The 57,671-nt window shown below is 46.8% G+C and carries 50 protein-coding genes and 2 tRNA genes (1 of these 52 running past the window's edge); 12 read left to right on the top strand and 40 right to left on the bottom strand.

The features are described from left to right. The 14 genes from ABO04_RS04435 to ABO04_RS04370 all read right to left on the bottom strand — a co-directional run. A protein-coding gene (locus tag ABO04_RS04435; protein ID WP_160809486.1) for a GNAT family N-acetyltransferase crosses the window boundary here: on the bottom strand, positions 1-122 show its beginning. The gene continues 1,114 nt to the left of window position 1, outside the view; the window shows 122 of its 1,236 coding nt (coding positions 1-122); its start codon is at positions 120-122; its stop codon lies beyond the left edge, outside the window. Between the two features lie 20 nt (positions 123-142). Then, positions 143-1,081, bottom strand: a complete 939-nt coding sequence (locus tag ABO04_RS04430; RefSeq protein ID WP_160809485.1) for a GNAT family N-acetyltransferase — start codon at positions 1,079-1,081, stop codon at positions 143-145. Then, positions 1,081-2,073, bottom strand: coding sequence for a hypothetical protein (locus tag ABO04_RS04425; RefSeq protein ID WP_160809484.1), 993 nt, complete (start codon positions 2,071-2,073; stop codon positions 1,081-1,083). Before ABO04_RS04425 ends, ABO04_RS04430 begins: the two co-directional genes overlap by 1 nt. 50 nt (positions 2,074-2,123) lie before the next feature. Continuing rightward, complete coding sequence (locus tag ABO04_RS04420) at positions 2,124-4,058, bottom strand: XrtA/PEP-CTERM system amidotransferase (protein WP_160809483.1); 1,935 nt, start codon at positions 4,056-4,058, stop codon at positions 2,124-2,126. Between the two features lie 32 nt (positions 4,059-4,090). Further along, positions 4,091-5,245 (bottom strand): TIGR03088 family PEP-CTERM/XrtA system glycosyltransferase, encoded by a 1,155-nt coding sequence (locus tag ABO04_RS04415; protein WP_160809482.1) that lies wholly within the window; start codon positions 5,243-5,245, stop codon positions 4,091-4,093. 16 nt (positions 5,246-5,261) lie between these two features. Further along, positions 5,262-6,842 (bottom strand): exosortase A, encoded by a 1,581-nt coding sequence (xrtA, locus tag ABO04_RS04410; protein ID WP_160809481.1) that lies wholly within the window; start codon positions 6,840-6,842, stop codon positions 5,262-5,264. Positions 6,843-6,910: 68 nt separating this feature from the next. Continuing rightward, entirely contained in the window at positions 6,911-8,122 is a 1,212-nt protein-coding gene (locus tag ABO04_RS04405) for a TIGR03087 family PEP-CTERM/XrtA system glycosyltransferase (protein ID WP_160809480.1), read from the bottom strand. Between the two features lie 6 nt (positions 8,123-8,128). Next, positions 8,129-9,208: a FemAB family XrtA/PEP-CTERM system-associated protein gene (locus ABO04_RS04400; protein ID WP_160809479.1), complete on the bottom strand. Its 1,080-nt coding sequence runs from the start codon at positions 9,206-9,208 to the stop codon at positions 8,129-8,131. Continuing rightward, the gene (locus ABO04_RS04395; RefSeq protein ID WP_160809478.1) at positions 9,205-10,053 is read right to left on the bottom strand and encodes an XrtA system polysaccharide deacetylase; all 849 of its coding nucleotides are present in this window, start codon (positions 10,051-10,053) and stop codon (positions 9,205-9,207) included. The genes ABO04_RS04400 and ABO04_RS04395 overlap by 4 nt, the downstream gene beginning before the upstream one ends. Next, positions 10,050-10,883 (bottom strand): XrtA/PEP-CTERM system-associated ATPase, encoded by an 834-nt coding sequence (locus ABO04_RS04390; RefSeq protein WP_160809477.1) that lies wholly within the window; start codon positions 10,881-10,883, stop codon positions 10,050-10,052. Before ABO04_RS04390 ends, ABO04_RS04395 begins: the two co-directional genes overlap by 4 nt. 14 nt (positions 10,884-10,897) lie before the next feature. After that, the gene (locus ABO04_RS04385) at positions 10,898-12,487 is read right to left on the bottom strand and encodes a TIGR03016 family PEP-CTERM system-associated outer membrane protein (RefSeq protein ID WP_160809476.1); all 1,590 of its coding nucleotides are present in this window, start codon (positions 12,485-12,487) and stop codon (positions 10,898-10,900) included. After that, positions 12,487-13,422 (bottom strand): XrtA-associated tyrosine autokinase, encoded by a 936-nt coding sequence (locus ABO04_RS04380; protein WP_160809475.1) that lies wholly within the window; start codon positions 13,420-13,422, stop codon positions 12,487-12,489. Before ABO04_RS04380 ends, ABO04_RS04385 begins: the two co-directional genes overlap by 1 nt. Positions 13,423-13,499: 77 nt before the next feature. Beyond that, a complete protein-coding gene (locus ABO04_RS04375) occupies positions 13,500-15,053 on the bottom strand; it encodes an XrtA system polysaccharide chain length determinant (protein ID WP_160809474.1) in 1,554 nt (517 codons plus the stop codon). A gap of 42 nt (positions 15,054-15,095) precedes the next feature. Beyond that, positions 15,096-15,713, bottom strand: coding sequence for an XrtA/PEP-CTERM system exopolysaccharide export protein (locus tag ABO04_RS04370; protein ID WP_160809473.1), 618 nt, complete (start codon positions 15,711-15,713; stop codon positions 15,096-15,098). An 847-nt stretch (positions 15,714-16,560) separates the two neighbouring features. Between ABO04_RS04370 and ettA the strand changes: the two genes are divergently transcribed. From ettA to ABO04_RS04350, 4 genes are all read left to right on the top strand, one after another. Then, a complete protein-coding gene (gene ettA, locus ABO04_RS04365; protein ID WP_160809472.1) occupies positions 16,561-18,228 on the top strand; it encodes an energy-dependent translational throttle protein EttA in 1,668 nt (555 codons plus the stop codon). A 321-nt stretch (positions 18,229-18,549) separates the two neighbouring features. Next, a complete protein-coding gene (locus tag ABO04_RS04360) occupies positions 18,550-19,917 on the top strand; it encodes a DEAD/DEAH box helicase (protein WP_160809471.1) in 1,368 nt (455 codons plus the stop codon). A 334-nt stretch (positions 19,918-20,251) separates the two neighbouring features. Continuing rightward, the gene (gene murI, locus ABO04_RS04355; RefSeq protein ID WP_160809470.1) at positions 20,252-21,043 is read left to right on the top strand and encodes a glutamate racemase; all 792 of its coding nucleotides are present in this window, start codon (positions 20,252-20,254) and stop codon (positions 21,041-21,043) included. Between the two features lie 108 nt (positions 21,044-21,151). Continuing rightward, the gene (locus ABO04_RS04350; protein WP_160809469.1) at positions 21,152-22,099 is read left to right on the top strand and encodes a universal stress protein; all 948 of its coding nucleotides are present in this window, start codon (positions 21,152-21,154) and stop codon (positions 22,097-22,099) included. Between the two features lie 32 nt (positions 22,100-22,131). Here the strand turns inward: ABO04_RS04350 and radA are convergent, their stop codons facing one another. Continuing rightward, positions 22,132-23,481 carry a DNA repair protein RadA gene (gene radA, locus ABO04_RS04345; RefSeq protein WP_160809468.1) on the bottom strand — a complete coding sequence of 450 codons (1,350 nt, stop codon included), beginning with the start codon at positions 23,479-23,481 and terminating at the stop codon, positions 22,132-22,134. A gap of 243 nt (positions 23,482-23,724) precedes the next feature. Here radA and ABO04_RS04340 point away from each other — a divergent pair. Further along, positions 23,725-23,817, top strand: a tRNA-Ser gene (locus ABO04_RS04340). 33 nt (positions 23,818-23,850) lie between these two features. Here the strand turns inward: ABO04_RS04340 and ABO04_RS04335 are convergent. Continuing rightward, entirely contained in the window at positions 23,851-25,236 is a 1,386-nt protein-coding gene (locus ABO04_RS04335) for an L-serine ammonia-lyase (protein ID WP_160809467.1), read from the bottom strand. Between the two features lie 192 nt (positions 25,237-25,428). Between ABO04_RS04335 and ABO04_RS04330 the strand changes: the two genes are divergently transcribed. The 4 genes from ABO04_RS04330 to prsK all read left to right on the top strand — a co-directional run bounded on the left by ABO04_RS04330 (position 25,429) and on the right by prsK (position 29,997). Then, positions 25,429-25,503: transfer RNA gene (locus ABO04_RS04330), tRNA-Val, on the top strand. A 126-nt stretch (positions 25,504-25,629) separates the two neighbouring features. Next, the gene (locus ABO04_RS04325; RefSeq protein ID WP_164504263.1) at positions 25,630-26,406 is read left to right on the top strand and encodes a serine protease; all 777 of its coding nucleotides are present in this window, start codon (positions 25,630-25,632) and stop codon (positions 26,404-26,406) included. A gap of 92 nt (positions 26,407-26,498) precedes the next feature. Further along, positions 26,499-27,896, top strand: a complete 1,398-nt coding sequence (locus ABO04_RS04320; RefSeq protein ID WP_160809465.1) for a TIGR03013 family XrtA/PEP-CTERM system glycosyltransferase — start codon at positions 26,499-26,501, stop codon at positions 27,894-27,896. A gap of 49 nt (positions 27,897-27,945) precedes the next feature. Continuing rightward, entirely contained in the window at positions 27,946-29,997 is a 2,052-nt protein-coding gene (prsK, locus tag ABO04_RS04315) for an XrtA/PEP-CTERM system histidine kinase PrsK (protein WP_160809464.1), read from the top strand. On the opposite strand, the gene ABO04_RS04310 is transcribed toward prsK, so the two are convergent. After that, on the bottom strand, positions 29,972-30,256 hold the full coding sequence (locus ABO04_RS04310; protein WP_160809463.1) for a hypothetical protein: 285 nt from the start codon (positions 30,254-30,256) through the stop codon (positions 29,972-29,974). The two genes, prsK and ABO04_RS04310, sit on opposite strands and share 26 nt — an antisense overlap. A 4-nt stretch (positions 30,257-30,260) precedes the next feature. Here ABO04_RS04310 and ABO04_RS04305 point away from each other — a divergent pair, with 4 nt between their 5' ends. Continuing rightward, complete coding sequence (locus ABO04_RS04305) at positions 30,261-32,120, top strand: ABC transporter ATP-binding protein (RefSeq protein WP_160809462.1); 1,860 nt, start codon at positions 30,261-30,263, stop codon at positions 32,118-32,120. 7 nt (positions 32,121-32,127) lie between these two features. On the opposite strand, the gene ABO04_RS04300 is transcribed toward ABO04_RS04305, so the two are convergent. The 4 genes from ABO04_RS04300 to ABO04_RS04285 all read right to left on the bottom strand — a co-directional run bounded on the left by ABO04_RS04300 (position 32,128) and on the right by ABO04_RS04285 (position 38,509). Further along, the gene (locus tag ABO04_RS04300; RefSeq protein ID WP_160809461.1) at positions 32,128-35,226 is read right to left on the bottom strand and encodes a CusA/CzcA family heavy metal efflux RND transporter; all 3,099 of its coding nucleotides are present in this window, start codon (positions 35,224-35,226) and stop codon (positions 32,128-32,130) included. A gap of 3 nt (positions 35,227-35,229) precedes the next feature. Further along, positions 35,230-36,396: an efflux RND transporter periplasmic adaptor subunit gene (locus ABO04_RS04295; protein ID WP_160809460.1), complete on the bottom strand. Its 1,167-nt coding sequence runs from the start codon at positions 36,394-36,396 to the stop codon at positions 35,230-35,232. A gap of 9 nt (positions 36,397-36,405) precedes the next feature. Next, on the bottom strand, positions 36,406-37,611 hold the full coding sequence (locus tag ABO04_RS04290; protein WP_240141420.1) for a TolC family protein: 1,206 nt from the start codon (positions 37,609-37,611) through the stop codon (positions 36,406-36,408). A 247-nt stretch (positions 37,612-37,858) separates the two neighbouring features. Beyond that, positions 37,859-38,509, bottom strand: coding sequence for a hypothetical protein (locus ABO04_RS04285; RefSeq protein ID WP_240141419.1), 651 nt, complete (start codon positions 38,507-38,509; stop codon positions 37,859-37,861). An 83-nt stretch (positions 38,510-38,592) separates the two neighbouring features. On the opposite strand from ABO04_RS04285, the gene ABO04_RS04280 reads away from it, so the two are divergent. Next, a complete protein-coding gene (locus ABO04_RS04280) occupies positions 38,593-39,354 on the top strand; it encodes a glycerophosphodiester phosphodiesterase family protein (RefSeq protein ID WP_240141418.1) in 762 nt (253 codons plus the stop codon). A gap of 8 nt (positions 39,355-39,362) precedes the next feature. After that, the gene (locus ABO04_RS04275) at positions 39,363-40,538 is read left to right on the top strand and encodes an FAD-dependent oxidoreductase (protein ID WP_160809458.1); all 1,176 of its coding nucleotides are present in this window, start codon (positions 39,363-39,365) and stop codon (positions 40,536-40,538) included. 17 nt (positions 40,539-40,555) lie between these two features. On the opposite strand, the gene ABO04_RS04270 is transcribed toward ABO04_RS04275, so the two are convergent. The 19 genes from ABO04_RS04270 to miaB all read right to left on the bottom strand — a co-directional run bounded on the left by ABO04_RS04270 (position 40,556) and on the right by miaB (position 57,332). After that, positions 40,556-40,891: a hypothetical protein gene (locus tag ABO04_RS04270; protein WP_240141417.1), complete on the bottom strand. Its 336-nt coding sequence runs from the start codon at positions 40,889-40,891 to the stop codon at positions 40,556-40,558. A gap of 122 nt (positions 40,892-41,013) precedes the next feature. Continuing rightward, on the bottom strand, positions 41,014-41,421 hold the full coding sequence (locus tag ABO04_RS04265; RefSeq protein ID WP_160809457.1) for a hypothetical protein: 408 nt from the start codon (positions 41,419-41,421) through the stop codon (positions 41,014-41,016). Positions 41,422-41,462: 41 nt separating this feature from the next. Beyond that, positions 41,463-42,938 carry a dihydrolipoyl dehydrogenase gene (lpdA, locus tag ABO04_RS04260; RefSeq protein ID WP_160809456.1) on the bottom strand — a complete coding sequence of 492 codons (1,476 nt, stop codon included), beginning with the start codon at positions 42,936-42,938 and terminating at the stop codon, positions 41,463-41,465. A 39-nt stretch (positions 42,939-42,977) separates the two neighbouring features. Next, on the bottom strand, positions 42,978-44,027 hold the full coding sequence (nagZ, locus tag ABO04_RS04255) for a beta-N-acetylhexosaminidase (protein WP_160809455.1): 1,050 nt from the start codon (positions 44,025-44,027) through the stop codon (positions 42,978-42,980). A 2-nt stretch (positions 44,028-44,029) separates the two neighbouring features. Then, the gene (gene acpS / locus ABO04_RS04250; RefSeq protein ID WP_160809454.1) at positions 44,030-44,407 is read right to left on the bottom strand and encodes a holo-ACP synthase; all 378 of its coding nucleotides are present in this window, start codon (positions 44,405-44,407) and stop codon (positions 44,030-44,032) included. Further along, positions 44,404-45,129, bottom strand: a complete 726-nt coding sequence (gene pdxJ, locus ABO04_RS04245) for a pyridoxine 5'-phosphate synthase (protein WP_160809453.1) — start codon at positions 45,127-45,129, stop codon at positions 44,404-44,406. The genes acpS and pdxJ overlap by 4 nt, the downstream gene beginning before the upstream one ends. Positions 45,130-45,249: 120 nt before the next feature. After that, positions 45,250-46,140, bottom strand: coding sequence for a GTPase Era (gene era / locus ABO04_RS04240; protein ID WP_160809452.1), 891 nt, complete (start codon positions 46,138-46,140; stop codon positions 45,250-45,252). An 85-nt stretch (positions 46,141-46,225) separates the two neighbouring features. Next, positions 46,226-46,963: a ribonuclease III gene (rnc, locus tag ABO04_RS04235; RefSeq protein WP_160809451.1), complete on the bottom strand. Its 738-nt coding sequence runs from the start codon at positions 46,961-46,963 to the stop codon at positions 46,226-46,228. After that, positions 46,960-47,238 (bottom strand): DUF4845 domain-containing protein, encoded by a 279-nt coding sequence (locus tag ABO04_RS04230; RefSeq protein ID WP_240141416.1) that lies wholly within the window; start codon positions 47,236-47,238, stop codon positions 46,960-46,962. The genes rnc and ABO04_RS04230 overlap by 4 nt, the downstream gene beginning before the upstream one ends. A 134-nt stretch (positions 47,239-47,372) precedes the next feature. Beyond that, positions 47,373-48,176 (bottom strand): signal peptidase I, encoded by an 804-nt coding sequence (lepB, locus tag ABO04_RS04225; protein ID WP_160809449.1) that lies wholly within the window; start codon positions 48,174-48,176, stop codon positions 47,373-47,375. 70 nt (positions 48,177-48,246) lie between these two features. Further along, positions 48,247-50,043, bottom strand: coding sequence for a translation elongation factor 4 (lepA, locus tag ABO04_RS04220; RefSeq protein ID WP_164504262.1), 1,797 nt, complete (start codon positions 50,041-50,043; stop codon positions 48,247-48,249). 235 nt (positions 50,044-50,278) lie between these two features. Then, positions 50,279-50,536, bottom strand: a complete 258-nt coding sequence (locus tag ABO04_RS04215) for a glutaredoxin family protein (RefSeq protein WP_160809448.1) — start codon at positions 50,534-50,536, stop codon at positions 50,279-50,281. Next, entirely contained in the window at positions 50,529-52,004 is a 1,476-nt protein-coding gene (locus ABO04_RS04210; RefSeq protein WP_160809447.1) for a DegQ family serine endoprotease, read from the bottom strand. The genes ABO04_RS04215 and ABO04_RS04210 overlap by 8 nt, the downstream gene beginning before the upstream one ends. A 177-nt stretch (positions 52,005-52,181) precedes the next feature. Continuing rightward, positions 52,182-52,772, bottom strand: coding sequence for a sigma-E factor negative regulatory protein (locus ABO04_RS04205; protein WP_164504261.1), 591 nt, complete (start codon positions 52,770-52,772; stop codon positions 52,182-52,184). Next, positions 52,766-53,368 carry an RNA polymerase sigma factor RpoE gene (gene rpoE, locus ABO04_RS04200; protein WP_160809446.1) on the bottom strand — a complete coding sequence of 201 codons (603 nt, stop codon included), beginning with the start codon at positions 53,366-53,368 and terminating at the stop codon, positions 52,766-52,768. The genes ABO04_RS04205 and rpoE overlap by 7 nt, the downstream gene beginning before the upstream one ends. A gap of 205 nt (positions 53,369-53,573) precedes the next feature. Then, positions 53,574-54,425, bottom strand: a complete 852-nt coding sequence (locus ABO04_RS04195; protein WP_160809445.1) for a transporter associated domain-containing protein — start codon at positions 54,423-54,425, stop codon at positions 53,574-53,576. Between the two features lie 49 nt (positions 54,426-54,474). Then, entirely contained in the window at positions 54,475-54,954 is a 480-nt protein-coding gene (gene ybeY, locus ABO04_RS04190; protein ID WP_240141426.1) for an rRNA maturation RNase YbeY, read from the bottom strand. Further along, positions 54,929-55,939: a PhoH family protein gene (locus ABO04_RS04185; RefSeq protein WP_160809443.1), complete on the bottom strand. Its 1,011-nt coding sequence runs from the start codon at positions 55,937-55,939 to the stop codon at positions 54,929-54,931. Before ABO04_RS04185 ends, ybeY begins: the two co-directional genes overlap by 26 nt. Positions 55,940-56,003: 64 nt before the next feature. Next, the gene (gene miaB, locus ABO04_RS04180; RefSeq protein ID WP_160809442.1) at positions 56,004-57,332 is read right to left on the bottom strand and encodes a tRNA (N6-isopentenyl adenosine(37)-C2)-methylthiotransferase MiaB; all 1,329 of its coding nucleotides are present in this window, start codon (positions 57,330-57,332) and stop codon (positions 56,004-56,006) included. Positions 57,333-57,671 lie beyond the last annotated feature (339 nt).

The raw sequence follows: 57,671 nt of genomic DNA, 5'->3' as shown, positions 1-57,671 counted from the left end.
ACAGGTAGAATCCGGGCACGCGCCGCAGCATCCAGTCGGTCCAGGTTTTGCCATTCCCACTCTTTGCCGGATGGTGGAAGGGAGTGCGATTCCGGATAAGATTCACTTTGCGAAGGTATCATAGAGAATAGACAATATGGCCCTAAGCAACCGATCGCAGCATCTTTTTCAGATATGCTTTTAATCTCAGACGCCCCAGCAACCAGGCAACCGCATTTGACAGGGCATTCACTCCCATGTGCAGGAGTACGCTTGTCAAATTACGTAAATTACGTCGAAAATAATAGATATCTGCACAATATTGATTATTGGTTGCGAAAAATGCCTTATGCGCACCTTCGCCCTCTGTAAAATCAAAGATTTTTATATGATCTGCTGTAAATAGACATTGCAAGGCATAGTATTGAAGTAAAGTTCCAGGAGACCAGCGTTGATATTCCGGATCATGACCGACGTACTCGTAGAGTGCAATTTCGTCATGTATCGGACAATAAATATAGGCAATCGGTTTTTTCTGATAAAAAAGAATATAACCACGTACGTTATCCGTAGCGGCAAGCTCCAGCATGTTTTTCTGGAATTGCTGATCGGAAGGTAGACCGCAATCAAGCAATCGTTCCTGGTAAGTTTTTCGTGACACCTCCATGGCCAGTTGATGAAACTCATGCATATCTTCTGGCCTGCAATATTCTTTCCAGTCGGTTTCTCCTCCTGAGAATTCAGCAAATTTTTTTATTTTCCGTAAAAGTGTATTTCTAGATTTAGCAGAAAATTTTTTCAGATAATTCTCAAAACTATCGTCGAGCACGACCCAGTATCGTTGATAATTTGCAGGAACATACCGAATCGCTTGCGGCAGTATGCTTAGCTTAGATAGTGATGATTCTATTGGATGAGAACGTGTCACTGCGACATCAACAGAATCTCTGAATAATTCTGGAAGCTCTGCTGGTACAGTTGGATGGATGGGAAGTTGAGTAAAATGAGTTTGCAGTACGCAGGCACTCAATGGCCAGGTAACAAGCTTGATTTCCCCCAGACGTGCGGTGAAATTTATTGATTGTCTGGACCATTTTTCCATCAGGAAAACCTTGAATAAGCCTGCTCGACATAGCGTCTGATCGTATGATACGGGCGGGAATATAGAATCTTAGGTGACTTTGTTTCAGGAATTGTTGCCGGATCAAGCTCGGAAAACAGAGCAGTCCTGAATTTATCGGTATGGCTGGATAAAAATTCACACAAACGGTTAAAGCGCCTGATATTCAATTTATCCGGTAAGCTGAGCTGACCAGCGACTCTACTCCTGATCAGTTCAAAACTATGTAAAACAATCACGAATGAAAACCAGCCTTGCCGCCAGGCATCCAACAGAGCTGTTTCCATTTCTTTTGCAGAACATGCTGCCAGTTGAGCATGCCGTTGATGCCCGGGGTAATCCTGAAAAAAGGCAATTGGCAGTTCCCATACACCTTCAAGTTTAAATGGTTGCAATAACTGCTCATCCAAATCAATCTTGCAATCCTCACCCAAATAGCATGGATTATAGCTGGAATCAAACAACAACCCGTTTTGCGCTGCAGCGCGTAAAGTATCACGATTAGCACCATAGCTCCCGGCACGAAAGGCATGAAGTTTTTCCGCACCAGCCATCCGAAGACTGTGCATTCCCTTTGCAATTAATGCTATCTGCTCATCCAGTGTGAACTGATGCATATATTGCTTAAAGCGAGGAGGAATCGTCGGATCATGAATCTCACTGAGCCATTCAGTATGCAAGTGCAGCTGAACTTCCTGATGATTACGCTGAATCAAATCAACCAGATCAGCAAGATAATTGTTACCAGCACGATCGGCAAATAGCGGTTCCAGAAAGTAGGTGGCTTTTAATCCATATTGGTTAAGCTGTTCGATCTGATAAGGCAACCCGAATTCACCTTCAGATGTTTTTCCATAAAAACATGCGGCAATTTCTTCATCAAATGTTGTTTTATCCGGTGACAAAGCTGTGACCGGCCAGCCCTCGGAGTAAGGCCACAGTTCGGTATCCACTGTGAGATAGACATTCAGCATTAAGCTATCCTGCTTTCCAGCTGGAAAATCCGCAATTCATAAAATCGATATCAGGCAACCTTTTGATCCTGTCCGGGGTATAACCTATTTCCCGTTTTAAGGGTATTTCGCAAGAAGGCCTCAAACATCAGCAATGTCCAGATAGACGCACTGTAATCCCTTCTGCCGGATTGATGCTGATCCAGCATTTTTTTGATGAACCCCATATCGAAAATTCCTGTATCTGCCAGCGTATTACCAAGTAATGCTGTACGGACACGCTCACGCAAGGGGCCACGAAACCAGCTTGCCAAGGGTACCGCAAAACCCATTTTGCGACGATAGAGCACATCATGCGGCAAATAGGGTTCAAGTGATTTCTTGAGAATATACTTCCCTTCCTGCTGGCGTAATTTCATGGAAGCCGGCAGCCCCGAAATCCATTCGACCAGTTCATGATCCAGCAATGGAACCCGCACTTCCAGCGAATGAGCCATACTGGCGCGATCCACCTTGGTCAGAATATCGCCCACAAGATAGGTTTTCATATCCAGATACTGGACCAGTGACAACGCATCTTTGGTTGGACTTTTATTGGCATAATCACGCAATACTTCAATTGCATGATAGCCCTGCAAGCTTTGGCGAAAATCTCGGGTAAACAACTGCATGCGCAATTTGTTATCCAGAATGGATACGCCATGGAAATAACCTTCCACAGAATCACGGGCAAGCGCCTCAAATGTGGTTTTGGCACGCAGGAATTTTGGCGCCCAGTCAGCCTTGGGATAAATATGACCCAGCAAACCAAACAGAGGTTTCCGCAACTCCAATGGTAACTTCGAGCGTAATCGCTCTTCAATCATGTGCCAGCGATAGCGGCGGTAGCCAGCAAAATTCTCATCCCCTCCATCTCCGGAAAGCGCTACCGTCACTCGCTTCCTGGCCAGCTCACATACACGATAAGTCGGAATGGCGGAGCTGTCGGCAAATGGCTCGTCATACAATGCAGCAAGGCAATCTATGAGATCGAAATCATCCTGCTTCACCTGTTCGACAAAATGTCGAGTCTGGTAGCGATCAGCAACCAGCTGGGCATAATCTGACTCATCAAAAGCAGGATCAGCAAAAGCGATCGAGCAAGTATTGACCGGTTCTTTCATCAGCCCCGCCATCATTGCGACGACCGCACTGGAATCTACCCCGCCGGAGAGAAAAGCACCCAGCGGCACCTCGCTCATCAGATGGCTATCTACTGCATTACGTAGCCTAACAGCCAGCTCTTCTGCCGCTTCCTGATCGCTCAAAGGATCGTGCGGTTTGAATGGTATATCCCAGTATTCACGCGGCTGTACAACCTGTTGCCCGCGCTGCATTAACAATATGAAGCCCGGATTCAGTTTGAAAGCATGCTTGAAAATGGTTTTGGGCTCGGGAACATAGCCGTAGGCAAAATAATCCTCTACCGCCTGATGATCCAGTGTTTTATCAAAATCTGGATGAACCAGCAGTGCCTTGAGTTCTGAAGCAAACAGAAACAGCCCGTTATCCAGCAACGTGTAGTAGAACGGCTTGATCCCCAGCCGGTCACGTGCCATAAACAATGTTTGCCGGTTGCGATCCCACACACCAAAGGCAAACATGCCGCTGAAGTGCTCGACACAACGCTCACCCCATTCTTCCCAAGCGTGCACGATCACTTCTGTATCGCAGTGGGTGCGAAATTGGTGACCCAGCGCTGTCAGCTCTTTGACCAGTTTCCGGAAATTATAGATTTCACCATTGAATACAACGACTACGCTGCCATCTTCATTAAACAAAGGTTGCTGACCACTGGATACATCCATGATCGACAGGCGGCGATGGCCCAGCCCTATACCAGGCTCAATATATATTTCCCCTTCATCCGGGCCACGATGTGTCAGTGTCTCATTCATACAATGAAGCAGATTACGATTAATCTCACTTCCGCCGCGCGTATCAAATACACCTGCTATGCCACACATATTTCTATCCGGTCAGTTGATCTTCTCAGCCTTTAATTGCGGGCAGCGTTACGGCCCAACACATGGTCATAAACCGCAAGATAACCATTTGTCATTGCATGCATGCTGAAGCATTTCTCGATAACTGCTCTCGCATGTCGTCCGTGGCTGTATGCCACAGCATTATCCTGATGATATCGACTTATCGCACACGCCAGCGCAACCGGATCTCCCGAAGGTACCAGATAGCCGGTTTTCCCTTCCAGAACCAGTTCAATGTTACCGCCTGCCCGGGTTGCAATTACTGGCAGGCCGCTCGCCATGGCTTCCAATATAGTATTGGAAATGCCTTCCGCCAGAGAAGGCAATACGAACAAATCCATTGCCTGCATCAATTGAGGAATATCATCACGTTCTCCTGGGAGCCAGGCAAGCTGTTCAGCTCCAGCTGAGCGCAGCATGGCTTCACATTGTAGTTTCGAAACACCCTCTCCCACGATCACAAGTCGTAGTGGTCTGCCTGCTGCGGATAATTTTTCATTCAACAATAAAAAAGCCTGTACCAGTGTCGGGAAATCCTTGACTGCTGCCATCCGGCCGACACTCCCCACAACAAACGGCCTGTCATCAAAAAAACCAGAGGGAAATATCCCAATGGGAGCAATACCGTCAGGATGGAAACGCAGATGCTCCACGCCGTTATAAATCTGCTGTATTTTTTCTGGAGATACCTTCACTGTAGCAATCAACCAGTTTTCCAGATCTTTACTGACAGTAATGAAATGATGGATAAACGGACGCATTGCCTTGCGCAACAGATTGTATTTCCAGTTTTTACCATCGAGATCAAAAATATCCCGACCGTGCTCCCCATGCACCCGTGCCTTCACACCTGCCGCAGCAGCAACCATCTGTGCTTCCATGGCCGCAAGATTGCGCGTGTGCACGATATCCGGCTTGAGTTGCCTGAATACTTTGTAAAGTTTACCGTAAACACTGAAATCATTTCCCTCACGTTTGTTCAGCGCAATGATCTCGACATTATCCCGATTAAGCCGTTTGTGAAACACCGAAAATCCTTTGAGACAGATAATGGCATGCCGGTAGCGATTTTCGGGAATATGGTTGATCAGATTCACCAGACCATTCTCGAGACCACCCACTCCCAGATGAAAAATCACATGCGCAATCAGCGGAGGACGGGACATCACTCTAATTTCTATTTTAGTCAGTCTGCATACCATGAACAGTCTGCAGTTTACCGGTAATCACTGGCTTCATATCAGTGATAAACTCACGCAACACTGCTGCGGCTTCTTCCGGGTCATGTGCGTAGCCCGCCGTGATGATGATCTCAGCGCCATCATCCCCATTACCCTGAACCAGGTTCAGAGCCTGGATCATCTTGGCAACGTAAGGATCGGCTGTTTCATGGCCGGCCAGCCAGAACCATCTCCAGATCAGCAAGCGCTCTACCGAAGCATGCAACTGATTCTGATGTACAGTAAAGGGTGTACTGCCCACAGAAATATCCCGCCTGCTTCCATCCACATTTCGCCACCCACTACTTCTATCAGTTACCAGAACATTACTGGAACTAATCAGCTTGTTATTCTGATTCTGATTCCGGTAATACGTTATATAAAGACCAACGTGCTGATTTTCACGATGAAAGTGACCGATGAATTGCCTGGGAGAGCCTGTATATCCAGGCATCCAGTCAGTCAGTGGAACTGGATCCATACTCCATTTCCCGGAAGGATCAGAGATGCTGATTTCAGGTATCGGGAACAGATCAGACCCGCTGTTCAGGTGATTCATGTAGAACGGCCAGATCGTGGCAACCACTATAACCAGTCCTGCCATACCCAGCGTGGATTTAACAGGAGCAGAAGGAAGCTTCAGATCAGTTGAAGAAAAGCCCGTAACCGGCACGGCTTCATCCGGATGATCCTCTCTCCAGAATGAGCCAACCCAAAATAGCAGCAACATGACCAGGCCAAAGAAAATCCAGCCATAAACCAGGTGATCTACGCCCACAGCCAACGTCATGTCGCTCAGATGGCCGGTCATGACGATTAAATACGCGCGCACCCCGTTAGCAACGATCGGCACCACGATCGAGAATGCGATAAATATCAGTCGTCGGCTGATACTGTAATAAGTCAGATAGGCGTAAAGTGTTCCCAATGTCACAGAAGCAATCAAGTAGCGTACGCCACTACATGCCTCCACTACCGACCAGTTACCGCTGGGAATACTGAAAAAATTCCCCTCACGATACACCGGGACACCCGTTATCTGTAGCGCATTGACAGTAAAATCGGCAGTAAAGTCAATTAGTTGTGGAATAAATGCTTCACCAAACGGCACGGCAAACAGAAGATACGCCAGCGGGAAAAGAATGGTACTAAAAGCCTGATAACCAAGCATAGCCCATACGATCACCGGTATCATCGCCACCAGTGTATATTGCTCCACCACCACGACATTGGCCAGAGAAGCCAGTAACCAGCCCAGCCCTAACCCGATCAATACCAGCAACGGTATGTAATTAGGATGGTATTCAACTGTAGCCAATATTGCCCGCTTCTTCCAGATCATATAAAGGCTGAACGGAAGGATCAGATAACCATGCGCATAAGTATCAGATCGATCCCAGATGGCCACAATTGATCCAATAGTCTCATGGTAAACACCAAGGATGAGAACAATCACTAATAATGTGATCCATATCACCGCTCGTCGTCTGCTCACAGTGTCGCCACCAGAGGTGGCACTTTGTAACTGAATCTGTGTATCCATATCAGCGCTATCAGTCAGAATAATTCATTGTTATCGTTTAATTGATAGATATGAATGGCTTGTTCTTTCTAAACCTTCGCCGGAATAGGGGATTGTAAAAGTGGATCAATCCGTGACAAATTAGCTGACCAGGTGTAATCTCGCAAAACCCGATCACGAGCGGCCCGCCCGATCGTTGCTTGTTCACTAGAGTTAAGAAGAAAAAGAATCTGGTCAGCAAAGCTCATGGCATTCTCGGCCACCAGCAGCTCCTCTCCTGATACGGCATGAATACCCTCCATCGCCTGTACGGAAACAACAACAGGCTTTTGCATAGCCATTGCCTCCAACACCTTGTTCTGGATACCCCGCGCAATCCGCAAAGGAGCAACTGCCACTGCTGCATGCACGAGATACGGGCGAATATCTTCTACGGCGCCAGTTACATGAATACCAGGCTGGTTTGCCAGCACCTGTACTTGTCTGACTGGCTTGGCACCCACAATATAAAAATCAACATCTGGCAATTTTGTGTGAATGGCAGGAAACACTGAATTCGCAAACCAGTTTACCGCATCAACATTCGCCCAATAATCCATGGCACCGGTAAAAACCAGTATTTTTTTTCCGGCTGGATAAGGATCAGGATAATCACGCGTCGGAGAAAAAAAATCGGTATCGACACCATTATTAAAGAATGTCGTCTTGCTTGCAGCATCTGGCGCAAGCTGCTGGAATAACTCGGCCTCTTTTTTCGAAACGAAAGTCGAATAGCTGAATTCCTCTGCTACTTTCTTTTCATAATCCAACAAACGCCGTGATTCCCTGTGGTAAACCCAGTTGAATGGCCAGGATTTTGATAAAGCATACTGTCGCCACTTATCCGAATCCACATCAACAAAGTCGATGATGCGGCGACAGTCAGATAAATGTTCAACGTATTGCGCCATGGCAGAAGAAAAAATCACAGCCTCCTGTATGGATCCAGTATGTGATACAGCCTTAACCCATTGCATCAGCTTCGTATTGCGATAATAAGTCAGCGTCAGAGGATCGTTGCCAAACAATGCAAGCAGGCTTTTTATTTTAGCCGACAGCGGATCTAGCCTGACAACACATACATCCTGACAGTATTTTCTGATTTCATTCTCATACTGCCAGTCTTCCTCATTATCGATGAACGTTCCCAAGTACACGCGATAACGCTTGCTCAGATATTGCAAAAGATGGAAGGAACGTATCTTGTCTCCCTTATTCGGCGGATAAGGGATTCTATGTGTCAAATAAAGCAGCTTTTGCATTCATTTTCAACCAAGATTCTTGACAATATGAGGACCAATCAGGTTTGCAAGTGCTAATGGTAGCTTTTGCCATGCCTTGATAAAAAGCTGATACTTCGGATTAAGCGGATTATGTTCAGGAATCGTTTTGGCTCGATGAAGCTGATATTCATAAAACAATGGCTGCGGCTCAAACCCCCAGTTCTTTTTAAAACTGTAAGACCCGGTCCCTCGCTTGCTGCGCCCGAAATCAAAAACCTGATAACCTCGTTCACAGGCACGCCGCATCAGCTCCCAATACATGAAATCGTTCCCTGCCAGATCTCGGGCTGCGTCCGTTCCTCCACCATAATAGGGTAATACTTCATTCCGGAAATAGAAGCTCATGACTGCGCAAACTACATTTTCATCTTTAGTAATGATGAGCAACTCACAATCTTCTGCAAAAACAGTTTTAAGTAACTGGAAATATTTGCGGGGGAAAACCGGGGTACCCAGACGATGCACACTGGCCGAATAGGCTCGAAAAAAACGCTCGACCCCCTGATCCAAGTGGCTCTGCAGCTCATACTTTATCCCTTTACGCACCATGGCACGCTGCTTGCGGGGGATTGCCTGCATATTTTGCTCCATGTCCGGATCCATGGTTTTGCGAAAGGTAACATACAAATCCTTGGTGGGCCAGTCATGGTGAAAAGGGTGAAGATGACGATATTCCAGATAATCAACCTTTAAGTGTGTTGCCAATACCTGTGCAGCCTGATCCAGCCTGATCCGTACGCTATCCGATAGTGCAGCAACACCACCATATACACAAAATGGCAGTGCATTCAGACTGTGTCCAAATAATAAACTGTTGATTTCTGCGAGGGGAAGTACACCTTGAATACAGCCATCCTCTTCTATGTATAAAAACCAGGTTTTATGCCCGAAAGCTTGTTCTATGACCTGCTTCCATCCGGCACGGTGAAAAAAGGTCGCGTCAGGACAAGACATAACAAACGCATCCCAAGCTTGAGATTTATCCGGGGATAAAACAGAAATTCCTGGCAATTCACCAGGGAACAGACTTTCCGTACTCTGTACAGTTGTATCGTCTGGCTTCACACTATCCGCCGCAGGAAGATTTGATCCATGCGGCCCCATTTAAAATGCCGGGCCAGAATATTCAACCGTTTTTCCATACGACTCAAATTGAGATAATGACGAAATCTCGTTTTAAGATTAATCCCCGTTTGCCGAGGTTGATCAGGATCAATTTCCCAAGGATGAAAATAAAAAACAGCGGGCTGCCGATCAATTGTATTCACTCTCTGCAGAAACCAGCGTGAGACAACGTAAGGCCAGAGGCGAAAGTAGCCGCCACCGCCTGCCGGAAAATTACGCCCGAACAGGTGTACAGTAGTCACCGGAACTTCAAGCAACCCTCGAGTGTTCTCAGGATTAAATACAAAACGAGAAGCATCCGGCATACCGTAATGATCATGTTTGACCGGATAAACACTTGAACTGTATCGATAGCCGGCTTCCTCAAGACATTCCAGCGCCCAAAGGTTCTCTCCGTTGATAGAGAAACTTGGGGCACGGTATCCCTGCACGGGTTGTCCACCAATATCTTCCAGCAAGGATTTACTATGGGTAATGTCATCATAAAACTGCTCACGGCTCAGTTCAGTGACACGATGATGAGCATGGCCGTGACTGGCCAGTTCATGGCCATTTTCGACAATTCTTTTCACCATGCCCGGATAACGTTCTGCTATCCAACCCAATGTGAAAAAAGTCGCCTTGATTTCATGCTCGTCCAGCAACATGAGAATCCGATCAATATTACGTTCGACCCTGCACGGAAAATCATCCCATGATGAACGTGGAATGTACCGGGCAAAGGCCGACACCTGAAAGTAGTCTTCCACATCGATGGTCAACGCATTGCAGATCACAGGATTCATTCAGGAGAAACCACCAGATCAAATTCTTTCTGAATATCGAACATTACTTCATTGACTTCAGTTTTACCCAATATCTGCAATTCCTCCAGACATCCCATGATCAGCAATCTATCGCACAACAGATTTATTTTACGAGGGATTCCAGCAGAAAAATCATGTATCACTTCAAAAATTTCATCCTGCAATACCGGATTTCCATTCCAGCCAGCTTTCTGAAGGCGATGTTCAATATAGGCACGGGTTTCCGCCTGATCCAGCGGTCCCAGATGATAGGTAGCAATGACTCTCTGGCGCAGTTGCTGCATTTGACTGCCGAGCAATGTCCTCCTGAACTCTGGCTGACCAAGTAAAAAAGTTTGTAACAAAGGTCTGTTATCCGACTGAAAGTTCGATAACATTCGTAATTCTTCAAGTGTCTGCGGGAGGAGGTTTTGCGCTTCATCAATCACCAGTAGTGCTCGTGTACCTTCCTGGTCACACTTGCGCATGAATCGCTCAAGCTCAAGCAGCAGCGAGGCCTTGGATAGACCTTCGTAAGCAAGACCAAAAGTAGCAGCCACCATTCTCAATGCATCATCCGGATCTAACCGCGTACTCACCAGTTGTGCAGCCACAATCCGTTCCCGCTTCAATTTCTGGAACAAGTGGCGCATCAGTGTTGTTTTTCCCGCGCCTACATCACCCGTAATGATGATGAAACCATCTTCCTGTGAAAGACCATACTCAAGATAAGCCGCAGCACGTTTATGACCTCGACTGGCGAAAAAAAAACTCGGATCAGGCTTTAACTGGAACGGTTTCTCGATAAAACCATAGTAGGCTAAATACATAAAGCGTCAACTTTCTAAAAATTCATATTCACTGTTGCTGTCACTACGTTGGCATTGTAATCACTGTTATTGCGATCAGATTCACGGCGCAGGTGAGAATACATAATTGACCCGGTCGTATTGGAAGAAAGCTGCTTATTCAAACCAGCTGATATAATCATAAGATCATCTTCCCGGTTGGTTACACTATAGCGATTCCTGATATATCCAAAATTGATATTGGCATTGCTTCTGGGAGACAATCGGTGATTCCATAATACATTCCCTCCAGTCTGGGTAGTATTTCGAGTCAATCTCGCATTCTCGATACCAATCAAATCAGCATCTTCTTCATCTGGACTAAACGATTTTCTGGAATAGTTAAAAGCACGGAATACCAATGAGTTTTTTTTGCCATTCAAAACCAGGGACGCCTGCAAACGCTTAAGTAAAAACAAACGGTTGGTCAGAAAGTTATTCGGGTCAGAAAATGAAGAAGGAAGCCCTTGATTCAATAACGCCTCACTATTCTGAACGCCTGAAAAGAGCTGGCTCAACATGCCTGCACTCAGAATCGCCCCACCAGAAAAAGATTGTTGGCCAAAAGTAGTAATATCTTCAATATAGCTTAAGTTCCACGCCGTACTGCGAGTACGGTGATTAGCCGACGCTGCATAAGTATTTCCAAAAAATCTTCTCCCACCTGACACACTGACATTGGTCCTTTTAGTAGGTGTCCAGGAAAACCCGACCGTCCAGAAAGGGCTGGATCTTCGCCCTCTTATTGAAATAAAGCTGTTATGCTCATAGCCACCCGTACCGATCAGATTAAACTGTGATGTTACAACATATTTAAGGGAGCCTGATACTCGATCCATCTCTATCGTTCTCAAGGTTCCAAGCCTGGGCCCGGAATACTTTCTGTTAATCTCTGTATGACTAACATCCATTCCCCAGCCAAGTGTTCTGAAAGCTGAGCCGCTGTTCAGCGAGAAAATAGCCGCATCAGAGGTATTATTTGCAAAGCGACGCGTATTGGAACTCACTTCACCATGGATATAGCGAACTTCACCTGCAGCAATATTCTTAAAGCGCTGACGCACATAGGGGCTGACACTCCAAATGCGCACATCCCTCCGATTACCTGTCAAACTAGTGTTATCCAATGCTTGCGGACCAAATAAGGAAACATTTTGCTGGGTAACCACAGCACGACCATCTACAAAAAAATGATCCTTGACTATCTCTGCAGTACCCTTGGTATTCAACTGATGCCGTATAAGAAACCGCTCATTTCTTGCATAGATAAGGTTGTTCATTGTGTAGCCAAGATTTGCCTGAAAGCGACGCCCTTTACCTGTAATATTTATTCCAGGATTGATCTGTGTAATGAATTCACTTCCACTAAGGTTACCTAATCCACCAAAGCCACCAAAGCCACCAAATCCCCCACCCCTCATCCTTACATTATCAGTGAAAGTCTCGCTAACCGTTAATCGTGGCTGAATATTCCATTCTGCTGCATTGACCTGGAAAATCGAGCCACCTAATCCTACAATACAGCCGCTCCACAAACACGCCACCCAGCGCGAGAAGCCGCCTCCAGAATAACCAGTTGATCTCATTAATAATAGCCGTAACCGTAATACCCACCACCACTATGTGCCCTGGCCTTGTTGTAGATCAAATTGACCACATCACACGCTTCAATTTGCTGCAGAGCTTCCTTCACGGTTTGCTGGGTTGTCCTTTCGGCCTCAACCACGAGCACAATCTGCCCCATTTGACCTGCAAGTACACGTGCCTCGCTGGTTAATAGTAATGGGGGAGAATCAAATATAACCACTCTGTCATGGTAGCGCTGGGCAAGTTCGGCTAAAATAGAATGCATATTCTGACTCGCCAATAATTCGGTGGCATGCGTATGGCGCCTTCCAGCCGGAACCAATGTGAGTTTTTTCACATTGGTTTTCATCATCACATCAGGTATCTTCCACTGAGGATCACGGAGAATATCCAGTAAACCCGGCTCCTCCGGACTGAAACCAAGACTTGCTGGAATTGAAGGGCGAGCGACATCCGCGTCAACCAACAATACCCTGTGATCCATTTCCATCGCAATACTCATTGCCAGGTTGATCGAACAGAAACTCTTCCCTTCTCCGGACAAAGAGCTGGTAACCATAATCAAATTACCATTTTTTATACCACTATCCGGATTAAATGCATTGGCAAGCAGGGGACGCTTTATCAGACGAAACTGCTCGGCCACCTCGGATCTGGAATGCTCAAGAGTAACAATACCTTTGCGATGCAAATTTTCAAGATCAATCTCAATTCTTTTTGTTGTTTTCTTGTTGGAACCTGCTTTATGAGCCGAGTCACCCGCAAAGCTATTGCTAGCACTTGTCTTTTCTCCAATGCTTTGATCGGACGGTGTGTCATCAGAAAGAAGTAGTGGATCAAGGCCTGTTTTTACAGGCTGCGACACTTCGTCCGGAACAAAACTGCTTATTTCCTTTTTTGCAAGCTTATCAGCAGCTCTTTCAATAAGACTCATATCCACTCCCTCGTCCTTCGAACGGTATAAACCCGCATATTTTCCTGAATAACGTCAGCAGCATCTATATATACAATCTAAGTGACCTGTATAACATGCGGTTTTGCATAGTAAATCAATAACACTACATAACACAGTATCAACATCAGCAAGGAAATACCAAATACATAAATTTGCCTTTTATCTTTCATTTTTTCTTTTTCTGTCCATATCATCGGCACTGTTCCCAGAATTGGCAAACCTGTCAGCTCCCGCAGGGTAGTCTGACTGTGAAAAATTGGTCGAATCTGGCTGATAGCAAATGCGAGGCCAATTCCTCCCACCAAGGCTCCAATCAGAACCATTGTAAGAAATTTTTTCCGATCCGGTCCGGACGGAAGCTCCGGAACGGTAGGAGGATCAATAATTCTGAAAGACATCAGTCCGGAAGTAGAAGTCAGTTCACCAGAAATTTCAGCAGATGCTCTGCGTTCCAGCAGCTTCTCGTAATTAGCCTTATTCACACTGTAATCGCGGTTGAGCTGCTGCATTTCAACTTCTACAGCAGGAACAGTATTACTCATTGATTTCAGTCGTTCGTAACGTGCTTCATACTCGCTCACTCGTGCCTTCATGGAGGCCACTTGCGCTTCGGATTCCGTCAATGCAATATTTAACTGCTGCATCATTGGATCATAATTTCTATCATGATTATGACCTGTACCCATAAGTTTAGCTTCTTCCACCTTGCGCTCTTCAAGCTGAGCAATCAAACGTTTAGTAGCGACCACATCTGGATGCTGATCGGTAAAATTCAGCATAAGGTTATCTAAATTAGTACTCAGGGATTGAATTCGCGAATCGATTTCCGGATTCACAATGTTACGCGGTGATACTTCACCCACCTCCAACAACAACACTGGCTCATCACCCGTTATCTGCTTTTTAACCGCATCACGCGCTTGCTCAGCCTCAAGCAGGGCAAGCCTGGCTTTTTCCAGTTCTTCGGCCGCCGTAACCAGCTGGCTATAGTAATCCCCCCCCTGCCCAGGCAAAAAACCAAGATTCTTTTGTTTGAAAGCAGTTAAAGCTGCCTCAGCAGCAACCAGTTTTTCTTCATATGCAGCAATCTGCTGGTCAATAAAACGCAGTGCAGAAACTGAATCCTGTTTTTTTCCTTCCAGCCCGCCCTCAACAAAAATAGTCAATAAGGCCTGAACAATATCTTTAGCCAGCCTGGGATCCTTATTGTCATACGAAATCATAAAAATATTATCTCTACCTGTTGTTTTAAGCTGGATATCACTCATCAATGATGTCACCAGTTTTTCTTTGGCACTATCATCCGTGATCTGAATATCCAGATCTACCATACGAACAATCCTTTCGACATTCGGCCGACTAATAAGCGTCCGACTCATTATGGTGATCTGCTGATCCGGATTGGGGGATACCGTCATTCCCGCCATCAATGGCCGCAAAATACTTTGAGTATCAACGTAAATTCGCGCAGAAGCCTGGTAATTATCCGGCATCTGATAAACGAAAAACCAACCCGCAACCGCAATAATCCACGCGGAGATAACTGCAATCCATCTGTATTTCCAGATACCCTTGATGTAAACCAGCAACTGAGCAATTAGCTCACTCATATTGGATCACCTCGTCATTTATCACGATTGCATTCAAGTTAATCAGAAATAACTTTCAGGAATAACCAGCACATCGCCCTGATACACCGGTACGTTGGCAGAAATATCCCCATCCCGGATCAAGTCATCCAGCCTGACGCGAAACTGTTGCTGCTCGCCATCAATGCGGCGAATGATCCTAGCCCTGTTTCCCGCAGCAAAATCAGTCAACCCCCCCACAGCTATCATGACATCCATCAATGACATATTCTCCCGATATGACAGCGCCTGTGGCTGCGAGGCCTCGCCAATCACCCTGACCTGCTCACCGAATGGCCCGACAAAGTCAGTCACAATGACAGTTACGACTGGCTGCTGTAAATATTTAGAAAGAACTTCCTCAATATTGCGTGCCAGCTCAGTAGAGGTTTTTCCGCTCGCGGGCAGATCCTCCACGAGCGGTGTAGTAATCTTCCCATCCGGACGCACGGGAACACTCATAGATATCTCAGGGTTACGCCAAACAATTATATTGATTGTATCGCCAGGCCCGATCAGATAATCATGCGGAACCTGCCCTCCCTGTGTACCAAGTAACGGATAGGTCGTACAACCACCAAGCACAAATAGATAAAAAATGACTGATAGATTAGTTATCCAGATTTTAATAGGAATGTTCACATGAAACCCTCAATAAAAAGACTAGCGCCCTTACACAAAATTTCTCATTATGGCGATCGTCATAATACACACCATACATCTATAACCAAAAAATTAATTAACGCTTATTATCAACAGGGCAAATACGTACCAAGACTGTAAAAATGACTTTATTGTTACAGAGACACTGAACCTGCCCACACTACTTAAAGAATCAAAACATGATTAACATTACTTGTTTTCATAAAACAAGATGCCGACTTCTAGTGAATATAAATCAGATTTATAGTAATAAATAATGAGAGAATCAGGTTATATCGATCGATCAATGAATATCTTTAGCTTAGTAAGCCTGAGTATTTCAGGAATTATGAAATCCAGTTTTATTGACAAATACATAGAGTTGCCGTCTGACATTACAACACTCAAGCCAATCAAGACAGGAAGAATGAGCATATTTTATACGCTTTCTCAGGATATCTTCTAGAATTTACTTTCTCCCGCGTAACATTGACAAGATTTTGAATTAAGCGATGACAACTTGACCTTGAGTATCACTCCGCTTCCTCCGTCATTTTCCGAAATTCAGCAACCTGTATTTATGCGGAAACAATAAAAATCCGAGAAATTCCTGATTTATAGCGAACTGTAGCTTTCATACCCCATCCCCGATAGCCTGCATCTATCCAGACAAACGACTCACCACAACATTTGCCTTTTGTGCATTTGCCTCTTAATATAGCTCAATGTAAATCATTGTTCTGCAATGCTGGCATAGGCAGTCTCTCCCGCTTTTCGTCTCTCTGCAGAAACTCCCCGGATTCTAGAATACCCAGTTCAATTCAAATTCAGGATTAGTAAAGCATTTATGGCTCAATACGTTTTAGTCATGAATCGCGTTGGTAAAATTGTTCCTCCCAAACGCGTTATTCTCAAAGATATTTCACTCAGTTTTTTTCCAGGAGCCAAAATCGGTCTGCTTGGCCTGAACGGCTCTGGCAAATCCACACTATTGAAAATCATGGCCGGAGTAGACAAGGATTTTGAGGGAGAATGCACCCCCATGCCTGATCTCAAGATTGGGTATTTGCCACAGGAGCCACAACTTGATCCTGAACTGACTGTTCGTGAAGTAATCCAGGAAGGATTAGGAGAAGTGCTCAACGCGCAACAGCAGCTGGAAGCTATTTATGCAGCCTATGCCGAGCCGGACGCTGACTTCGATGCACTGGCAGCCGAGCAATCACGACTGGAAGCAGTCCTGACCGCACAAAATGGAGATAACCCGACCCAGCAGATGGAAATAGCTGCTGATGCACTGCGTCTTCCAGAGTGGGAAGCTCTGATCCAGAATCTTTCTGGAGGAGAAAAACGCCGCGTTGCCCTGTGCAGACTACTTCTATCCAAACCGGACATGCTGCTCCTGGATGAACCCACCAATCACCTGGATGCAGAGTCTGTAGAGTGGCTTGAACAATTCCTTGCGCGTTTCCCAGGCACAGTGGTGGCAGTCACGCATGACCGGTATTTTCTGGATAACGCAGCGGAATGGATACTGGAGCTGGATCGTGGCCACGGCATTCCCTGGAAAGGAAACTATTCAAGCTGGCTGGAGCAAAAAGAAGCACGTCTGAAACAAGAAGAAAGCACAGAATCTGCCCGCCAGAAATCACTTAAGCAGGAATTGGAATGGGTGCGGAAAAATCCTAAAGGCCGACAGGCAAAATCCAAGGCACGCCTGGCCCGATTTGAAGAGCTCAGCTCGCAGGAATACCAGAAACGCAATGAAACACAGGAAATTTTTATTCCTGTCGCAGACAGACTGGGAAATGAGGTCATTGAATTTACCAATGTTTCCAAAGGATTTGGAGAGCATCTGCTAATTGACGATCTTAGTTTCAGGATACCCCCTGGTGCGATTACCGGAATCATCGGCCCCAATGGCGCCGGAAAATCCACCCTGTTCCGTATGATTACGGGAAAGGAACAGCCGGATACGGGCGAAATCAAAATAGGTGAAACGGTAAAAATCGCCCACGTAGATCAGTCACGTGATGCTTTGCCCGACGACCAGACTGTATTCCAGGCCATCTCAGGCGGAAATGACATGCTCATCGTTGGTAAATATGAAGTGCCTGCGCGCGCCTATCTTGGCCGCTTTAACTTCAAAGGTCCTGATCAGCAAAAAATTACCGGAACGCTCTCCGGTGGTGAACGGGGCCGGCTGCATCTTGCCAAAACACTGATAGCGGGCGGGAACGTACTGCTGCTGGATGAACCCTCCAATGACCTGGATGTAGAAACATTGAGAGCGCTGGAAAATGCCTTGTTGGAATTTGCCGGCTGTGTGCTGGTCATCTCGCACGATCGATGGTTTCTGGATCGCATCGCCACCCATATCCTGGCCTTTGAAGGCAATTCACAGGTTACATTTTTTACGGGCAACTACCAGGAGTACGAAGCCGATAAACGGCGACGTCTGGGCGAGGAAGGCGCAAAACCGAAACGTATCCGCTTCAAACCTATCGAACGCTGATCCATATTCATTTCAGCCATCACCGCGATAATCTCTACCCGGGCTACTCAAATTTTTACAAGGAAACCCAGTTCAGCTTCTCCAAGGCCAAAATTTAAATTTTTCTTTTATAGAATTACTGTATACTTGCCGCCCTACCCAAAGGTAGGGCTTATCTAGTTTCATCGTTCCTGACCTCTTCATATTTCTCTGTTTACTTGAAATTGTGCAGCACCCCTGGTTAGCAGCGATGTGTTTATGTATGCGCCAGTGGTACCAGCACTCATTTGTTGCGGTACATTCCTGTTTGCGCATCGAGTTTTTATCATCAGGAAAACCGACATGTCATTTGAAAAATTAAATCTACATCCTGCAATTGTAAAAGCCGTACTGGCAGCAGGCTATACCTCTCCCACCTCTATCCAGGAACAAGCCATTCCTGAATTGATTGATGGTCACGATGTCATGGCAAGCGCGCAGACCGGCACCGGAAAAACAGCTGCGTTCATGCTGCCAGCGCTGCATCGTCTGGCCACACCGGCAAAAATTCATGGCCGCGGCCCGCGCATACTGGTTCTGACACCCACACGCGAACTGGCTCTGCAAGTTTCCGGAGCCGCCAGTAAATACGGTAAATTTCTGCCGCGCGTCAATGTTGTAAGCATTCTGGGCGGAATGCCCTATCCGTTACAAAATAAGTTGTTATCACAAATTGTTGATGTACTAGTCGCCACACCAGGACGCTTGATTGATCACATCGAGCGGGGACGAATAGATTTTTCTCGACTGGAAATGCTGGTGTTGGATGAGGCCGACCGCATGCTCGACATGGGATTCATTCAGGATGTCGAGCGTATTGCTTCCTCAACACCAACAAACAGACAAACCTTACTATTTTCGGCAACACTGGATACCACGATCGAAAAAATTGCTGCACGGCTACTGAAAACACCAAAACGTATCCAGATCGCATCTCAGCATGCAAAACTCGACCATATCGAGCAACGCATGCATTATGTGGATGACCTCACCCATAAAAACCGGTTGCTTGATCATCTGCTGCGTGACACAACTATTAAACAGGCAATTATATTTACGGCAACGAAACGTGATGCTGATTCCCTGGCAGACAACCTTTCTGCTCAAGGACACAAAGCTGCTGCAATGCATGGCGATATGACCCAGCGGGAACGCACACGCACCTTAACCGGATTGCGTCAGGGCCGGCTCAAGATACTGGTCGCGACTGATGTCGCCGCACGTGGCATTGATATTGCGGATATTACTCACGTCATCAATTTTGATCTGCCAAAATTCGCAGAAGACTACGTACATCGTATTGGACGAACCGGGCGGGCAGGGGCCTCCGGTACCGCTGTCTCATTTGCATCCAGCAAAGATGGTATTCACCTCAAAAGGATAGAACGATTTACCGGCAATCACTTTGAATTTCAATCCATACCCGGCATGGAACCTCGCACAAAACCGAGATTCAGCCGCAGTGATAACAGATCAGCAAAGAGGCCTTCTTCTGCTGCACACAAAACCAGACGTTCGTGGTCGGATAATCCCAATACACGCACCTCTCCTCAAGGCCACCGAGGAGACAAAGGGATCGAATTCGGGCAACCATTTGGTCGTGAAACCCGGAAACGTCCGCTCAGAGATAGCAAATTCAATCACCAGGACAGTTTTGCCCGGGCGAAATAATACCAATGCATATCCCCAGGTATTGATTGTTTCCGGTCAATGCCTGGCCAATCCTGCACATCATGGAATCTGCATCATCTCTCCTGCCCAAGGGGCCATTGCATAAATTATAGTCCCTGGCCACCCCGCAGTATTTTCAGCAATTTTCACCCTGAATCACCGAAAAAACTGTAAACCCGACCTTTCAAGTTCGGGCTTCAGTGTATCTCTATTCGACATGACATATGATGAACATATACCGTGATTGAATATCAGGGACATCACACAGCGTTACACAGGAAATTATGAGATTCTTTCAATTTTGATCAGTTTTCACATGGATGATGGTAAACCTATGACTCCCGCTAACCCCATTGGCATTTTTGATTCCGGAATCGGTGGATTATCCGTTGCCCGGGAAATCAGGGAATTGCTGCCGGGTGAGGATATCGTATACGTTGCGGATTCACTGCACGCCCCTTACGGAGAGAAATCGGACAATTACATATTTCAACGAATGAGCACCGTTACAGCGTTTCTGCTTACCCGCGGAGTCAAGACTGTTGTTGTGGCATGCAATACTGCAACGACAACAGCCATTTCCAGACTCAGGGCTCGCTATCCAATCCCGATTGTCGGTGTAGAACCAGGAATCAAGCCCGCCGCACTTTCCACACATACCGGAATCATTGGCGTATTGGCAACCCCCAGAACACTTCAAACAAATTCATTCACAACACTGGCAGAACGTTTTGCAAACAATGTAAAAATCGAGATTCAGCCATGTCCCGACCTGGTTGCCAGAATAGAAGCATTAAGTTTCAACAGCGACCAGACCATCACCTTACTGAAGCAGTATATTGCGCCGCTGCTTGACAAAGGAGCCGACACTATCGTACTTGGATGTACACACTACAATCATTTGTCTGAATTAATCTCCGAGATAGCAGGAAAAAACGTTGCAATCATAAAAACGGATGCAGCAGTGGCAAAAGAAGTTGTCCGCAGGCTTTCTTCCGAAGGATTACTCGCTATCGGTGATCACACAGGAAGCGAAGAATTCTGGACGAGCGGATCTCTTGCCGCTTATCATCAACAAATTGAGCAGCTGTGGGGAAAAAGCAGCAGATGCTATCGCTGGTTTTGATGTGTTCGTACCATCCTGATCTCACAAGCAAACAACCATATCTGTCTGGAAATAAAGCGCAAGTAAATCTATACTGAAACAATGTGTTTATGAACAGGAAGCGTAACCATGATCAGACGAGCACTTATCCCGCTGGATGGCTCTGAACTGGCGAAACAAGTTATCCCTCATCTGCTCCGTTTCATTACTCCGGATCAAACCGAACTGCTGTTGATGACAGCACTGTCATCTAGCTTCCATTCTCTGGTTGAAGATGCTTCTGACCTGCCTACGCCAAAACAGACCGCAACCACAAAAGAAAACAAGGCATACAAACAGTTACACGACGTCGCACAAGAACTCAATCAGATTGGCTTCAGCGTGATGGATCGACTTTTACCGGGGACACCCGCTGAAAACATACTCCATCTGGCAGAAGAAGCCTGTGTCGATCTGATTGCCATGTCAACACATGGCAGAACCGGCCTGGGACAAGCATTGCTGGGCAGCGTAGCGGACGAAATCGTGTGCAACGCCCGCCCGCCTGTATTTTTAGCGCCTGCAGCAATTCCGGTGAAATCCGGTTCCGTACCTCGTACTATTCTCCTGCCCCTTGATGGTACCCCCCTGGCAGAAGCGGCCATCCCCATAGCCCGCCAATTTGCACAAAATACGGGAGCAACCATCTCCCTGATCCGCATCATCAAGCCGGATCATTCCAGACACGGGCAACAAAATGAACGAATATCCACCAAAGAGCAATCTGAGACTCACCAGGCAATCCATTATCTGGAACAGATACAACTGCAGCTACAACTGGCGAACGTACCTTCCTGCTATCAGGTTATACCGGGCAGCCCGGCTGAAATCATTATCCGTACCATATGCACAGAAAATACCGATCTGGTTGTGATGAGTACACACGGGCGCTCAGGCATAGAACGCATCATCCATGGCAGCGTTACAAGCCGCATTATCGGAAATACGACCTGTCCGCTGCTACTGGTACGCGGAATAATACCGATTGAGGTTTACGAGTCCAGCAATGACAGGGTGTCTGCAGCTTCCTTCTGCTAATCAAGCCACACGAAATTACCGTAACCACTTGATCAAAAAAGCGCCCTGACCGCTTCCTCGACCCGCTCCACAGCAATAATTTCAATCTCCTTGACAACCTGTCTGGACTGATTTGCCTTGGGAATGACAGCTCGGGTAAATCCCAGCTTGGCAGCCTCTTTAATTCGTTCCTGCCCACGCTGTACCGGTCGTACTTCCCCCGCCAGCCCCACTTCTCCAAACACTATTGTTTTCTCCGGCAAAGCCCGGTTTTTCAGAGATGAAACTATCGCCAGCATTACGGCCAGATCAGCACCTGGCTCGGTAATTTTGACTCCTCCCACCGCATTGATGAAAATATTCTGATCAAAACAGGGAATAGCGGCATGACGGTGCAGCACTGCCAGTAGCATCGCCAAGCGGTTCTGTTCCAGTCCGACGCTCAACCGACGTGGGTTAGCGGTGTGCGCTTCATCCACCAATGCCTGAATCTCCACCAGCAAAGGACGCGTTCCTTCCTGCGTTGCCATCACGCAAATGCCTGGCACGCGAACACCATGATGTGAAAGAAACAAGGCGGAAGGATTACCCACTTCCCGCAACCCCTTTTCAGTCATGGCAAAAACACCCAGTTCATTCACTGCTCCAAAACGATTCTTGAAAGCACGAATCAGACGAAAAGCTGAGTGCGTATCCCCTTCAAAATAAAGCACCGTATCAACCATATGCTCCAGAACACGCGGCCCAGCCAGTGCGCCATCCTTAGTCACATGCCCTACCAGCACAACACAGGTACCGCTGGTTTTTGCAAATCGCGTCAAACGAGCAGCACATTCCCGTACCTGAGCAACTGAACCCGGAGCCGATTGTAATGTTTCGGAATAAATTGTCTGGATTGAATCAATTATTGCCACACGAGGATGATGTTCAACCAGAACCGATTGAATCGCCTCCAGCCGGATTTCGGCCAGTAAATCAACTTTGGCTGCATCCAGCGCCAATCGTTTTGCCCGAAGCGCAACCTGCTGCATGGACTCTTCACCACTGACATATAACACCCGATGATGTTCTGACATCCGGGACAGCGCCTGCAACAGCAATGTTGACTTACCGATGCCAGGATCACCTCCCAATAAAACGACTCCACCCTGAACCAGCCCTCCACCCAGTACCCGGTCAAATTCAGGCAATCCCGTCAGAAAACGAGGCACATCCTCCGCGTTGACATCACGCAGGCTCAACACACGTCCCTGCGCGGAATCCGATATAAAGTGCGAAAAACTTTTCTCTTGTACAACCTCAGTCAATGAGTTCCATTCACGGCAATGTGGACATTGGCCTTGCCATTTCAACACCTGCCCGCCGCAGGCACTACAAATATAAAGAACCTTGGGTTTTGCCATGAATAAGCCCAGAAATCGTTGCTGATCGCTTATCAGTCTCTGGAAGCCCTGATGGAGAATGAGCCCCCTACCCCGCTCACGCTAGCCTGGTGATAAAACCGCTACGCGGCGGGGATCTTATGATGCATGACACTGGCTGGATACTTCACCGGGAAGTACAGTACACTCGTGATATCCACTCACAGCTCTATTAAAAGATTGAGAAACTGCTAAAATGGCCGACTCAAAAAGATACTGTTTTCCGGAGAGGTACCGAAGTGGCCATAACGGCGCTGACTCGAAATCAGATGGTCAGGATTTCCTGGCACGTGGGTTCGAATCCCACCCTCTCCGCCATCCAAGTTGCCGGCAGCATATATTGGCCATGCTTCAGCATTCGGTAATACTGACACTGACAGCCAGTCCACCCAGTGAGGTTTCTTTGTATTTATGCGACATCTCCAGGCCAGTCTGCTTCATTGCATCGATGCAGTTGTCGAGTGATATAAAATGTTTACCCGTACCACGACAGGCAAGTGCAGCAGCAGTATGCGCCTTAATCGCGCCAAAGCCATTACGTTCTATGCAGGGCACTTGAACCAGGCCACCAACCGGATCACAGGTCATACCCAAATGGTGTTCCAGTGCAATTTCAGCAGCATTCTCAATTTGCTCGGCAGTACCTCCTCTCACCGCGCAAAGACCAGCAGCAGCCATGGCCGCTGCTGAGCCCACTTCCCCCTGACAGCCTACTTCCGCACCGGAAATCGAACTACGATGTTTGATCAGCCCACCAATTGCTGCAGCAGTCAGCAAAAAATCCCGAGCTTGCTGCGGAGTACCGCCTTCATGTTTAAGCAGATAGTAAATAATAGCTGGAATAACTCCGGCAGCACCGTTAGTAGGTGCCGTAACAACCATATGTCCTGCGGCGTTTTCTTCGTTAACTGCCATGGCATAAGCACATAGCCAGTCATTCAGCGTGCCTTTTTCCGGATTCATTTTCAGTTGCTCAAACAAGTCTTTTGCACGACGGCGTATACCCAGGTTACCCGGAAGACGGCCCTCTGTCGTCAACCCCTGCTCGACACAATGACACATGGCCTGCAAAATATTGTCCAACCCCTGTTCAAGATCCTGCTCCGACATCCTGGTCAACTCATTGGCGCGTTTCATTGCCGCAATGGACAAGCTGCTCTGCTGCGACATCTCGAGCATACTGTCTGCTGAATCAAATGGGTAGGGATATACTCCGGCGGCTTCAATTTTGAGCGGGGCATTCAGTTGATTGATTTCTTCAAGTGTGCAGATGAATCCTCCCCCAATAGAAAAGAATGTCTCTGATAAAACCTTCTTTCCCTCCTCATCCAGAAGATAAAAAATCATCCCGTTGGGATGTTGAGGCAGTGGATCCGATTTATCGAAGACAATATCATCCTCCGGATTGAAATCAAGATGCCTCCCGCTGGCAAGTTGCACAGTACTGGCAGTCCAAAGCTTTGCTGTCAGCGCATTAACATCCTGCCCGGCGAGTAATGCGGGAGCGTAGCCATGTAACCCCAAAGTTACAGCTCTGTCTGTTGCGTGTCCTCTCCCAGTAAATGCGAGTGAACCCTTGAGCACGCAATAAACACGATGATTACGATTACCCGGAGTTTGCAAGATTAGTTGATCAATATCATCACGAAAAGCATTTGCGGCCGCCATGGGCCCCATCGTATGCGAGCTGGAGGGACCAATACCGATTTTAAACAGATCAAGTACACTTATGAACATAGGGTAACTTTTTTAATTGATACAAAAGAGAAGTCACTCTGGTAATTTGTAACCAGAGCCAATGATTGTATTATAGTAGCCTAATCGCATCCGTTTCATGGACAGATCAAATTATTTTAAGAAATATCACAGAGATAACAATTGACCGGCATAAACAGGCTATGATCTAATCTTGTAGCCTAAAGGCAGCAAAGGCGGTTAACTCAGCGGTAGAGTGTCACCTTCACACGGTGGAAGTCATTGGTTCAATTCCAATACCGCCTACCATATTTTTTCCTGTGCATTGCCTGCAGCAGCTTGGATTATATGGCAGCAGTCTGAATAGGTTATGCAGCCATCACAGATACGCTCGCGCTTAACCAACCCTACTTCTGTCTCATGTTCAATCTGGCAATGCTCTCTATTTTAAGATCGTTTCTCGCAAGCTTGCTTCTCCTCTTATCCGCTTCTTGCCAGGCCGATCTGATTGAAACGATAGGACGGATCAAGCCCGCAATTGTCGGCATAGGCTCTTTCCACAAACTGCGCTCTCCTCCTGTTAATTTCCTTGGAACAGGCTTTGTCATCGGAGATGGACAGCATGTCATCACAAATGTTCATGTAATTTCTGATCTGTCCGATGGAAAGAATAAAGATGCATTAATCATCATGACTGGCAAGGGTAATAAACCAGAACTAAGAAACACTACTATAGTTGCACAGGACAAAGAACATGATCTGGCCTTGCTACGTTTCGAAGGAACTGCACTGCCTGTCATGAAGCTGGGAAATGCCAGCAAGATAAAAGAAGGAGCGCTACTGGCATTCACTGGTTTTCCGATTGGGATGGTACTTGGTTTCTATCCGGTAACCCATCGAGCTACTATCTCTTCAATTACTCCAGTCATACTGCCTGCGCAAAATACCAGACAGCTTGACGCAACCAAGATTCGCCAGCTACAGAGATCGGCCTACACGGTATTTCAGCTCGATGGCACCGCTTATCCCGGCAACAGCGGCAGCCCACTATACGATGTAGACACTGGAGAAGTGTACGGTGTGGTGAATATGGTCTTTGTAAAAGACAAAAAGGAATCCATACTGAGCGACCCAAGCGGAATCAGCTATGCCATCCCTGGCAACTACATTATGGACTTGCTTAAACAAAATGGTCAGATGACTTCTGATTGATCTATGCTAATAAAACAATTTGTTCTTTGACGACATCCGTTATTTTCTATCCACCCGGATGTTTATCTCTCAAAATTTAGTCAGGTGGTATTTTGATTCAAGTATCCAATCACTATATTTCCAGATTCTCGGTACTGCTTGCCAGCATTGAAACCGTCGCGCTACTCGGAGTTTTTTTCGCGGGAGCAGCTATCCGCTTTCCACAGTGGAACGGCACGATATCCGAGTTACTGGTTTCTCAATTTCCCGGAGCAATTACCTTCACTTTCATCATTATCGCCAGCATGGCTACACTGGGTATGTACCAGATGGAGGGTAGACAGGACTTCGAAGGTATTCTGCTCAGGCTGCTGCCATCCCTCGCACTGGGATTTGGCCTTATCACCCTGATTTTTTACCTCTTTCCGGATCTTTATTTTGGCCGGGGGTTATTGGCTATCGTCATGCTGCTGGCCCTATTGCTGATACTGTCTATCCGGCTATTCTTTTTCAGATGGAAAGGCCTGGATAACTTGCGCTACCGGGCACTGGTACTGGGTACTGGCACCGATGCCGAAGAACTGCTTAATCTGGCTGACAAGAGCATCAGTCTGCCCAACTTCAGGATCGCAGGGTTCGTTCCGTTTGATCAAGAAACCCGATGTGTTCCGATTGAAATGATTATCCCGAAAACAGATTCACTGATTTCACTGGCCAAACAGCATAATGTCAGTGAAATCATTGTCATGGCTCAGGAAAGACGGGGGGGTACCTACCCCATTCAGGAATTGCTGGAATGCAGGATAAACGGCATAAAGATAACTGATATGGTCGGCTTTTACGAACAAGAATACGGCCATTTGCGAATGGACGCACTCTACCCCAGCTGGCTGGTATTCGGCAGTGGTTTTAAACAGGGGACACTGAGAACCCTGATCAAGCGTATATTCGATATCACTGCCAGCCTGCTGTTACTGATCGCTACGTTACCAGTTATATTGCTGACTGCTTTGCTGATTCTGATTGAAGACGGGCGGCCTGTATTCTATCGTCAGGAAAGAGTGGGATATGCTGGTAAACCTTATATGGTTTTCAAATTTCGCAGCATGTTCAATGACGCTGAAAAAGGCGGAAAACCTCAGTGGGCTGTGACTGACGATCCTCGTGTAACACGCGTAGGGAAAGTTATCCGCAAGTTGAGAATCGATGAATTACCGCAGATCATCAACGTACTCAAAGGTGAAATGAGCTTCGTCGGCCCCCGCCCGGAACGTCCCCATTTCGTGAATATCCTCAGTGCACAAGTTCCATATTACAACATGCGACACAGTATCAAACCTGGCATTACCGGCTGGGCACAAGTGCGCTACCCTTACGGTGCCTCCGTAGAAGATGCCATTGAAAAACTCCAGTATGACCTGTATTACGTTAAAAATCATAGCCTGTTTCTTGATTTCATCATACTGATTAACACAGTAGGTGTCGTGCTACTGGGAAAAGGCAGCCGGTGAGCATCACCGGCCATGATGGCAGTCACACTTTTTTTCTGCGCTAACTGCTATGGCAACCTTGAGCTACACCGCAGCAGCGATCGCCTTTTTCTTTTTATTTATTCTGTTGATAACCAGATGGCAAGGCCGTCTTTATGGCCCGCTGCTGGCAGTTGCCTGCCTCACGTCCTCGGTATGGGCAGCAGCAATTGCCGGATCATCCTACTGGAATTACCCAGACCCTCTGCTGGCTCGAATACTGGAAATATTCCGGAACGCCACTCTGACTATATTTCTGATCACCCTGCTGGGGCCTTTCCAATCTGATAAAACAAATAAAGCCTTACCCAGAATCAGGCCCGCAGTAACCGCTATCGCCCTGCTCTATCTGACTTGTTTGATACAAACAATCACTTTCAGTCACACCACCAGTACGGATCCAAACCAACCCATCTCCTCCTTAGAATTTTTTACATGGGTGGCAATCGCTATCATCGGAATGATTCTGGTGGAACAGTACTACCGGAACACCCCCCGAGAGCAACGCTGGGGAATAAAATTTATCTGCCTGGGCATCGGTGGTCTGTTTGTCTACGATTTTTATCTGTACAGCGACGCACTACTATTCAGGAAAATTAATCCTGATATCTGGGCTGCCCGGGGATGGATCAATACGCTCATCGCTCCCCTGATTGCCCTCTCGGCTGCACGTAATCCAAAATGGACGGTGGGCATTGCCGTTTCAAGACGCATCCTGTTCTACTCCTCTGCATTGTTTGGCGCGGCGGTTTATTTACTGTTGATGGCTGCGACAGGCTATTATCTCCGATTCTCGGGAGGCACCTGGGGAACAATCTTCCAACTGACTTTCCTGTTCGGGGCGATTGTTCTGCTGATTGTTGTGCTGTTCTCCGGGACGACACGTTCCTGGCTCAAGGTATCTATCAGCAAGCATTTTTTCAGCTATAACTACGACTACCGTGAAGAATGGCTACGCTTTACACGTACCTTGTCGGAAGAAGAAACTGAATTAAGAGTCCGAGTGATCAAATCACTCGCACAGCTCGTCGAAAGCCCCGCCGGAGGAGTGTGGTTCAAATCGGAACAGCAGCACGCTTATCTGCCGATCGCCTGTTGGAATATTCCTCATGTCGATGCTTCCGTAACAATGGATAACTATTTTTGCCGGTTCATGCAGGATAATTCCTGGGTGATCGATTTATATCAGCATGATTCTGAATCACAGAAGTACGCAGCCATGGTGCTGCCTGACTGGCTGCCTGCTATTCCCAGGGCACGCTGGGTAGTACCACTGATATTACATGGTGAATTGTTGGGATTTGTAGTACTGACCGAACCCAGAAGCACAATTGAGTTCAACTGGGAAGTCAGGGATTTACTGAAAGTAGCGGGGAGACAAGCAGCCAGCTATCTGGCGCAGTATGAAGCCGCCCAGGCATTGTCTACGGCCCGACAGTTTGAATCCTTCAGCCGCATGTCCACATTCATCGTACATGACATCAAAAACCTGATTGCCCAGCTTTCACTGTTGCTTACCAATGCAGAAAAACACAAGGACAACCCGGAATTTCAACAGGATATGCTGGACACCGTAGCGTTATCCGTCAATAAAATGAAACGTTTGCTTGAAAAACTCAACAAAGGAAACGTGCGTGACGAAAAAAATGCCTTGTTATCTCTGGACAAGTTACTGCAACAGGTTATCGCAAGCAAATCCTTCTGCGAACCGAAGCCAACCCTGATCATTACCGATACAGATCTAAATATACAAGCTGATTCATCGCGCCTTGAGCGTGTGCTTGGTCATCTGGTACAAAATGCAATCGAAGCTACTCCAAAAGGAGGATATGTTGAGGTGCGGCTCAGAAAACACCCCGGATGGGCAATCATCGAGATCGAAGACAGCGGATGTGGCATGGGTGAGCAATTTATCCGCGATAAATTGTTTGTTCCTTTCGAATCAACCAAAACAGCTGGTATGGGTATCGGTGTATTCGAGAGCAGGGAATATGTCGAATTAATCGGTGGTAAACTGCATGTATCCAGTGAAGTATCAAAAGGAACAGTTTTCACGGTCATGCTGCCGCTAGAGGCTCTCTGATCAAGATCAAAAGCTCCCTGGTAATCCTCACCAGCTCATTGGATATGCCAGGAAACATCTCATTCATATCGATCATCGGCTGATCTGCCAGATCAGCCGGTACAGCCATAGTGGAAACATCTATCCGGCTATCTACCGGATTTCCAGAGTCAGTCATCTGACAAAATCCGGTATCCTTATCGACTCTGATGGATATCGACATTTGCACGGACACCGCGATCATCCGGTATTTTTCCATCACTCGCCCTTGCTGAAACACACTTATGCTCCGTTATTTCGAACGTCTGATTAATCCCTTCCCATCCGGCAAACTGACCGAACCCCCTGCCACGCTCTACCGGTTCTGTCGCCATTACATGCAAGGTGCGGAGCTTTATTTCATTCTGCTGGCGATCGCCACCTTTTTTGTGGCGGTTGGTGAAGCCATGTTGTTCGGTGTTTTGGGAACCATCGTAGACTGGCTGGCAGAAAAGGATCCGCAAACCTTTCTTCAGGAAGAAAGACTGACACTGCTGGGCCTGTCGATCTTTATTCTGATTTTGATGCCAATTATCGTTTTTTTCCACTCCGCCATTCTGTATCAGTCGCTGATGGGCAATTTCCCGATGGTTGTCCGCTGGCTGTCCCACCGCTATCTGCTCGACCAGAGTTTTGCTTTCTTTCAGAATGAATTCAGTGGACGCATTGCGACCAAAGTCATGCAGACCGCACTGGCCGTGCGCGAAACTATTATCAAAACGCTGGATGTCCTGTTGTTCGTCACAGTTTATCTGATCACTGCCCTGCTGCTGATCGCCAGTGCCGATCTGCGCCTGTGCATTCCGTTGATCATCTGGCTGGCAATCTACCTGTGTATCCTGCGTTACTTCATCCCCAAGCTCAGGAATATCTCCAAAGTTCAGGCCAACGCCCGCTCTGATATGACCGGACGCATCGTCGACAGCTACGCCAACATTCTCACCCTCAAGCTGTTTTCCCATACCCGGCGTGAATCCGGTTATGCACGGGATGCCATGCAGGGATTCCTCGATACGGTTCATCCACAAATGCGGCTGGTCACCTGGCTGAATACCTGCGTCTGGATCAATAATATGCTGTCTGTATTTGCGATCGGAGCGCTCGGCCTTTTCCTGTGGTACGACGGCGATATCAGCACTGGCGCCATTGCCATCGCACTGAGCCTAGCTATCCGCCTGACTGGCATGTCACATTGGATCATGCTGGAAACCAGTGAACTATTCGAAAATATTGGTATTGTGCAGGATGGTATGAATATGCTGGCGAAATCACACACTGTAACTGACGCAACTGACGCCCGGTCGTTATCGGTTATACAAGGCGAAATCAGCTACAACCAGGTTGAGTTTTCTTACCACAACACCACTAAACATGAAGATCGCCGGATTTTTGATGGACTGGATCTGCATATTCAGGCCGGCGAAAAAGTTGGCATCGTTGGCCCTTCCGGTGCCGGCAAATCAACTCTGATCAATCTGCTACTGCGTTTCTACGATATTCAGCAGGGCAGCATCCAGATCGACAAACAAGATATCCGCACCGTAACACAGGAAAGCCTGCGTGCAAATATCGGCATCGTCACACAGGACACTTCACTGCTGCACCGCTCTATTCGGGAAAATATCCTGTTCGGCCGGCCGGATGCCACCGAAGCAGAAGTCATCCAGGCAGCGCAACGGGCACACGCCCACGAATTCATCATGGAGCTGGCAGACAGTCACGGTCGCAGAGGGTATGACGCCACGGTAGGGGAACGTGGTGTCAATTTGTCAGGTGGACAACGTCAGCGCATTGCCATTGCCCGGGTACTGCTCAAGAATGCACCCATCCTGATTCTGGATGAAGCGACTTCCGCCCTGGATTCAGATATCGAAGCCAGTATCCAGCAAAGCCTGTATGAGCTGATGCAAAATAAAACTGTTATCGCCATCGCGCACCGTCTTTCCACGATTGCCGCAATGGACCGGTTAATCGTACTGGATGAGGGACGCATCGTCGAACAGGGTCGCCATGCAGAACTGCTGTCACATAACGGACTCTATGCCCGGTTATGGAATCATCAGTCTGGTGGTTTTCTCGGTCACCTCGATCATACAGAAATCTGATAAAAACTCATGACTCTCCAACAGCGGGAGGTGGATCATCAAACCAGCGATACAGGACGGGCAGTACTACTAGTGTCAGTAACGTGGAAGTGATCAGACCACCAATGACCACGATGGCCAACGGACGCTGTACCTCAGAACCTGGCCCGGTAGCAAACAGAAAGGGAACAAGTCCCAGCATCGCCACTGTAGCTGTCATCAAGACCGGACGAAAGCGCTGCTCACACCCCTTGATAACGGCTTCTCTTACACTGACCCCTTCATCACGCAATTTTCGGATATAGGAAATCAGCACCACACCATTCAATACTGCAATCCCCCACAGTGCGATAAATCCTACCGACGCGGGTACTGACAGATATTCACCCGTGACAAACAGCCCAAATATCCCGCCGATCGATGCAAACGGTAACACCAGAATGATCAAAGCAGCCAGTTTGACGGAGCTGAACAATAAAAACAGTAAAAAGAAAATGGCGACAATCGTTATCGGAATAATGATAGAAAGCGTATCCATAGCACGCTCCATATTTTCAAACTGTCCACCCCATTCGAAAAAATAACCACTGGGCAATTTGACCTCTTGGGCAATACGTTCCTGCAGCTCTGCTACAAAACCACCCAGATCGCGTCCTTCGACATTTGCTCCAACCACCACACGCCGCTTGGCACTCTCGCGTGAGATCTGTGCAGGGCCGTCGACAACGCTGATATCGGCCACCGTATATAAAGGCACCGTTACTCCGTCAGGCGCACGCAGCAGCAAATTACGAATGGTCTCGATACTGTCACGAAAATGCAATGGGAATCGGACTACAATTGCAAAGCGCCGCTCACCCTCATACAAAATACTGACTTCACGACCACCCACAGCAGTTTCGATCAACTCGTGCACATCGGCAACATTGATGCCATTACGCGCGATAGCTTTACGATTGATATCAATAGTCAGTGATTGCTGACCGGAAAGACGCTCTATCCGGATATCACGTGCACCAGGAACATCGCGCAGGATACGGGCAATCTGTTCTGAGAACTCTCGTAATTTTTCCAGATCATTACCAAAAATCTTGACTGCAATTTCCGACCGCACACCTGTCATCATTTCATCCACCCTTTCTGCAATCGGCTGGGATAAAACGATACTGACGCCTGGTAAAACTTTCAGCAGGTTACGAATATCATTCTCAATTTCATCCTGGGTACGACCGGATTCCGGATCTATTGTTACAATCGGGCCCGACTCATTCTGACTGGGAGGATCAGCAGGTGATTCGCCACGACCCACCTTGGATACAACACTTTTCACGCCAGGCACTTGTGATATGGCCTTCATCGCCTCCATTTCCATCGCAATGGATTCAGCCAGAGAAATAGATGGTACTCGAAGAATCTGAGGCGTCAGCGCGCCTTCTTTCAGGGTTGGAATGAATGATTTTCCCAGGAATGGAAACAGTACAAAAGACAGTAACAACAAACCCAGCGCAGTCACGATTGTCAGCTTTCTTCTCAGAAGTGCGATATTGAGGAGGTATTTGTAAGCGTTCTTCAATTTCGCGATCAATTTAGTATCATGATCTCCCCCGCCCTTCAGGATATAGGCACACAGTACTGGAGACAAAGTCAGTGAAATGATCAGAGAAACTGCCAGTGCAATGGCAATCGTAAAAGCCAGCGGACTGAACATTTTGCCTTCCATGCCCTGCAGCACCATCAACGGTAAAAACACGAGAATGATGATACAAATCCCGAAAATGACCGGTGTCCCTACTTCTGTTACTGCGTCGACAATGGCACGCGCTCGTGATTCCCGGGTATCAACACAATGTCCCAGGCGATGAAAGACATTTTCCACCACGACCACCGTCGAATCGACCATCAGTCCGATGGCAATCGCAAGCCCACCCAATGACATCAGATTGGCTGAAATCCCCTGATGATTCATCACCATGAATGTCACTAATGGCGTAATCACCAGGGTGGCGACCACAATCAGGCTGGAGCGGACATCCCCAAGAAAAATAAATAAGATGACAATTACCAGAAAAATCCCTTCCATCAGCACTTTACTGACAGTCCACAAAGCCGCATCGACCAGATCGGTACGATCATAGTACGGAACGATCTGCAATCCGTTCGGTAACAGATTCTGTTCATTGATCTCAGCCACTTTTGCCTTGACCCGCTCTACAACTTCCTTGGCATTTCCCCCTCCGATCATCATTACTATGCCGGAAGCTGATTCTGTATAACCTCCTTTGATGACAGCACCGGCTCTGACTTCGGTACCCAGATTGACTTCAGCGACATCCCGCACGAATACCGGCACTCCGTTCTCTTCAGCCAGCACAATATTACCAATATCCTGCAATGTGCGGATCAGCCCCACCCCCTTGACAAGATACTGTTCGCTGCCGGTCGGGAGAATGCCGCCACTGGCATTGGCATTATTTCCTGCAATAGCCAGCTCCACCTGTTTCAACGTCAAATCGTAGTGGCGCAGCTTAATGGGATCAGTCAGCACATGGTACTGTCTGACATACCCTCCCTGTGAATTGATCTCCGCCACGCCGGGAATCGAACGCAACATGGGCCGGACAATCCAGTCCTGCACAATCCGACGTTCAGTCAGCTCTTCAACAGTCAGAGCCCGTTCACCGTCATCGGGGTGATCAATCGTATATTGATACACTTCACCCAGACCTGTGGAAAGAGGGCCCAGACGCGGGATGATTCCGGGCGGCATCTTGCTGCCTGCCACCAGCAACCGCTCCATCACCATTTGCCGGGCAAAGTAGACATCCGTTGCATCCGTAAATACCAGCGTAATGATAGATAAGCCACTCTTGTTGAGAGAACGCATTTGCTCCAGACCCGGGATACCTGTCATGGCAATTTCCAGCGGAATGGTTACCAGCCGTTCTATTTCCTCCGGACTACGACCAATCGCCTCAGTAGCAATCTGTACTTGGACATTGGTAACATCAGGAAAGGCATCGACCGATAAATGCTGCGCCGCACGCAAGCCGAACCCCATCAGAATCACAGCGATGGCGACAACGACCAGACGCTGCTCCAGCATGGCACGTACCATAGAAGTAATCATCGGCTATTCCAGATGCGCACGCTTGCGTTCATTGTTCACATGAAAAGCACCTTTTACAATAATCGACTGATCCGCCGTCACGCCCGAAATGACAGGCCGCATCTGATTGATCGTCCCATCCAGCTCAACCAGAGCCAGAGTAAAACCACCATTTTCCTGGAGAATAAACACATGATCCTCATTGTGCTCACGTACCACTGCACCTTCCGGAATCACCAGGCGCTCATGAGCATGCCCATCAATATGCACCGTGGCCAGCATATCCGGTTTCAGCTTGCGTTCAGGATTCTCCACTTCGGTACGCACCATTACTGTCCGGGTCAGCGGATTCACGATATCAGCTACAAAAATAATGGTTCCATCAACGCTCTTGCCGTCCAGTGCAGGAACACGAATTTCCACATGCTGCCCCTGTTCAACAAAGTAAGCCGCATGCTCCGGCACATCCCCCACTACCCACAGTACAGACAAATCTGCCAGCGTAAACAGCTGGTCTGACGGCTGTACCACTTGACCAAGCGCCACATTGCGCTCAATAACGGTGCCACTGGTTGGCGCGATAATCTCCACAGAAGGAAGAATCTGCCCACGCTTCGTCAGATCCTGCACTGCCCGGCTATTTACTCCCAATAAAAGCAATTGATCCCTGGCTGCACTCAATTCGGCGTTTGAAACCTGAGATTCCGATTCCCGGCGCTGCAGCTCAGCGGCACTGATGACATCCTCAGCAAACAACTGCCTGGCGCGTATAGCAGCACGCTCGGCCAGTACCGCCAATGAATTAGCACGCAAATAAGCCAGCTGTGCCTGCACCAATTTCGGGCTTGTAATTCGGGCCAATTTGTCACCTGCCGCGATACTGTCTCCCAAATGTGCATAGATCTCGACGATCCTTCCGGTAAAACTGGCTCCCACCTGAACAAGTTTTGTTTCATTTACCTTGACCTGGCCGGGAACATGCAGTTTTTCAGAAACACGGGTAAAAAACGGTTTGCCGATTTTTACTCGCTCACGCAGATCCGGTCCAAGAAAAATTGTAAGATGATCCGCCTGCTCCACTTCAACATTTTGTTTTTCCGGCGGCTCTTGCTCTTCTTCGCTCTTGCAACCTGAAATAGATGACATTACGAACGCAAGAAAAATAGCAATGATTTGTATCTTCAAACTCATCTGAAAAGGTTACTCCTGTGGGTAATGCGCCCGCAACCGGTCTATCTCTGCCGCTGCTGACTGTAATTCAAACTGGGCCTGCAACAACTCGGAACGCGCATTACGTAATACCCGCTGAGTATCCAGCACCTCGATAAAACCTCTTTCTCCCAATCGAAAAGCAGCTTCCGCCACGTGCAGTGCAGCTTCCGCCTCCTTGACAATACCGCCTTCAAACATTTCCACTCTGCGTCGGGCGATTTCCATTGCCTGCCAGGCGGACTCCAGCAGCCGAACGATTTCATAACGGCGATAATCAAGTGTTTCACGCAATCTTGCTGCATCGAAAACAGCTGCATCAATCTCTCCCCTCCGGCGATAAAACAACGGAATCCGGACATTCAACCCGGCGGTATTCGAGGTAAATTGCTTGTCCTGATAATTGCTGTACAAAATGTTTATGGAAGGCAATACAGAGGCGCGTTCCTGGTCGATGCGCAAACGAGCACGATCCTGTTCCGCCTCCAGGCGCAAGATTTCAGGATTCTCGGTCGGCAACTCAGCACGCAACACCTCCAGCGAAGGCAATTCAACAGGATCACTCAGCGAAGCAACCACATCGAACTCAGCAGGCAGAACACCTGCTGTCAATTGCATCAAGGCAATACGTGCCCGTTCGATATTCAGTAATGCCGCTTCTTTTCTACTAGCGGCCGTCATAACTTCAGTGTCGGCACGGATCAACTCGAAACGGGCCACCTCACCCAATTCGACACTCCGTTTGATACGACGCTGTATTTCCCCCATCAGATCGTAAATATCTGATTCCATCTCAGCCAGACCGCGCCGCAACAGAAATTCGTAGACATGCACCCGCAGTTGCGCCGCCAGATCCGCTCGTACCTGCTCCAGGCTTGCGCGACTGGCTTCCACACCCGCCTCTGCTGCGCCAATCCGGGCACTTCTCACCCATGGATTTTCCAGTGGCTGGCTGACTGTCACTTGTCGCTGCATGGAAGATGGCCCGGTATCGATCTCCGGTAATCGCGGTCTATCAGGTCCGGCCATAAAGGTTACTTCCGGATTGGGAAAAGCAGAAGCGCTGGTAATCCCTGCCTCTGCGATATCAACCTGTGAACGCGCTGCCTGCAGCAGACCGTTGGCCTGTAACCCTACACGCAGAATATCTGCAACGGTATAGCTCCCTTTCGCCGCCTGCGCCGGGCAATTCAGCATAAACAAAATCAGACCACACAGGATCCATGAACGGAAAATATTACACATGCAAAAATTATGATTATGATTCACATTTCACCAACAGTATTTGTACAAACGTTTCCGCCATACAATGGCACAGCCCAGTTTAATTAGCAGACTATTGAAAAATTATTTTGAAGCACCGCCTGCAGCGTTGCATGGTGTCCACTTCCTCGCCTGCTCCATGGATAGATCCGGATCAGCCGTGTATCCATACAAGATTTAATCAGAAGTCTCTGTTCCGTTTTTTTATCCGATATTTTTTCCACCACCACCCTGCTATCAGCGCCATGGGAACCGCATACCAAATACCGTAGGTACGCATCCATGCCTCTGAATTTTTTTTCACAAACAGCTGGATTTCAGCCAGATCGACAATCTGTGGGTGCTCGCGGGTTGTTTCGGTTGTCTGCAGATACAGTTTAAGCGACAGCGCATAATGTCCCTCTTTCTCTGGCGTAACAATCCAAGACCAGTGCGTCTCTTTCTCGCCGGAAAAAAGCTGAATCTGCGGCTCCGGTGGATCAATAGAAAATGTATCGCCCATTATTCCGGCGCGCATTTCGGGAAAAACCTCACCATGAATATTCTGTAATTCAGTTCCAGGAAGCGATTTCCTGACAACATCACTGATACGCAGTGCCAGCGCCTTCGTGTCCAAACGCAACGTGACTTCAAACGGTTTGAATTGCTTTATTTCTTGCGGCAAGGTAATTATTGAACTGTCTGCAGGCAGCTTCATCATTACCAGAGGAGGAAAACGTTTCTCCCCAAGCCAAGCATGTGCCAGAAAATTCATTACAAACGGGACCACTAAAACGATGGCAATCAAAGCGGGAAACACCATGCTAAAAGGGGCATCTTTCTTGTACATCATATCCTCTGCAAACTGAACAGTGCCTGAATAACGTTTCCCTGGCTGGGTAACATCGCAATACAACGGAGTAGAGAGTAAACTCCATGGAAAATCAAATTGATTCTTCTGTCATGACGCATAATATTCCTTGTTTCGTTGCTCATCGGGGATATCCCGCATTGTATCCGGAAAATTCCATGCCCGGAATTCAGGCAGCAATCCAGGCTGGAGCTCGTTACGTTGAGATCGACATTCAACTGAGCCGCCAACTTACCCCATACCTTTGTCATGACGATGATCTCAGACGGTTGACCGGATGCAATGCTCACCTGACCCGCCTGGAAGACGATGCAATCAATATACTGACTGTGTCCTGCCCGGATGCTACGTGTCCAGCCGGGATAGAATCCGCTCCGATTCCCCGTCTGGTAGAGTTTTGCCGATATCTGGCACAGCACCCACAAGTTACCACATTCATCGAAATCAAATCTGAAAGCATTACCCGGTTTGGTTTAAACAAAACAATAGATGCAATCCTTCCGATCATTGACCCAGTACGCAAACAATGCGTCCTGATTTCATTCGATTGGGAATTGATAGCGCTGATTAAATTGCGTCAGATGTACAAAACCGGCTGGATCATTGAACACTGGACAGAAGAACAATCCGCCATGGCAGCACGTCTGCAGCCAGATTATCTGTTCAGCAGCATTCGCTGTCTTCCTGAAAAACTCGATCAACTCTGGTCCGGCCCCTGGCAATGGGTGATCTATACAGTTGATGATTACGCTACAGCACTCGATTACGCAAAAGCTGGCATTACGCTGATTGAAACCGATACGATCGGCACGCTGCTTACTCCCTGACCCGAACCATGTCCGCAACCTGCCACTATGACATCGTAATTATTGGAGGAGGAATCCAGGGCGTTGCCGTTGCACAGGCCGCCGCTGCACTTGGTCACAATGTGCTGGTGCTGGAAAAAACCGCTCTGGCGGCGGGAACCTCAAGCCGTTCAAGCAAATTGATCCACGGTGGCCTGCGTTATCTGGAAAATGGCCAGCTCGGCCTGGTACGCGAAAGTTTGAGGGAACGTGCAGAGCTCCTGCGTCTTGCGCCTTCATTGGTCAAGCTGCAGCCATTTTATATTCCCGTTTATGATCAGACTTCGCGCGATACGCTGACCCTGTGCACAGGGCTCAGTCTTTACGCCCTGCTGGCAGGATTCGGCAAAAACGCCAGCTTTCGCTCTATACCCAGAAGAAAGTGGCAAACGCTGGATGGCCTCTCTACGCGTGGACTCAAACATGTCTTCCAGTATTGGGATGCGCAAACCGACGATCAGGCACTTACCCAGGCAATGATGCATTCCGCCTCATCACTCGGTGCGGAATTACGTTGTCCGGCAGAATTCACGGGCGCCCAAATCTCCGGCGAGATCTGTGAAATTGAATTCCTGGAAAATGATCAAACTTATCAATGTACAGCAAACGTACTCATCAATGCTGCTGGTCCCTGGATCAACCAGGTCGCAAAACGTATCTCGCCACTCCCGCCGATATACCCGATAGAATTGATACAGGGAACTCACCTGATACTGAACGGACAGCTGAATACGGGATGTTATTACCTTGAATCACCACAGGATAGGAGAGCCATTTTTGTCCTGCCATGGAAACAGCATATTTTGCTGGGTACAACCGAGACAATATTCAAAGGAAAACCTGAGGAAGCGTCTCCTTTGATTACAGAGGAAGTCTATCTGCTGGGCTGCTTCCGCTACTATTTTCCGGATCACTACATCACAATCCGAGAGCGTTTTACCGGCCTGCGCGTACTGCCGGAATCCGGAAGCGCCCTTTTCAATCGTTCACGTGAAACACATCTGCAATACGATCATCCGAAATATCCCCGGGTCGTAGGAATTTACGGGGGAAAACTGACAGTCTGCCGCGCCACCGCTCAGAAAGTTTTGCATAGCCTGCGTCTTTCATTGCCTGTCCGGATTCCCAGAGCAGATATCTCACAGCTCTCTCTCGAGCTTCCTTGAATTCGACCGCCTAATATTTATTTTTTTGCAGCCTTTTCAACTTTTCTCGCGCGCCGGGCGATCTCTTCCTTGACTTCCCCCAAAAAACCACTGTTGTTTTTATGTTGTTGATTTACTTTGTACCACATAAAGCAAACGACAGTTCCCAGCAGAATTGGTATTAAATCCACCGGTTCAAAACCATCAAACATCAAAAACACAACTCCTGTTGAAATACCAAATACACCAAGCAATCCTACCGCATAGCCCAGGCGTCCACTCCAGATTGACTTAGCATACCTGGCAAACCATGCATCGACCTCATCCCGGGTTGATGCCAGCTCCTCATCCGTCATTTTCTTGAAATTCATCATTAATCTCCTGATAAATTAAAAATAATTTCGTCAATTTTCAAGCTGAAAATGATCAGGGAAGCGGTCGCATAACAACAGATTTTTCTTCCATTCTCAATAACAATTAACTCGTATGTTATTTTTTATTCTACTGAGCTCTCTTCACCCAGTTTCAGTCCGTTCAGTTGTTCGATGAGCGCCCGTCTTTCATTTTCTGCTTCCTGGTAGCGTGTATAGAGCTCATTCAGCTTATCTGTATAGCGACGTATCCTTTCGATACGCTCCTTACGTTGTTTGGCCATGTCTTCATACTTGGGTACTTCACCATTCATAACAATGTCGCTCCCGATCGGGACAGTCTGATTATCCTGTGTGATCTCATGGCGCCGCAATTCCTGAAGCATTTGAAACTGCTGGAACAAAGTCTGCTGTTCCTGTTGTTGCTGCATAACAGCCGCTTCCAGCTCAAGAATCTGTGTTTCGCTACCTGTTGCTGCAAATCCTGACATCGAGATCGAGATCAACAGCACACCCCCAAACAGCAGTTTCATGCTGCTTATCCTTGTAAAATCGAGGTCGAGACCGTACAAAATTAGATATGAATAGCTCGTTTATCTACACCCAGTGCAGCTTCATGCAGTGATTCTGAAAGTGAAGGATGGGCATGTACGATGCGTGCCAGATCTTCACTGCTGGCGGAAAACTCCATGGCAACTACGGCTTCTGCAATCATCTCGGAAACATAAGGACCCACCATGTGCACACCCAGGATGCGATCACTTTCCGCATCCGCCAGGATTTTGACAAACCCGGTTGTTTCTCCCAGTGCGCGAGCACGTCCATTAGCCATAAATGGAAACTGTCCTGCCTTGTAGGCAACTCCATCTGCTTTCAGCGTTTGTTCGGTTTTACCCACCCAAGCAATCTCCGGTGCGGTATAGATCACCCACGGCATCATTCCGAGATCCACATGGATGGATGAACCAGATTCCCCTTGCCGGCCAGATGCAATCCGCTCGGCAACAGCGACACCTTCCTCGGAAGCCTTGTGTGCCAGCATCGGTCCTCTTACGACATCGCCAATTGCATATACATTCTGCAGACTGGTCTGGCAAAATTCATCCACGCTGATATATCCGCGCTCATCAAGCTGCAATCCCACCGCATCAGCCCCCAGGCCGACAGTGTTGGGAATCCGCCCTACAGCCACGATGAGTTTATCTGCCTGTAAGCTTTGCGGGTTATTGTCACGATCGATATAGTCAATTTTCACGCCATCATTGTCTGCCTCGGTCGATTTGATCTCAACTCCGGTATGAATGACAAGCCCGGTATCGCGCGTCAATGCCTTGTAGGCTTCCTTGGCAACTTGCTCATCTGCTGTCGACAGGAAATCCGCCTGAGCTTCCAGTAAAGTCACTTCCGCACCCAGCCTGCGCCAGACACTTCCCAATTCCAGGCCGATGACACCCGCACCGATAATGGCAAGTTTCGCGGGGGTTTGCTGCAAGGCCAGCGCACCCGCGTTGTCGAGTACGTTAACATCATCAACCGGCGCCAGCTTCAGCGTACGAGGCGTCGAGCCGGTCGCAATGATGATATGCCTGGCACGTACCGATTGTTCTTTCTCGTCGCCGGCACTCACCCGGATTTCCCAACTGTCATCATCATTGCCGCGTTCTTGATAACGCTTTTGCAACATTCCCCGGCCATGCACCGCTGTTATTTTATTTTTCTTAAACAACATGCCAATACCGCCGGTAAAAGCTTTGACGATCTTGTCCTTGCGAGCAATCATGGCTGGAATATCAATCGACAATCCTTCCACTTTAATACCGTGTTCAACAAACTTATGTCCGGCGCGTTCAAAATTTTCGGAAGATTCGAGCAGTGCTTTGGAAGGAATACAACCGACATTCAGACAGGTCCCCCCCAGACTGGGTTTGCCTTGCTCATTTTTCCAATCATCGATACATACGGTGTTGAGTCCGAGTTGCGCACAGCGGATAGCCGCCACATAGCCACCAGGCCCAGCGCCGATAACTGCCACATCAAATAAATTATCCATATCAATCAAGAAAAAATAGCTTGTTGTAAAATTAAGTCCTTACAAGGACATGCGGCTACCGGCCGGAACAATTTTACTGATCTCATCTGCGGCACGGATGAATCGTTCCATTTTATGTAATTGAGCCATGGAATAAATCATTTTTTGTCCGCGCATGCGTTCCAGCCGGGCCATACTGACAGCAGAAAATTCCCATTGCAGTGACTTCAACAGCTCATCTGCTGCATTGGGATCATTGCATACCAGCACCATATCACATCCCGCCTGCAAAGCCTGCTCTGCCCGATGAGTAATGCTGCCATAGTTCCTGGCAGCCTGCATGCACAAGTCATCACTGAAAACACAGCCTTCAAATCCCAGATCGTCCCGCAAAATACGCTGCAGCCATACACTGGAAAAGCCCGCCGGACTTGTGTCGATTGCAGGATAAATAACATGTGCTGCCATGATGCCGGAAAGGCTGGAATCGATCATCTTGCGAAAGGGAATCAGATCCTCTTTTTCGATATCGGTGTAATCACGCGTATCAATAGCAGTTTCGAGATGCGTATCCGCCCGGATTGCACCATGGCCGGGAAAATGTTTACCCACTGCTGCCATCCCCGCTGACTTTAACCCGTTCATCAGGGCACAAGCCAGATCAGCAACCTTTTGCGATTCTCGATGAAAAGCGCGATCACCGATTACACAGCTTTGACCGTAGTCAAGATCAAGCACGGGAGTAAAGCTCAAGTCAACATCACAAGCTTTAAGCTCGGAAGCCAAAACAAAACCTGTTTGCTTTGCCAGATAACGTGCCTGATCCGAGTTCTTATCGTGAATTTCCCCCAACGCACGCATAGGAGGTAATCGTGTGAAACCGTTACGAAAACGCTGCACTCGACCGCCTTCCTGATCCACTGCAATCAGCAGGGATGGATAGCGTAATGCACGAATGGATGCAGTCAACCCGGACAGTTGTGCCGGTGACTCATAATTGCGTGCAAACAGAATGACGCCACCAACAAGCGGGTGGCTCAATCGGGCACACTCCGCTTCAGATAATGTTGTGCCCGCTATATCAAGCATCAACGGACCAAGAAGGGGCATCTTTATCTTTCCAGTACAACAAAGGCACTTGCCAGTGTCAGCTCATCACTAATGGAAAGATGATGACAAACGATACCACGTTGCCCTATCCAGTCGGCCAGTTCCTGGTGAAACTCAAAATAAGGTCTTCCTTGAGTATCATGCTGAACAGCAATATTCCCGAACATGACCGGCGCACGCAAACCTGTACCCACAGCTTTGGAAAAGGCTTCCTTGGCGGCAAAACGCTTTGCCAGAAATACTGCCGGCCTGGCATGTTTCACATATTCCGGCCATTCGGAATCTGCCAGTACATGCCTGGCAAACCGTTCCCCGTAACGTTCCAGAGAATCTGCAATGCGGGCAGGATCGACCAGATCGGTACCGATCCCGTATATCATGTACGCGCCTTTTGAATCAGCGTTTTCATTTCCCGTACGGCTTGGGCGAAACCGACAAACAACGCTCGGGCAACGATGGCATGACCGATATTCAACTCGAATATTTCCGGTATTGCTGCAATCTGTATCGTATTCCGATAATGCAAGCTGTGTCCGGCGTTAACCTGTAATCCCTGTTTAAACGCATAGGCTGCCATGCTGCGGATTGTTTCCAGTTCAACCTGCTGTGCATCTGGTGCTGCGGCATCCGCATAATGCCCTGTATGCAACTCAATCACCGGAGCGCCCACTTTGACAGCTGCATCAATCTGATCAGCTCGCGCATCAACAAACAGAGAAACACGAATTCCGGCTTCCGTGAGGCGTTTGCATGCTGCACTTACCTGCTCAAAGTGCCGAACCACGTCTAGTCCACCTTCAGTGGTCAATTCTTCGCGCCGCTCCGGCACCAGACAAATATCATGTGGCTTGACTCTGCAGGCGAAAACAATCATCTCTTCTGTTACAGCACTTTCCAGGTTCATCCGGGTTTTAAGCTGCTCTCGCAGCATAATCACATCTTCTTCCTGAATATGGCGTCGGTCTTCACGCAAATGCAATGTAATCGCATCTGCTCCAGATTCCTCAGCAACCAAGGCCGCCTCGACCGGACTGGGATAGGCTGTTCCTCGGACTTGTCGCACCGTAGCAATATGATCAATATTAACACCCAGAGCTACCATGATTATTCAGTTCTCCCAGTCATTTTAAATTGCTGTTTTTGAGTATTTTATAGGCTTGCAGATCTGCAAAAATCTGTTTCAGGACATACCGGATGGCTACTGGCAGCAGGCGTTTTCTTACTATTCGTATCCCAGACTCTTTAGTGCAACGGTATCATCTGCCCAACCGGATTTTACTTTAACCCACACCTCTAGATAGACTTTGCCGTCAAACAATACCTCCATATCCTTACGCGCCTGCGTGGCCATTTCTTTCAGCTTCTTCCCCTGCTTACCAATGATGATGGCTTTCTGGTTTTCCCTTTCCACCAGAATACAGGCATGGATGCGCCGCAAACCACCCTCCACGACAAATTGCTCGATGATCACACTCACCGAGTAGGGCACCTCTTCGCCGATTTGCCGGAAAACTTTCTCGCGCAGCAATTCTGCTGCCAGAAACCGTTCACTACGATCGGTGATTTCATCCTCGGCGAACAAGAGCGGATTTTCCGGCAAGTGCTGACGAATCGTTTCAATCAAGGCGGATAGCTGCCTGTTTTGCAAGGCACTGACTGGAACGATAGCAGAAAACTCGAACATGTCTGCCATTTTTCGCATAAATGGGAGCAATTGCAGCTTATCCGGCAACAAATCAATTTTGTTTATCACCAGAATCACAGGAATGTCTTGGGGTAATTGCTCAAGAACCTGCTCATCCTCTTGGCCAAACCGTCCAGCCTCAAGCACAAATAAGATGACATCCACATCCTGCATACTTTGCAGAACGACCCGGTTCATTACCTGATTAAGCTGGCTGCGATGACGCCTCTGGAAACCTGGTGTATCCACAAAAACAAATTGTGAGCGTTCATCCGTCAGTATCCCATGAATCCGAAAACGTGTGGTTTGTGCTTTTCTGGAAGTAATACTGATCTTCTGTTTAATCAGATGATTCAGCAGGGTCGATTTACCAACATTAGGCCGCCCCACAATGGATATATAACCTGCTTTGTAACCAGATACGCTCATAGTAAAGCTCTGTCTGGATGAAGAGAATTCGAATTGATCAAAAAATTTGTATCGTGTTAATGCTATTAAATCGCAGAATAGGCTGCTAATGCCTTACCACAGCAAGTTTATAAGCCCGGCGAGCAGCCTCCTGTTCAGCGCGACGGCGACTGGTTCCTTCACCACTTGTGCGAATAGCAAATTCCGGAATTACGCATTCCACATGAAAAACCCGTGCATGTGCATCACCGCGTGTCAGAAGTGTGCTGTATTCAGGCAAGTCCACTTTCTGACTCTGTAGATATTCCTGCAATAGAGTCTTGGGATCTTTACCAAAAAAATCAGGATCCAGCTGCTTTAATAGAGGATCATATAGTGCAATAATCACTTGATCGACTTTTGCAAATCCACTTTCGAGATAGATCGCTCCGATAATGGCTTCCATTGCATTCGCTAGGATAGAAGGGCGTTTATGGCCACCACTTTTGCGCTCGCCATCGCCGAGCAAAATCAATCCGCCAATATCTAAAGTAGATGCAAGCTGATGCAGAGCCTCCTGGTTAACAAAATTTGCACGTAATCTTGTCAACCCCCCTTCCGGTAATTGTGGAAAATGTTTGAACAGCAGTGTTGATACTGCACAGTTCAACACACTATCCCCCAGAAACTCAAGACGTTCATTATTTGGAAAACCGAGGCTGCGATGGGTCAAAGCTTCCTGAAGCAGGTTCGGCTGCTTAAAAGTGTAGCCCAGTTTCTGGAAAAAAACAGTGTAATCCTGTTCTTTCAGTTTCTTTATGCGTTTGCTTTTTATGTCCCCTAATGTAAATTTAGATCTGGTCATCGATCACTGGTTGCATCGAAATCAATCAGTAGCGCAAGGTTTGCAAACAAAGGTTTCTTAACCGTATAACTGGCACTCAATACTATCTGCTCATTCTGTTTTCTGATGATAATATCACTCCCGTTCACGGATTTTATGTTATCCACCGCCGCACGTTTGTCAAAAGCCAGACGCATTTCACGCGCACCCGCATCTCGCAGTTCAGGATCACTGGCAATTGTCACTAATGTCCGTTTGATTGCGGCAAATTCAATAAAAGAAGGGATTAATTTCATTCCTAAAATGACCACCAGTACAATGGCTATAGACCATGTCAGCAATCCGGGTAGACTTATCCCTTGTTGCCCCCTGTTTGTTGAGGAGTATAGCGAATACATAATATCCTGTGGCGTACTAAAGATTTAAAGCATTACTTGATCAGCGTACCGATCCTGCTCAGATCATTAAAATTCCACCAGATCAGGAAAGCCTTACCAACAATATGATCTTCCGGCACAAATCCCCAATACCGGCTGTCACTGCTGCCATCACGATTATCGCCCAAAGTAAAATAATGACCTTCCGGAATTTTGCACGAGAAACCTGTTTGATCAAAAGTACAGTTTTCCCGATTGGGGAAATGATGGATAGCAGATAGCTGTATGTCGGGCATTTCCCGATTAATCAGGATGCTATATTCGTTACCATCTATATTTTCCTTAAACCGCTGTGTATAAATATATGCCAACCCGGATTCAATATATTTATAGTCGCCATCCGGTTCCAATCGAATAAGAACATCATTGATGCTCAGCTGCTTATTTCGGTAAGTCACCGTATCGCCAGGTATACCGATCACTCGCTTGATGTAGTCAATAGAAGGATCTTCCGGGAAACGGAATACCATGACTTCACCCCGTTTGGGCTCGTTCATATCGATAATCTTCAGGTTTGCCACAGGCAGTCTAATCCCATAAGTATACTTGTTGACCAGTATAAAATCTCCCACCAGCAAGGTGGGTATCATAGAACCGGATGGTATTTTAAAAGGCTCTACCAGAAATGATCTCAGACAGAACACAATCAAAATAATAGGAAAAAAACTTTTGGGGTACTCAATCCACCATGATTCAACATCATCAGGAGTGCGCTTGTGCCGCAGTACTAAATAGTCAAGCAGCCAAATCCCACCTGTAACTACCAATAAAGCGAGCAACACCAAAGGAAAATTCATAGTGCCCCGGGACTTATCTGATTTAAAGATATACTGATCAACAAATTAAACACCTTATTCATCAACGTTGTTACTTACCATCCACTTGAAGGATCGCAAGAAATGCAGCTTGTGGAATTTCAACATTACCGACTCGTTTCATACGCTTTTTTCCTGCCTTCTGCTTTTCCAGCAACTTGCGTTTACGTGTAATGTCTCCTCCATAGCACTTTGCCAACACATTTTTACGCAACGCTTTGACATTCTCACGTGCCACAATATGAGCACCTATTGCTGCCTGTATTGCAATATCAAACATTTGCCGCGGAATAAGTTCACGCATTTTTTGTGCCAGTTCCCGTCCACGTTGCTGACTGCTGGCACGGTGTACAATCAGGGACAAGGCATCCACCCGATCACTATTGATCAGTATGTCGAGCTTAACCAGATCAGCTGCTCTGAATTCCTTGAGTTCATAATCAAGCGAAGCATAACCACGACTTACAGATTTCAACTTATCAAAGAAATCCATCACCACTTCATTCAAAGGCAACTCATAGACAAGCATGACCTGCCTGCCCATATATTGCATATTTTCTTGGACACCACGCTTACCGGTACATAGCGTCATCACTGCGCCTACATATTCTTCCGGAACCAAGATAGTTGCGGTAATCACAGGTTCCCTAATTTCCTCTATGCTGGATAATTCTGGTAGCCTGGAAGGATTCTCGATCTCTACAACCTTTCCATCACGCAGGATAACCTGATAAACCACTGTGGGCGCAGTCGTAATAAGATCCATATCGTATTCTCGCTCCAGTCGCTCCTGAATAATATCCAGATGCAACAGCCCCAGGAATCCGCAACGAAACCCAAAACCCAACGCCTGAGAAGTTTCCGGTTCAAAATGCAAGGATGCATCGTTCAACTGCAATTTTTCCAACGCCGCGCGTAACGCATCATATTGATTGGATTCGACCGGATACAACCCTGCAAAGACCTGTGGTTTGATTTCCTTGAATCCATCCAGTGGCTCACTAGCAGGACGATCAGCCAGTGTTACTGTATCTCCCACTTTGGCAGATTTTAAATCCTTGATTCCGGAAATCACGAAACCAACCTCACCAGCACTCAGGGATTCACGATTAACTGCTTTAGGCTGAAAAACACCCACTTCTTCACATAAATAGCTTGCCTTACTGGACATCAGTAAAAGCTTGTTACCTGGCTTCAACACACCATCCATTACTCGAACCAGCATCACAACGCCCACATAACTGTCAAACCAGGAATCTATTATCAGCGCCTTGAGCGGCGCATCCACCTCTCCTTCCGGAGATGGAACTTGTGCCACGATCATTTCCAGAACTTCATTTATCCCTTCACCGGTTTTAGCACTGATACGCAGAGCATTTTCGGCTTCAATTCCGATAATATCTTCTATTTCAGCAATCACCCTATCAGGATCTGCAGCGGGCAAATCAATTTTGTTCAGCACTGGAATAACTTCGACTCCTTGCTCGATTGCGGTATAACAATTTGCAACCGTCTGCGCTTCAACACCTTGAGAAGCATCGACAACCAGCAAAGCGCCTTCACAAGCAGAGAGTGAGCGGGATACTTCATAGGAGAAATCAACGTGTCCTGGCGTATCAATCAGATTCAGCAAATAATTCACGCCATCCTTAGCTTGATAATGCAAGGCAGCAGTTTGTGCCTTTATCGTAATACCGCGTTCACGCTCCAGATCCATCGAATCAAGTACTTGAGCTTCCATTTCCCGATCAGAAAGACCTCCGCAAAACTGAATAATGCGATCAGCAAGTGTAGACTTACCATGATCAATATGCGCAATAATGGAAAAATTACGAATGTGCTGTATCAAAAAATCACCGGTTGGCTGGAGAATTGATGGAAGCCTGGGACGAAAGAAGTGATTGTATACAAATCGGCAAGAGGAAGATAGATTTCCCGAACCTGTCAGAAGAAATGAACAGCGATCTGCTCAGCCTCCGCATTGTTTCTTACACAGAATAAAAACAGTAAAATATAAAAATGGAATTTTTTGCAGAAAAAACGTATTCAACCTGCTGCGGAGAAAATCAACAAAAAGCTGAAATTCAGGCAAAGTAAGCGTCAAGCACCTCTGAATCAAGGAAATAGTGACACAGTTCTTTTTTTTCATTCACAGCAAATAGAACTGGAACGCGCACACCATATAACCGGATCAAATTCTCATCTTCATCAATATTAATCACTGTGAATTCAAACCGGAATTCCTTTTGTAGATTACAAAGAGAAGCAATCATCTCCTCACAAAGATGACAACCTTTCCTTCCGTATATGGCCAGTTTTTTGGATTCTATCTGACTATTCATTTATTTTTATGGTAATGAAGGTGGCAACATCTCCTCTTCTTATTAACAGAGCAATATTTCGACCTTTTGGGGCATCATCTAAGAGCTTGTTGAACTGTCTGACAGATTTTATATCTCGATTATTGAACCCCAGAATAACATCTCCAGGACGAATGCCTGAACTACTGGCCAGCCCGTCATAAACTTCATCCACTAACAAACCATTCTCTATACCAAGCTGACTTTTCTGGCTAGTAGAAAGCTCCCTTAGAACGAGACCAAGCCTGCTGGTAGCATCTCCCGACTTACTTTGTTTCTGGCTGATAGTATCACTTTCCATAGGCATTTCACCTACTGAAACAGTTAATTTTTTAACCGAACCATTACGCCATATCTCAACAAGCACCTTGGAACCAGGCTTCGTGTTACCAACAATGCGTGGTAAATCACTTGAAGCCTCAATATCCTGGTCATCAAATCTCAGAATAACGTCTCTTATCTTAATGCCAGCTCTGTCAGCTGGCCCGTTTTTTTCCACCGAAACCACCAGTGCACCACGTGACTTATCCAGATTAAAAGACTCGGCTAGCTCATCCGTCATTTCTTGTATCATGACGCCAATCTTTCCACGGGAAATCTTGCCATAGGTCTTGAGCTGATCCGCAATATCCATAGCAACATCGATCGGAATAGCAAAAGAAAGCCCCATAAACCCACCTGTTCGACTGTAAATCTGGGAATTGATACCTACAACATCACCCTTCATATTAAACAGCGGCCCACCTGAATTACCCGGATTAATTGCCACGTCAGTTTGTATAAAGGGAACATAGCTTTCCTGGGCAAGCGAACGCCCTTTTGCACTCACGATCCCCGCCGTCACCGTGTTCTCAAAACCAAAGGGAGCACCAATAGCAACCACCCATTCCCCAACCTTAAGTTGATCAGGATTGCCCTGAGTCACTACTGGCAGATTATTTGCATCTATTTTAAGCAGAGCAATATCTGTTTTTTGATCTGCTCCGATCACTTTTGCACTGAATTCACGCTTATCCGTCAAACGAACAGTAATCTCATTAGCCGCTTCAACTACATGTGCATTGGTCAGAATATAGCCATCCTTACTGATAATAAAACCTGAACCAAGTGAACGAGATTCATACTTTTTCGGACCCGAATAAGGCTGGATGTGTCTACGAAAAAATTCATAAAAGGGGGAATCTTCCGGAATATTAGGAATTTCCGGCATAAACTGACCAACACCAACCTGTTGAGTCTGAATTGTACTGATATTGACAACCGCCTGCCCATGTTTTTCCACCAGATCAGTAAAATCCGGCAAATCCTTTGCTTGCAAGGAAACAGGCAGCACAAACGATACCGCCCAGCACAGACAAATTATAAATACTACCCTTTGCCATGCATTTTTAATTGTAGTCACTATCAATGTTAATCCTATGCTTGAACAGGAGTTACTTTGAAAAACCATGATAATAAATATATAATTATAATTTAGGAATAACTAGGGTCTACGGTCTACGCAAATCCAGATTTGTTGCGCGTCAAAACATCTCGGCACCTATCTTTACAAGCTCTCTCTGCCCACAGAAGGACAGGATATCCACTCTTCCACATATTAAACACCATCTCAAACTTATAATTCACATTATTCAACGGGCATAACAGACTGCGCCCGGGCCGGCTCAATAGCTGGAGACATTCCGACCGATGGATAACGGCCAACGCTCTCGTGTGTTACGCCTCTGTAGATCAGAGGATAGTTATTGTTGCCAGGAACAGATGAGAATGAGTACGAAGGAACGGGTTGGAATGTAACCAACGAACGCTGCTCGCCAATAGGTGTAGTCTTGTCATTTACTTTCTCAGCCACATAGACTTCTTTTAGAGTTGTCTCATGCTGTTCCACAGACTGAAATATCAGCCATCCGACTGACAATGCTGTAATAGAAGCAGCAATCGAAAATCCCAATAACTTTTGTTTATGATATTTTTTGTGCGGATGAGGCATCAATAGTAACGGTTCATCAATCAGTTTATTTCTGATTTTTTCAGAAACATCTATGCTAACAACAGATTGATGTAGCGAATCCTTGATCGCGTGATAAATCTCCCAGTCGGAAAGCAGATTACTGTCACTTTTTACAGCATTAATGATTGCAACCGCATCCGTATTCTCAAGCTCACCATCCATTAATTCAGATACCTTCTTTCTCACATTTTCACCTCTTGTTACCATCTTTTACTCCCATCAGTACCTAACAAAGGACGCAGTTTGTCAGCTACCGCCTCACGTGCTCTGAATATTCTGGATCGTACTGTACCGATTGGACAATTCATAATACTGGCAATTTCTTCGTAGCTTAATCCTTCAAGTTCCCTGAGAGTAATTGCGACTCTCAGCTCTTCAGGCAAAGCTTCAAGTGCCTGATTTACGGTTTGGGCAACCTGTTTTCCCATAAGTTCACTTTCAGGTGTATTCACCTCCCGAAGCTGATCTGCCCCTTCGAAATTCTCTGCATCTTCTGCATCGAATCCGGTAATAGTTGCAGGTTGCTTGCGACCTTGTGATATCAGAAAATTTTTAGCGGTATTAACTCCGATCCGATATAGCCAAGTATAAAAGGCACTGTCACCGCGAAACGAAGCTAATGCCCGATAGGCCTTGATAAAGGTTTCCTGGGTAATATCCTCTACTTCAGCCGGATCCCTAACAAATCGAGACAATAAGCGTGCGAGCCGCCGCTGGTATTTAATAACCAGCAGATCAAAAGCACGCTTATCACCCTGTCGCACCCGTTCTACCAGCTGCTGATCGATCTCACGATCACTCATTTTTCTGGCTATCGGGATAAGAAAAATGCAAATTAATCCTATTTATCAAATCTTGACCTTTCGTTCCAGTTTAATTTCTAATTTCCAACCAATTATAAAATTAGAGTAAAGTCTTTAGATATTAAAGCATTTCCTCACCCATCTGGTCACAGGCAATCATTCCGCATAAACCCAGCTATGTTGATTGCAAAAAACCAGGGTAGCCTTATGAATCCACAGTATCAGCCAACTCAGATTTAATACGCTCCACTTTTAAAAGATGCAAACGACGGCTATCCGCTCTCACAACGGTAAAACTCAAATCTTCGATGATAATTGATTCCCCATTTTCAGGAAGCCTGCCAAACTCGTTAATAACAAGACCGCCAATCGTATCAAAATTCTTATCACTAAATGATGCACCCAAAGTCTCATTAAAGTTTGATATTTCTGTAATTGCCTTGACACGGTAATGGCCATCTGTATCCGCTACAATGTATGCCTCATCCTCGTCAAAGTCATACTCGTCCTCAATATCCCCAACAATCTGTTCCAATACATCCTCAATTGTAACCAGTCCAGCCACACCACCATATTCATCGACAACGATAGCAATATGATTACGATTGCTGCGAAAATCTTTAAGAAGAATATTAAGTTTCTTGGATTCGGGTATGTATACCACTGGGCGTAGCATATCCCGTATATTGAATGCCTCTCTACTCGAGTAATAACGCAGCAGATCCTTTGCCAATAAAACGCCCATAACTTGATCTTTATTTCCGTCCGTAACGGGAAACCGTGAATGCGCTGTCTCAATCACAAATGGAACAACCTCCTCAGGTTTTTCGTTGATATCAATCGTATCCATTTGCGAGCGAGGCACCATAACATCACGCACCTGCATTTCCGAAACTTGCATCACTCCTTCAATCATGGCCAATGCATCTGCATCGAGCAAGTTGCGCTCATAAGCAGAATGCAGTAAAGCAAGCAACTGCTCACGATCTTCCGGTTTGCGCGAAAGTAACGTACTGATATGCTCAAGCCAACCAACTTTGGAGGAGGTCTCGTTCATGGAATGTATAATCGGAAAAAAAAGAATTGCCTGATCCGTTTATATCATTTCACTGTTGAATGACATAAGGATCAGGATAATCGAGTCTGGTGATAATCCTTGTTTCGAGAGATTCCATAATAATGGCATCTTCTTCACAGGTATGGTCATACCCTTGCAAATGTAAAGCACCATGCACAGTAAGATGTGCATAGTGTGCTGTCAGATCTTTACATTGCTGCTCCGCTTCCCTGCAAATCACAGGTGCGCACAGCACGATATCACCGAAAAGTGGAGCGTCATTACTATACACAAATGTCAACACATTAGTTGCCGAGTCCTTACCGCGAAACTTGCGATTAAGCGCCTCTCCTTCCGGCATATCAACGATACGAATAACAATCTCAGCCGGCTTATTTAATGCAGCTTCGATCCATTTACGAAACAGCTGTCTACTCGGAATATTTGTTTCATCTGTTGCAAACTGCACCGTCAACTCAAGTGCCTGTCCATTACCAGAAAATTCACTGGTTTTCTTTATCAGAGGCATACTTTTCATACGCATCCACTATACGCTGAACCAGCGGATGTCGAACTACATCATCAGTTTTAAAATGCGTAAACGCTATTCCACTTATTCTTTTTAACACGTGTTCAACTTCGACTAAACCGCTCTTCTGATGTTTAGGTAAATCTATCTGTGTTATATCTCCCGTGATTACCGCCTTGGAACCAAAACCGATACGTGTCAGAAACATTTTCATCTGTTCAGGCGTTGTATTTTGCGCTTCGTCCAAAATAATGAATGATTGATTGAGAGTACGGCCACGCATAAACGCTAATGGCGCAATTTCAATAGTACCCTTCTCAAAATACCTGTTAACTTTTTCAAACCCCATTAAGTCATACAAGGCATCATAGAGCGGCCGCAAATAGGGATCTACCTTCTGCACCATATCACCTGGCAGAAATCCCAGTCTTTCCCCCGCCTCCACAGCCGGGCGTACCAGAATAATCCGGCCAACCAGCTCGCGCTCCAACGCATCTACCGCACAAGCAACAGCAAGATAGGTCTTCCCGGTGCCTGCCGGTCCAATGCCAAAAGTAACATCGTGCTCCCTGATCTGATAAATATAGTCCGTTTGCCGAACAGTGCGGCCTTGAATATTGCCGCGACGAGTTATAAGTTGTAATGATGCCGAGCCGAGATTCGTTGCAGCTCTTTCCGGATCCATAGTAGATAAAGAACTAATATTCCTGATTTCAACCAAACCTAGTTGTATCTGCTCAACACTAAGGTGATGATCCGACTCTTCATAGAATTTCTTTAATGCTCGAACTGCAAGATCGATTTGATTTACAAAACCGTAAAGTTTGAAGTGGCTCCCTCTGCGTGTAATTACTACATCAAAAGCAGATTCAATCTGCCTGAGATTTTCATCTAATACCCCACAAAGACTGACCAAGCGTTCATTATCTGTAGGCGAAAATGTCAGTTCAACAGATTCGGGCTTGGATTCTACTGAAAGTGCCATCGTAGTGTTCAAACACTGACTGTAATCAAGCAGAATAACAAACTGATCGTAAACAGAGTGATCATTACATGCCAGAAATTTCACCACGTAGCGTATGTGATGAAACTGCTGTTATCTTGATATCAACAAAGCTTCCTATCAAATCAGCATGTCCAGCAAAATTGACTACCCGGTTATTGTCCGTTCTTCCACAAAATTCATTTGGATCTTTTTTTGATGGTCCCTCTACTAAAACACGCTGAACAGTATCAACCATACTGTGACTGATCATTTGCGCATTAAATTGTATTTCCTCCTGTAATCGATGCAGCCTAGCCAATTTTATCTGGTAAGGCGTATCATCCGGCAAATCTGAGGCAGGTGTTCCCGGACGCGGGCTATAGATAAAACTGAAAGATTCATCAAATTTCACATCATCAATCAATTTCATTGTTTCTTCAAAGTCTGCATCCGTTTCACCCGGAAATCCAACAATAAAATCCGATGATATCGATATATCTGGACGAATTGCACGTAATTTACGAATAATGGACTTATACTCAATTGTGGTATAACCACGCTTCATCGCGACTAGAACTCTGTCTGATCCGGACTGTACAGGCAGGTGCACATGGCCAACCACCTTTGGTAACCGCTGATACGCTTCAATCAATCGAGCCGTAAACTCTCTCGGATGAGAAGTCGTGTACCGGATACGTTCCAGACCTGGAATTTCATGAACATAATCCAGCAAGGTAGCAAAATCTATATCCCCTGCTTCGCTTGTCTTGTCACAATAGGCATTTACATTCTGTCCAAGCAAAGTAACTTCCTTAACTCCTTGAATCACAAGCTCAGCTACCTCGGTCAGAACATCATCCAACGGTCTGGAAACCTCCTCTCCCCGGGTATAAGGAACAACACAAAAGCTGCAGTATTTACTACATCCTTCCATAATGGATACAAAAGCGGTTGCTCCCGTTGTACGAGCAGGTGGTAAGCGATCAAACTTTTCTATTTCTGGAAAAGTAATGTCAACCTGGGATTGACCTGTAAGTCTGCGGGCATCAATCAACTCTGGTAGCCTATGTAGCGTTTGAGGGCCAAACACCAAATCTACAAATGGAGCACGCCTGATTATCTCCAAACCTTCCTGGCTAGCTACACATCCACCCACACCAATCAACAAAGCAGGCTTGTTATTTTTAAGATGTCGTACACGCCCCAGATCATGAAAAATTTTTTCCTGTGCCTTTTCACGAACTGAGCAAGTATTAAATAGAATCAAATCGGCTTCTTCAGGTATTTCAGTCAGCTCCATACCCTTCTCGGATAAAAGAATATCAGCCATTTTAGCCGAATCATATTCATTCATCTGACAACCAAAGGTTTTTATATACAGCTTACTGCTCATTGTACTCCCTGCCACTGACCCAATTAATGAACATAAACAAACAACCACATATCCTTACCTAACGAAAAGTCAAAGCAACGAATAGCAATACTGCAAGCTACAATCCCGCACTCTGATCCAACACAGCACCAGACAGAATGTAGCTTGCAGCTTCACCTTCTCCAGCCCAAGGCAAATCAGAATTTACTCATCATCGTCGTCATTGTTGCTATCTACATCGGAATCAGAATCGCTGGCAGCATCTTCAGTTTCTTCTACGTCGACTTCGACCTCGACTTCTTCCTCGTCATCATCCGCATCATCTGCATCATCTGCATCGTCGTCGCCATCGTCACCATC

This window comes from Nitrosomonas sp. HPC101, from assembly GCF_009833125.1.
In the GTDB taxonomy this organism is placed as follows: Bacteria; Pseudomonadota; Gammaproteobacteria; order Burkholderiales; family Nitrosomonadaceae; genus Nitrosomonas.
Note: the sequence above shows the minus strand (reverse complement) of the source record. Positions and strands in the feature narration are given on the sequence as shown.

Bases quoted from the DNA above. Each gene is read 5' to 3' on its own strand.
- ABO04_RS04430 (WP_160809485.1), bottom strand. From the start codon at position 1,081: ATGGAAAAATGGTCCAGACAATCAATAAATTTCACCGCACGTCTGGGG.
- ABO04_RS04425 (WP_160809484.1), bottom strand. From the start codon at position 2,073: ATGCTGAATGTCTATCTCACAGTGGATACCGAACTGTGGCCTTACTCC.
- ABO04_RS04420 (WP_160809483.1), bottom strand. From the start codon at position 4,058: ATGTGTGGCATAGCAGGTGTATTTGATACGCGCGGCGGAAGTGAGATT.
- ABO04_RS04415 (WP_160809482.1), bottom strand. From the start codon at position 5,245: ATGTCCCGTCCTCCGCTGATTGCGCATGTGATTTTTCATCTGGGAGTG.
- xrtA (WP_160809481.1), bottom strand. From the start codon at position 6,842: ATGGATACACAGATTCAGTTACAAAGTGCCACCTCTGGTGGCGACACT.
- ABO04_RS04405 (WP_160809480.1), bottom strand. From the start codon at position 8,122: ATGCAAAAGCTGCTTTATTTGACACATAGAATCCCTTATCCGCCGAAT.
- ABO04_RS04395 (WP_160809478.1), bottom strand. From the start codon at position 10,053: ATGAATCCTGTGATCTGCAATGCGTTGACCATCGATGTGGAAGACTAC.
- ABO04_RS04390 (WP_160809477.1), bottom strand. From the start codon at position 10,883: ATGTATTTAGCCTACTATGGTTTTATCGAGAAACCGTTCCAGTTAAAG.
- ABO04_RS04385 (WP_160809476.1), bottom strand. From the start codon at position 12,487: ATGAGATCAACTGGTTATTCTGGAGGCGGCTTCTCGCGCTGGGTGGCG.
- ABO04_RS04380 (WP_160809475.1), bottom strand. From the start codon at position 13,422: ATGAGTCTTATTGAAAGAGCTGCTGATAAGCTTGCAAAAAAGGAAATA.
- ABO04_RS04375 (WP_160809474.1), bottom strand. From the start codon at position 15,053: ATGAGTGAGCTAATTGCTCAGTTGCTGGTTTACATCAAGGGTATCTGG.
- ettA (WP_160809472.1), top strand. From the start codon at position 16,561: ATGGCTCAATACGTTTTAGTCATGAATCGCGTTGGTAAAATTGTTCCT.
- ABO04_RS04360 (WP_160809471.1), top strand. From the start codon at position 18,550: ATGTCATTTGAAAAATTAAATCTACATCCTGCAATTGTAAAAGCCGTA.
- murI (WP_160809470.1), top strand. From the start codon at position 20,252: ATGACTCCCGCTAACCCCATTGGCATTTTTGATTCCGGAATCGGTGGA.
- ABO04_RS04350 (WP_160809469.1), top strand. From the start codon at position 21,152: ATGATCAGACGAGCACTTATCCCGCTGGATGGCTCTGAACTGGCGAAA.
- radA (WP_160809468.1), bottom strand. From the start codon at position 23,481: ATGGCAAAACCCAAGGTTCTTTATATTTGTAGTGCCTGCGGCGGGCAG.
- ABO04_RS04335 (WP_160809467.1), bottom strand. From the start codon at position 25,236: ATGTTCATAAGTGTACTTGATCTGTTTAAAATCGGTATTGGTCCCTCC.
- ABO04_RS04325 (WP_164504263.1), top strand. From the start codon at position 25,630: ATGCTCTCTATTTTAAGATCGTTTCTCGCAAGCTTGCTTCTCCTCTTA.
- prsK (WP_160809464.1), top strand. From the start codon at position 27,946: ATGGCAACCTTGAGCTACACCGCAGCAGCGATCGCCTTTTTCTTTTTA.
- ABO04_RS04305 (WP_160809462.1), top strand. From the start codon at position 30,261: ATGCTCCGTTATTTCGAACGTCTGATTAATCCCTTCCCATCCGGCAAA.
- ABO04_RS04300 (WP_160809461.1), bottom strand. From the start codon at position 35,226: ATGATTACTTCTATGGTACGTGCCATGCTGGAGCAGCGTCTGGTCGTT.
- ABO04_RS04295 (WP_160809460.1), bottom strand. From the start codon at position 36,396: ATGAGTTTGAAGATACAAATCATTGCTATTTTTCTTGCGTTCGTAATG.
- ABO04_RS04290 (WP_240141420.1), bottom strand. From the start codon at position 37,611: ATGCTGAATTGCCCGGCGCAGGCGGCGAAAGGGAGCTATACCGTTGCA.
- ABO04_RS04285 (WP_240141419.1), bottom strand. From the start codon at position 38,509: ATGATGTACAAGAAAGATGCCCCTTTTAGCATGGTGTTTCCCGCTTTG.
- ABO04_RS04280 (WP_240141418.1), top strand. From the start codon at position 38,593: ATGGAAAATCAAATTGATTCTTCTGTCATGACGCATAATATTCCTTGT.
- ABO04_RS04275 (WP_160809458.1), top strand. From the start codon at position 39,363: ATGTCCGCAACCTGCCACTATGACATCGTAATTATTGGAGGAGGAATC.
- ABO04_RS04270 (WP_240141417.1), bottom strand. From the start codon at position 40,891: ATGATGAATTTCAAGAAAATGACGGATGAGGAGCTGGCATCAACCCGG.
- ABO04_RS04265 (WP_160809457.1), bottom strand. From the start codon at position 41,421: ATGAAACTGCTGTTTGGGGGTGTGCTGTTGATCTCGATCTCGATGTCA.
- lpdA (WP_160809456.1), bottom strand. From the start codon at position 42,938: ATGGATAATTTATTTGATGTGGCAGTTATCGGCGCTGGGCCTGGTGGC.
- nagZ (WP_160809455.1), bottom strand. From the start codon at position 44,027: ATGCCCCTTCTTGGTCCGTTGATGCTTGATATAGCGGGCACAACATTA.
- acpS (WP_160809454.1), bottom strand. From the start codon at position 44,407: ATGATATACGGGATCGGTACCGATCTGGTCGATCCTGCCCGCATTGCA.
- pdxJ (WP_160809453.1), bottom strand. From the start codon at position 45,129: ATGGTAGCTCTGGGTGTTAATATTGATCATATTGCTACGGTGCGACAA.
- era (WP_160809452.1), bottom strand. From the start codon at position 46,140: ATGAGCGTATCTGGTTACAAAGCAGGTTATATATCCATTGTGGGGCGG.
- rnc (WP_160809451.1), bottom strand. From the start codon at position 46,963: ATGACCAGATCTAAATTTACATTAGGGGACATAAAAAGCAAACGCATA.
- ABO04_RS04230 (WP_240141416.1), bottom strand. From the start codon at position 47,238: ATGAAATTAATCCCTTCTTTTATTGAATTTGCCGCAATCAAACGGACA.
- lepB (WP_160809449.1), bottom strand. From the start codon at position 48,176: ATGAATTTTCCTTTGGTGTTGCTCGCTTTATTGGTAGTTACAGGTGGG.
- ABO04_RS04215 (WP_160809448.1), bottom strand. From the start codon at position 50,536: ATGAATAGTCAGATAGAATCCAAAAAACTGGCCATATACGGAAGGAAA.
- ABO04_RS04210 (WP_160809447.1), bottom strand. From the start codon at position 52,004: ATGGTTTTTCAAAGTAACTCCTGTTCAAGCATAGGATTAACATTGATA.
- ABO04_RS04205 (WP_164504261.1), bottom strand. From the start codon at position 52,772: ATGGTAACAAGAGGTGAAAATGTGAGAAAGAAGGTATCTGAATTAATG.
- rpoE (WP_160809446.1), bottom strand. From the start codon at position 53,368: ATGAGTGATCGTGAGATCGATCAGCAGCTGGTAGAACGGGTGCGACAG.
- ABO04_RS04195 (WP_160809445.1), bottom strand. From the start codon at position 54,425: ATGAACGAGACCTCCTCCAAAGTTGGTTGGCTTGAGCATATCAGTACG.
- ybeY (WP_240141426.1), bottom strand. From the start codon at position 54,954: ATGCCTCTGATAAAGAAAACCAGTGAATTTTCTGGTAATGGACAGGCA.
- ABO04_RS04185 (WP_160809443.1), bottom strand. From the start codon at position 55,939: ATGGCACTTTCAGTAGAATCCAAGCCCGAATCTGTTGAACTGACATTT.
- miaB (WP_160809442.1), bottom strand. From the start codon at position 57,332: ATGAGCAGTAAGCTGTATATAAAAACCTTTGGTTGTCAGATGAATGAA.